The sequence below is a fragment of the Enterobacter cloacae complex sp. P29RS genome (assembly GCF_014893445.1).
Lineage (GTDB): Bacteria > Pseudomonadota > Gammaproteobacteria > Enterobacterales > Enterobacteriaceae > Enterobacter > Enterobacter intestinihominis.
Window position 1 is genome coordinate 1 of sequence record NZ_JADBPZ010000019.1, and the last position, 57,671, is coordinate 57,671.

Consider the following 57,671-nt stretch of genomic DNA (forward strand, 5'->3'; position numbering starts at 1 on the left):
TCGCTGACAGCCCTCAGTCATTTAGAAAGCAACTTTATTGCTTCTGCATAAAAAAATTACTGGGGATCCCTCAGCCCACAGGGAGAGGGAGAAAACGCCACCGGGCAAAAAACTACGATGCCGCAATAAACAGATCCCGCAGCTGATGCAGCTGATCGCGGATTTGCGCAGCCTCTTCGAACTCCAGATTCTGCGCGTGCTGCATCATCTGCCCTTCCAGCTCGTGGATCTTTTGCTGCAACGCTTTCGGGGTCAGCGCGACGGTATCCTCTTCCACCACTGAACGGGCCTTGCCGCGCCCTTTCGCTTTGGTCTTCGCAATGTTCTGACCCAGCGCCAGGATATCCACCACCTTCTTGTTCAGCCCCTGCGGCGTGATGCCGTGCTCTTCGTTATAGCGCTGCTGCTTCTCGCGGCGACGTTCCGTTTCGCCAATCGCTTTGGCCATCGACGGGGTGATTTTATCCCCGTACAGAATCGCCTTCCCGTTGACGTTACGCGCGGCGCGGCCAATGGTCTGGATCAGCGAGCGCTCGGAACGCAGGAAGCCCTCTTTGTCCGCATCCAGAATCGCCACCAGCGACACTTCCGGCATATCCAGACCTTCTCGCAGAAGGTTGATACCCACCAGCACGTCGAACTCGCCCAGGCGCAGGTCGCGGATGATCTCCATACGCTCCACGGTATCAATATCCGAGTGCAGATACCGCACCTTCTCGCCGTGTTCTTCCAGATACTCCGTCAAATCCTCCGCCATACGTTTGGTGAGCGTGGTCACAAGCACGCGCTCGTTGATGGCGGAACGGGCACGTATTTCCGAGAGCAGATCGTCCACCTGCGTCGCCACCGGACGCACCTCGATAATCGGATCCAGCAGCCCGGTCGGACGCACAACCTGGTCCACCACGTCATCACCGGATTTCTCCAGCTCGTAGTTGCCCGGCGTCGCCGATACGTAGATGGTCTGCGGAGCAAGCGCCTCAAATTCTTCAAACTTCATCGGACGGTTGTCCAGCGCTGACGGCAGTCGGAATCCGTACTCCACCAACGTCTCTTTACGCGCGCGGTCACCGCGGTACATCCCGCCGATCTGGGGGATGGTAACGTGGGATTCGTCGATCACCAGCAGGCCGTCCGCCGGAAGGTAGTCAAACAGCGTCGGCGGCGCTTCGCCCGGCCCGCGTCCGGAGAGGTAGCGCGAGTAGTTTTCGATGCCGGAGCAGTAGCCCAGCTCGTTCATCATCTCCAGATCGAACTGGGTACGCTGGCTCAGGCGCTGCTCTTCCAGCAGCTTGTTGTTCGCCAGCAGCACCTTGCGGCGGTCTGCCAGCTCAATTTTAATCTCTTCCATCGCCTGTACGATACGCTCGCGTGGCGTCACGTAGTGCGTTTTCGGGTAGATGGTGAAGCGCTGGATCACCGACTCCACGTGACCGGTCAGCGGATCGAACAGCGACAGGCGTTCAACCTCTTCATCGAACAGCTCCACGCGCAGCGCCATGTCGTCCGATTCCGCCGGGAAGATATCAATCACCTCACCACGTACGCGGAAGGTCCCGCGCTGGAACGCCTGATCGTTACGGGTGTACTGCAGCTCCGCCAGACGGCGCAAAATTGCACGCTGATCGATGATCATCCCCTGCGTCAGGTGCAGCATCATCTTGAGATAGAGATCCGGATCGCCCAGGCCGTAGATCGCCGACACCGAGGCCACCACCACCACATCACGACGCTCCAGCAGCGCCTTGGTCGCCGACAAACGCATCTGCTCGATATGTTCGTTCACCGAGGCATCTTTCTCGATAAACGTGTCGGAGCTGGGAACGTAGGCTTCCGGCTGGTAGTAGTCGTAGTAGGAGACGAAATACTCCACCGCGTTTTCCGGGAAGAACTCTTTCATCTCACCATACAGCTGCGCCGCCAGCGTTTTGTTCGGCGCGAGAACCATCGTAGGACGCTGAAGATCGGCAATGACGTTGGCAATGGTGAAGGTTTTACCCGAACCGGTTACCCCCAGCAGGGTCTGGTGCGCCAGCCCGTCTTCCAGCCCCTCTTCCAGGCGACGAATGGCCTCGGGCTGATCCCCGGAAGGACGGAAAGCAGAATTCAATTTGAACGGTTTACTCATGGGCGACGACCTGATGACAGAATAAGCGGCAGGTGAGTAATTTTACTCGTTGTGGCCAGGATTGCCAGTAAAAAACACTGGATGGAAAACCAGTAGCGTGTCAGGATATTTAGCGTAGCGCAGAGAGGATTAGTGCGTTCGCGAGCTAAATTTCAACTGTGACAATATAAAACACCAGCCGCAGGGGGTTATCCCCAGAACTATTACTTTTTTAACATTTGTCAAGGGCGGTTATGAAAGTTTTATGGCAACAGGTGTCGCTGGCGCTGAGGGAATTGCTTTTATCTAATTCGTTAAAAAATATAGACTATTTCCTAAAGCCGCGTTTCGCATCAATTTGGGCGTAACCCGCGTATTCTCTCGCTTATCGCGTGTTTTCTAACTCTAATGCACAAGGTTATCCACAGGAATAGTGGATAACTGCCTCCAGCCCGTACAGCATGCACTCCAGCAAATTCCCGGTTTTTCCCACGAAGCGGCAGTAAAAAATTTTTATCACTCTTTTTTGCCTGGAAAACGTTCATTTTTTCATAAGTAACCGGCGAGATCTTAATCACAATTCCGTCATTTTCCCTGCACCACGATTCGACACGCACGGCACCGGGAGCGTGCAATTCGAACAAACGTTAAGCTTTTAGCAGTGGGTTATTCCTAAAAATGGCTCTTTTTTAATCATTATTTTGTTTCTGGCAGGCGTTTTGCAGATATCAGCCTGAGCATTACCCCACACATTTTTAAGGAGAGAAAGATGTTGAGTCTGCGTGCTGTAAATCAGTTTTACGGAAGCCAACATACGCTATGGAACGTGAATATCGATTTCCCGCAAGGCATCTGTACGGGCATTGTTGGCCTGCCTGGCATGGGTAAATCCACGCTCATGAACTGCATTACCGGAAAGGTGCCCGTTGAGAGCGGCACCATCATATGGCATGAGGCTGGCGCGCCGCCGCGTAATTTGCTTAGCCCTGCGTCAGCATTCACGGCGCCGCCAACGATAGGCTACGTCCCGCAGGATCGGCGGATATTTTCCCAGCTGACCGTCGATGAAAATCTGCATATCGCTATGCGGGCGACGGGGAAATCCGACCCGACATCAAAAAATGACGTGTACGCACTGTTTCCGGAACTCTATCCGCTGCGACAAATGCGTGCCTCTGCGCTGTCCCCCGACGACCAGTATCAGCTGGCCCTCGCCAGTGCGCTGGTTAATCGCCCGCGCGTGTTGATTCTGGATGAGCCCATGTATGGCGCAGGGCAAGGCTTCGCCCGCAGGCTGGGTCAACTGCTGGTACGGTTGAATCGGGAGCTGGGAATGACGGTGCTGTTAGCGGAGCAACAGCTGTCGTTTATCCGCCGGGTAGCGGATCGTTTCTGCATGCTCTATCGCGGGCGTAACGTGGCACAGGGCCACGTTAACGAGCTGGATGACGACCTTATTGCGCACTGGATGGCGCGGGACATAAGGCGCTGAGGTCAAGATAGCGTCCGGTTTCCGCCTGCTCTGCGCCGTCGGCAAGCCACGGGATCTCGCCGAGAAACGGCGCAGGCAGCACCCGCTTCAGCGTCGCCAGATACTCAGCATGACGTTTACCCGGCGCAACCACGTCATTGGCAATCCACCCTGCCAGACGCAACCCGGCCTGCTGCACGGCATAAGCGGTCAGCATGGCGTGATTGATACAGCCAAGCTTCACGCCGACCACCAGAATGACCGGAAGCTGTTCGGCCTGCACCCAGTCAGCAAATGTCTGCTCGTCGGACAGCGGGGTAAACCAGCCGCCAGCCCCCTCCACCAGCACCCAGTCGGCCTGCGTTTCCAGGTCGCGTAATCCGGAAGAGAGCACCGAAAAATCAATCGGACGATCTTCATCGGCGCTAACGATGTGCGGCGAGGTGGGTTCAGCAAAGGTATAGGGGTTCACCGCAGAATAGGCCAGCGCAAGGCTGCTGTTACGCTGTAGCGCCAGCGCATCAGTATTGCGTAAGCCTTCCGGCGTCATCTCGCTGCCGGAGGCTACGGGCTTATACCCGGCCGTTGTTTTCCCCAGCAGACGCGCCGCCTGCAACAGCGCAGCGCTGGCAACCGTTTTACCGACCTCAGTGTCCGTACCGGTAACAAAATAACGTTCAGTCACGTTCAATAATCCCATGAAAAAGATGATAAGAGAGCGGGAACCGGCCCCGATCCTGCGGCCAGGCCAGCCCGAGACGCTGGAGTTGTCCGCGGGTAAGGGGTTTCTTCTCCCGACCGGCGTGCAGGTGCGTCGCGCCTATGCCCTTAAGAGAGCGCATGGCGCTTAACGCATCGCTAAATTCGAGGGTGACGGTCTGGACCTCACTGCGATAGCGCCAGCCTGCCAGCGCCTGAGTGACCTGTTCGTGCGAGAGAAACCGGTTGGCGTGCGGCTGCGCATCCACCGCCCTCCACGCCTGATTCAGCTCCGGCAACGAACTTTCCAGCAGGGTGGTAAAGGCCACCGCTCCGCCGGGCCGTGCCACGCGGTAAAGCTCGCGTAGCGCCTGCGACAGGCTGGTGCACCACTGCACCGCCAGATGGCTCCAGACGAGGTCAAACAGGGCATCCTCCAACGGGATGGCCTCGATATCGGCCACCAGATAACGGTCTGCTGACTGCTGCTGGCGGGCTTCATCCAGCATCTGCGCGGATAAATCCAGCGCCGTGACCCGGCTGCCCGTTGCGCGCCAGTAGCGGCTATTGCCGCCTGGCCCGCAGCCCGCGTCCAGCACCTGCATAAAATGCCCCTCACCGAGCGCGGCCAGCAGCCCGCGCGCGCTCAGGCGTTGCAGCTCATCGTGCTGTGAATAGCTTTGCGCTGCCCGGCCAAACGCGGCGGCAACGGCCTGTTTATTGACGGGAGACATACAGTGCCTCCAGAAGCGTATCGATATCCTGCGGCTCGTGCGCTGCCGTAAGCGTCAGACGCAAGCGCGCGGTGCCTGGCGGCACGGTGGGTGGGCGGATCGCCGTGATCCACTGCCCGCGTTCTCGTAGCGCCTGTGCCAGCATCAGCGCCCGATGGTTTTCACCCACAATCACGGGCTGAATGGCGCTGCGGGAGCCGGTAAGCCGGTAAGGCAGTTCGCTTACCCCCCGGCGAAAACGCTGAATATGGTCGGCCAGGCGAGCCCGGCGTTCAGCGCCGTCTTCGCCGCGGATCACCGCAAGCGACGCAGAGAGTGCCACGGCCTGCGCCGGGGGCATGCTGGTGCTGTAGATCAGGTGCCGGGCGAACTGTACCAGGTAGTCGGCCACCGGCTCGCTGCACAACACCGCGGCACCGCTGACGCCGAAGCCTTTGCCGAAGGTGACCACCAGCAGTTCCGGCCTGACGCCCTGCTGATAAGCGCTTCCGCGCCCCTCCTCGCCGGTGACGCCAATGCCGTGGGCATCGTCGACCAGCAGCCATGCGTTTTGCTGTTTTGCGGCGTCGTGCAACGCGGCCAGGGGGGCGCTGTCTCCGTCCATGCTAAATACCCCTTCCGTCACCGCCAGCTGAAGCCCTGAACAGGGTTTACCCAGCAGGACGTTCAGCTGAGAGGCATCGTTATGGGCAAAACGCCGCAGTTGTGCCGGGCTGAGACTGGCTGCTTCAAGCAGGGAGGCGTGGCTCAGGCGGTCCGCGATGATGCGGTCGTCTTTGCCCATCAGGGCGGCAATCACCGCCTGATTCGCGGCAAAACCGGAGATAAACAGTAGCGCCCGCGGGTAGCCCAGCCAGTCGGCCAACGCTTCCTCCAGCGCCTGATGGGCCGTGGTGTAGCCGCTGACGTGCCCGGAGCCACCGCTGCCCACGCCGTAACGATCCGCGCCCTGCTGCCAGGCACGAACGATCTGCGGGTGCTGGCTCAGGCCCAGATAATCGTTGCTGGAGAAATTACAGAACCGCTCTCCTTCCCGGGTGAGAAAACGGCCTGCACCGTTTTCCACTACCCTGCGTACCCGAAATGCATCCGCCGCCCGCCGCTCGTCGAGCGCGGTCCTGATACGTGCCTGCCAGGTCATACGGCTGCCGCGTTGTAGAACTGGTCAGTGTCGGCGTTGAAAATCTGCTGCTCCAGCTGCTGCTGTTGCTCGTTATCCCCCGCCTGTACCCCGGTCTGGTGTGGGTTCAGCCCCAGCTTGCGGAACAGCTGAACGTCTTTGTCCTCTTCCGGGTTTGGTGTGGTCAGCAGTTTGCAACCGTAGAAGATGGAGTTGGCCCCGGCCATAAAGCACATCGCCTGGGTCTGCTCGCTCATCTGCTCGCGACCGGCAGAGAGGCGAACGTAAGAGGTTGGCATCATGATGCGCGCCACCGCGATGGTGCGGATGAAATCGAAGGCATCCACGTCCTCATTATCCGCCAGCGGCGTACCTTTTACCTTCACCAGCATGTTGATGGGCACACTTTCCGGCGGGGTCGGCAGGTTCGCCAGCTGTAATAGCAGGCCGGCACGATCTTTTACCGTTTCGCCCAGTCCCACGATCCCGCCGGAACAGACCTTGATCCCCGCATCACGCACTTTATCCAGCGTGTCCAGACGCTCCTGATAGGTGCGCGTGGTGATGATGTTGCCGTAGAATTCCGGCGAGGTATCGAGGTTGTGATTGTAGTAATCCAGCCCTGCCGCCGAGAGGCGCTGCGCCTGCTCCTCGTTCAGCGTACCCAGTGTCATGCAGGCTTCAAGCCCCATCTCCTTCACCCCCTTCACCATCTGCTCCAGATAGGGCATGTCGCGCTCATGGGGGTTTTTCCACGCCGCGCCCATGCAGAAGCGGGTTGAGCCAGCGTTTTTGGCCTTGCGCGCTGAGTCGAGCACCTGCTCGACTTCCATCAGGCGCTCGGATTCGAGACCGGTTTTATAGCGCGCGCTTTGCGGGCAATATTTGCAGTCTTCCGGGCAAGCCCCGGTTTTAATCGACAGCAGCGTGCTGACCTGAACATGACGCGGATCGAAGTGCTGGCGGTGCACCTGTTGCGCCTCAAACATCAGCTCCAGGAAAGGTTTGTTGAATAATTCAGTGACTTGCGACATCGTCCAGCGTGCGTGGTGAGCCATCGGGCTTCTCCAAAGGGTTTTGTTAATTGTCGGTTCGGTTTATACTTGTAAACCTAAAACTTTTCAAAATGGTTTACAAGTCGATTATGACCCAGGACGATCTCGCCTTCGACAAGCAGCATATCTGGCACCCTTACACCTCCACGACCCGCCCCCTTCCCGTCTATCCGGTAGCCTCGGCCCACGGCTGCGAGCTGCATCTCGCCAGCGGCGAGCGGCTTGTTGACGGGATGTCCTCCTGGTGGGCGGCGATCCATGGCTACAACCACCCGCGTCTGAACGCGGCGATGAAAGCGCAGATTGACCAGATGTCACACGTGATGTTTGGCGGGATCACGCATCAGCCCGCGGTGGATTTATGCCGTCGCCTGGTAGCGATGACGCCTGAATCGCTGGAGTGTGTTTTCCTGGCTGATTCCGGCTCGGTGGCCGTGGAAGTGGCGATGAAAATGGCGTTGCAGTACTGGCATGCGAAGGGCGAAACGCGCCAGCGGTTCCTCACCTTCCGCAACGGCTATCACGGCGACACCTTCGGGGCGATGTCGGTGTGCGATCCGGACAACTCCATGCACAGCCTGTGGAAAGGCTACCTGCCGGAAAACCTGTTTGCGCCAGCCCCGCAGAGCCGCTTCGACGGCGAATGGGACGAGATGGACATGGTGGGCTTCGCGCGGTTGATGGCGGCCCATCGCCACGAGATTGCCGCCGTTATTCTCGAACCGATTGTGCAGGGCGCGGGCGGAATGCGGATGTATCACCCCGAGTGGCTGAAGCGCATTCGGAAGATGTGCGACCGCGAAGGAATTTTGCTGATTGCCGATGAGATCGCCACCGGCTTTGGCCGTACCGGGAAGCTGTTTGCCTGCGAGCATGCGGGGATCGCGCCGGATATTCTGTGCCTGGGGAAAGCGCTCACCGGCGGCACCATGACGCTCTCCGCCACGCTCACTACCCGCCAGGTTGCCGACACCATCAGCGACGGCGACGCGGGCTGCTTTATGCACGGCCCGACGTTTATGGGCAACCCGCTGGCCTGCGCCGTGGCAAGCGAAAGCCTCGCCATTCTGGAGAGCGGCGAGTGGCAGACGCAGGTGGCGGCGATTGAGGCGCAGCTGAAGCAGCAGCTAAGCGCAGCGGTGGAGGCGGAATACGTCGCGGACGTCCGCGTGCTGGGCGCCATCGGGGTGATCGAGACAACGCATCCGGTGAACATGGCCGCGTTGCAGCGCTTCTTCGTTGACCAGGGCGTTTGGGTGCGACCTTTCGGTAAGCTGATTTACCTCATGCCGCCGTACAGCATTTCTCCGGATCAGCTCCACAAGCTGACCGGGGCAGTGGTTAAAGCCGTTAACATATCAGCGCATTTCACGATTTAACCCCATGCGTTACACTTTCTGAATGAGTGAGTAACGAGGGAAATAGGATGAAAATCATCAGTAAAGATTTGCGCGACGGCGAAAAGCTGCCGGAACGTCACGTGTTTAACGGGATGGGTTATCAGGGAGATAATATCTCTCCCCATCTGGCGTGGGACGATGTACCAGCGGGAACCAAAAGTTTTGTCGTGACCTGCTACGATCCGGATGCGCCAACCGGCTCGGGCTGGTGGCACTGGATCGTGGCAAACCTGCCCGCCGACACCCGCGTGCTGCCGCAGGGTTCCGGTTCCGATCTGGTTGCCCTGCCCGACGGTGCGATTCAGACCCGCACGGACTTTGGCAAAGCGGGCTACGGCGGCGCGGCGCCGCCAAAAGGGGAAACGCACCGCTATATCTTCACGGTGCACGCGCTGGATGTGGACAAGATTGAGGTTGACGAAGGGGCGAGCGGGGCAATGGTAGGCTTTAACGTCCATTTCCATTCGCTGGGCAGCGCGTCGATTACGGCGATGTATTCATAAAAAAAGCCGGGTGGCGGCTACGCCTTACCCGGACTACATTTCGTATTCGTAGGCCCGGTAAGCGCAGCGCCACCGGGCAAAAAAATCACAGCACGGAAGGTAGCAGTCCTGCAAGGGTTTCTTCTTCCAGAAGCTGTATCGCCTTATCAATATCCGGCGCAAAGAAGCGGTCCTCATCGTAGTGCGTAACGTGCTCGCGCAGCGTATGACGCGCCTGCTCCAGCAGCGGGCTGGATTTTAGCCCTTCGCGTAAATCAATACCCTGACACGCCGCCAGCCATTCCACCGCCAGCACGCCGCGGGTGTTGGAGGCCATCTCCCACAGTCGACGCCCGGCAGCCGGGGCCATCGAAACGTGATCTTCCTGATTTGCTGACGTTGGCAGGCTGTCCACGCTGTGCGGATGCGACAGGGCTTTGTTTTCGCTTGCCAGTGCTGCGGCGGTGACCTGGGCGATCATAAAGCCCGAATTCACGCCGCCGTTGCGCACCAGGAACGGCGGCAGCTGGGACATGTGTTTATCCATCATTAGTGCGATTCGACGCTCGGACAATGCTCCGATTTCGGCCATCGCCAGCGCGATATTATCTGCGGCCATCGCCACCGGCTCGGCGTGGAAGTTGCCGCCGGAGACCACCTCGTTTTCCTGAGCAAACACCAGTGGGTTGTCGGACACCGCATTGGCCTCCACCAGCAGCACTTCTGCCGCCTGGCGAAGCTGTGTCAGGCATGCGCCCATCACCTGCGGCTGGCAGCGCAGAGAATACGGATCCTGCACCTTCTCGCAGTTGTGATGCGAATCGGCAATGTCGCTGGTATCGGTAAGTACGTGGCGGTACATGGCTGCGGCATCAATCTGACCACGCTGGCCGCGCACCTCGTGGATGCGGGCATCGAACGGACGACGCGAGCCGAGCACCGCTTCAGTGGTCAGCGCACCACACACCACCGCGGAGGCGAACAGATCTTCCGCTTCAAACAGACCGCGCAGCGCAAAGGCCGTCGATGCCTGCGTGCCGTTGAGCAGCGCCAGCCCTTCTTTTGCCGCGAGGGTGATCGGCGCTAAGCCGGCTTTTTTCAGCGCCTCTTTCGCAGGCAGCCACTCCCCTTGCCAGCGCGCCTTGCCTTCACCCAGCAGGAGCAGCGACATATGCGCCAGCGGCGCCAGATCGCCGGAAGCTCCGACGGAGCCCTTCGCCGGGATCCACGGATAAACTTCAGCATTCACCAGCGCCATCAGCGCCTGGATCACGCTCAGACGAATGCCGGAAAACCCACGCGCCAGGCTGTTGATTTTCAACACCATCATCAGGCGGACGATCTCATCGTCCAGCGGCTGGCCAACGCCCGCCGCGTGCGAGAGCACAAGCGAACGCTGTAAATTCTCCAGATCGTGCGTGGCAATGCGGGTCTGCGCCAGCAGGCCAAACCCGGTATTGATGCCGTAGGCGGTGCGCCCCTCCGCTACAATCGCCTCCACGCAGGCCACGCTGTCGTTAATGGCACGGTGGGCGCTTTCATCAAGGGCGAGTGTCACCGGCTGACGCCAGACGTGACGCAGCTGTTTGAGCGACAAAGAGCCGGGAGTAAGTGTTAACGCGTTCATGCAGGCTTTCCTTGTGTGGCGGGGATCATCGGCAGGTTCAGGCCCTGCTCTTTGGCACAATCAATGGCAATCTCGTAACCCGCATCCGCGTGGCGCATCACGCCGGTTGCCGGGTCGTTATGCAGCACGCGAGCAATACGTGCCGCCGCTTCGTCGGTACCGTCACAGACGATGACCATCCCGGAGTGCTGGGAGAAGCCCATCCCGACGCCGCCGCCGTGGTGCAGCGACACCCAGGTTGCGCCACTGGCGGTGTTCAGCAGGGCATTCAGCAGCGGCCAGTCGGAGACCGCATCCGAGCCGTCGCGCATGGCTTCGGTTTCACGGTTCGGACTGGCGACAGAGCCGGAGTCCAGGTGGTCGCGGCCAATGACGATCGGCGCGGAGACTTCGCCGCTGCGCACCATTTCGTTAAAGGCGAGGCCGAGTTTTTGCCGCCACTCCAGCCCGACCCAGCAGATACGCGCTGGCAGGCCCTGGAAATTAATGCGCTCGCGCGCCATGTCCAGCCAGCGGTGCAGATGTTCGTCGTCGGCGACAATCTCTTTCACTCTGGCGTCGGTTTTGTAGATATCCTCCGGGTCGCCGGACAGGGCAACCCAGCGGAACGGCCCGATGCCGCGGCAGAACAGCGGACGAATATAGGCGGGCACGAAGCCGGGGAAGTCAAAGGCGTTATTCACCCCCATCTCTTTCGCCATCTGGCGGATGTTATTCCCGTAATCAAAGGTCGGAATCCCCATCTTACTGAAGGCGAGCATCGCGGAGACGTGTTCCGCCATGGCGCGTTTAGCCGCCAGTACCGTGCCCTCAGGATCGGTTTCCGCTTTTTGCTGGTAGTCTTCCCACGTCCAGCCTTTTGGCAGATAGCCGTGGAGCGGATCGTGAGCGCTGGTCTGGTCGGTGACCAGATCCGGACGCACGCCGCGCGCCACCAGTTCCGGCAGAATATCCGCCGCGTTGCCGCACAGGGCAACCGACACGGCTTTGCCTTCAGCGGTGTACTTTTTGATGCGCGCCAGCGCGTCATCGAGGTTGTCGGCCTGTTCATCAACATAGCGGGTACGCAGACGGAAATCGATGCGGCTCTGCTGGCACTCAATGTTCAGGGAGCACGCGCCGGCCAGTGTCGCGGCCAGCGGCTGCGCGCCGCCCATGCCGCCCAGTCCGGCGGTGAGCACCCAGCGGCCTTTCAGTGAGCCGTTATAGTGCTGTCGGCCCGCTTCCACGAAGGTTTCATAGGTGCCCTGCACAATCCCCTGGCTGCCGATGTAGATCCAGCTACCCGCGGTCATCTGGCCGTACATGGCCAGCCCTTTTGCGTCCAGCTCGTTGAAGTGTTCCCACGTCGCCCAGTGCGGCACCAGGTTGGAGTTGGCAATCAGCACACGGGGCGCATTTTTATGGGTTTTGAATACGCCAACCGGTTTGCCGGATTGCACCAGCAGCGTTTCGTCGTTTTCGAGATTCGTCAAAGACTCAACAATCGCGTCATAGCACGCCCAGTTGCGTGCGGCGCGACCAATGCCGCCGTAGACCACCAGCTCATGGGGATTTTCTGCTACCTCAGGATCAAGGTTGTTCATCAACATGCGCAGCGGTGCTTCGGTGAGCCAGCTTTTTGCGGTGAGCGTGGTGCCGCGCGCGGCGCGGACATCCTGCTTGCGGTATTTATCTGACGACATTGTGTGTTCCTCATAAGGGACAGGTGATGCATTTAGATATACTTGTATAGACAAGCACACACAAGGTCGGATTTAACAAAAAAGATACAATTTTGCTATATTGCGTTAGCGATCACGCTTATAAAACTTATGACATAAAGTGGCCCTGCAACCGGTAACGATTCCCCGGGAACAGCAGCTTCGCATGCGACACGATCTGCGAGGATGACCAGGTACGACGGCGGATCAGCAGGCAAGGATCGTGCTCTTTAATACGCAACAACTCGCACTCCTGAGGCGTGGCGCGCACGGCCTCCACGATATGCTCCCCTTCCGTCAGCGGGGCGACGAGCGAGAGATACGCATGCGGTGTGGTTTGGGTGTAATCCTGGTTCAGGTAGTCCGGGATCCGCTCCGCGTTGACGCAGCGATCTTCAATCTGGACCGGAATATCGTTCTCATAATGCACCATCACCGAATGGAAGATCCGGGTGCCCTCTTTAACGTTCAGCTCAATGGCCTGTTCGGCGCTGGCCTGCGTCTCTTCAAGCACCAGCACTTCGCAGTGGTGCTGATGGTTGCGGGCGGCAATTTCATCGGCAATGCTGCGGATTTCAAACAGCGCCGACTGTCCTTTTGGCTCGGCGACAAAGGTTCCGACACCCTGCAAACGCACCAGCAACCCTTCATCGGTCAGTTCCCGCAGCGCCCGGTTAATGGTCATTCGACTAAAGCCAAACTGCGCGACCAGTTCAGCTTCGGAGGGAATACGGTCGTGCGGACGCCAGACGCCGGCAGCAATTTTTTCGCTGATCGCCTTTTTCACCTTCTCATAAAAAGGTGCGGGTGGGCTGGAGGGTTGCTGCGGTGAGCGTGAAAACATGCTGACTCCTGTAATGTGGTTATGCCCACCAGTGAGCAATTTGCCAGGCCAGTCGGGCGGCAAGCTTCGCCCCCTGACCGTCCCGGTCGTAGTGCGGATTATATTCCACCAGATCCGCCGCCTGTAGTTTACCGCTTCGGCAGATACGCTCAATCACCGGGAACAGATCCAGCGCCGGGATCCCCAACGCCGCAGGGGCGGATACGGCGGGCATTTCTGCGGCGGGCAGCACATCGAGGTCAATGGTGAGATAGACCCGGTCTGCCTGCGCAAGCACGCTATCCAGCGCGGATAGCGCATCCCGGCGAAAATCGAGATCTTCAACCAGCATCACGTTCAACCGTTCAGCTTCCTCCCACAGCGCCTGGGTATTCGCCGCACGGCTTACCCCCAGGCAGGCGTAGTGAAACGCCCGCGACTGCGACGCGCAGTAGTGCGCCAGCTGGCGGAACGGCGTGCCGGACGTAGCCCGTTCAGCCTTACGTAAATCGAGGTGCGCATCCAGGTTGATCACCGCAATGCGATCGTTCGGAAAGGCATCCAGCACGCCGCGCCCGTGCGCCCAGGCGGTTTCATGTCCACCGCCGAAAACCAGAGTACGCATCCCGGATTGCTGGCACGCGGTAATGGCCTCGCTCAGCGCCTGCTGTGCCGCCTCCAGCGCATTGCCTTCAACAAAAATGGAGCCCATATCCACGAGGCGCGCATGCCCCTGATGGCTCGCCATATTCGCCAGCGCGCCGCGCAGAACATCGGGAGCCTGTGCAGCACCGGGCCTGCCCTGGTTACGCTTAACCCCTTCATCACATTCAAAGCCCAGCAGGGCGATGTCTGACGGCACGGGTGCAAAGTGTTCGCGCTGCTTTATGGTCTGGAAGAGACGTTTCGCGGTGCTGGATTCGGCGCTGTCGTCACGACCCTGCCAGACCTGCGGGGAAACGGGATGCCACAATTTCATGCTACCTGCCCCCGAAACACGCGTTGATATAAAGGATTCCGCCCCGGCTCGTAAACCATCTCAACCGGATGATTCGCCTCCCAGACGACGAAATCAGCCACATAACTGGGCTTTAACTGCCCGTGCGTCGCGCCACGACCTAGCGCCTGCGCCGCATGCCGCGTCACGCCAGCCCAGGCCTCTTCCGGCGTGAGGCCAAACTGGACGCAGGCCATGTTCATTGCCAGATGCAGGCTGGCAAACGGGCTGGTGCCCGGGTTGTAGTCGGTAGCCACCGCCATCGGCACGCCCTGCTCTCTGAGCTGCGCCACCGGTGGACGCTGGCGCTCCTGAAGAAAATAGAACGCGCCGGGGAGCAATACCGCCACCGTGCCGCTTTGCGCCATCGCCTGAATACCTGCATCATCGAGATACTCAATATGATCGGCCGACAGCCCCTTATACTGGCTGACCAGCGCCGCGCCGCCCAGATTCGACAGTTGCTCTACATGCCCTTTTACCGGGATCCCGAGCGCGGCGGCGGCCCGGAACAGGCGCTCGGTTTGCACCGGGGTAAAGCCGACGTTTTCACAAAACACGTCCACCGCTTCAAATAACTCTTTTTGCCACAGCGTGGGCATGATCTGCTCACAGACCAGCGTGAGATAGGCATCCGGATCCTGTCGGTACTCGGCAGGAACGGCGTGCGCGGCCAGCAGCGTCGGGCTGATATCGACCAGATTGTTCAGGCTGAGCTGGCGGGCAACCAGCAGCATTTTCTCTTCGGCCTGGGCATTCAGTCCGTATCCCGATTTGATTTCAATGGTCGTTACGCCTTCATTCATCAGCCGCTGGAGCCGCTGCTGCGCCACCGTCAGGAGCATTTCCGGCGAACTGTTGCGGGTCGCCGTGACCGTGGCGTTAATACCGCCGCCCTGCGCGCTAATGGTCTGATACGACACGCCGTTAAGCCGTTGTTCCCATTCCGCTGCGCGATCGCCGCCGAACACCAGATGGGTGTGGCAATCGATCAGGCCGGGAGTAACCAGACGCCCGCCGAGATCGACACACTGACGATGCCCGGAGGGGATCTCGGCTTCAGGAATAACGGCCGCAATCGTCTGGCCGCGCACGACGAGGGCATGTTGTTCTTTCAGACCATAGGGTTCCGGCTCACCTGTTGCCAGGGTCGCCAGTCGCGCATTTCGCCATATCACATCATCGGGATGAAGCTGCTGCATGTGCCTTCCGCTTGTCATGGGTTGTATAGACATTTATTTTCATCTGTCACCTGCTGTCAACCGCCTTGCAGGAAAATGTTATTTATTTGTGATGACTTTCCCGTCGCCTGCGGGCAAAAATGCAACTTTTCCCGTTTTTATCTTCCCGTTTCGCTCAACTTAGTATAAAAAAGCAGGCTATTTCGTCTATTCAGATAAGACTTGCATACCCAGGAGCATTACCTTGAATATTTCCAGGATTTCCCGTCTGGCGTTGGCACTCGCCTTTGGCGTGACTTTATCCGCTTGCAGTTCAACACCACCGGATCAGCAACCTTCTGAGCAGATTGCTCCGGGCACCGCTTCCCGTCCGATCCTGTCAGCGGCTGAAGCGAAGAACTTCACCCGTGCGCACTATTTCTCGGCGATGGATCCCAATGCAGCCCCATGGACGCCTTCTTCTATTAACCTGCCGAAACAGCCAGACTTCGTTGTCGGCCCGGCCGGAGCAGAGGGCGTTACGCACACCTCAATTCAGGCAGCTGTTGATGCCGCAATCACCAAACACAGCGCATCTCGTCAGTACATTGCCATCCTGCCGGGTGAATACGAAGGAACCGTTTATGTTCCGGCTGCACCGGGAAGCATTACGCTTTACGGACTTGGCGAAAATGCGGTCGACGTGAAAATTGGCCTGGCGATTGATTCAGAGATCGACAGCACCACCTGGCGCCATCTGGTGAACCCGGCCGGTAAATACATGCCAGGTAAACCGGCGTGGTATATGTTTGATAACTGCCAGCGCAAACGTGCCGCCACCATTGGCGTGATGTGCTCGGCAGTATTCTGGTCACAGAACAACGGCCTGCAATTGCAGAACCTGACCATTCAGAACACCCTGGGCGACAGCGTTGACGCCGGTAATCACCAGGCCGTGGCGCTGCGTAGCGATGGCGACAAGGTACAGATTAACAACGTCAATATCCTGGGCCGCCAGAATACCTTCTTCGTGACCAACAGCGGCGTGCAGAATACCCTTCAGAACAATCGTCTGACGCGTACTCTGGTCACCAACAGCTACATTGAAGGCGACGTGGATATGGTCTCCGGTCGCGGCGCGGTGGTATTTGATAACACCGACTTCCGCGTGGTGAATTCACGTACGCAGCAGGAAGGTTACGTCTTTGCCCCGGCCACGCAGTCCAATCTGTTCTATGGCTTCCTGGCCGTGAATAGCCGCTTTACTGCTGCTGGCGATGGCGTGGCGCAGCTTGGCCGCTCTCTGGACGTGGACTCCGCCACTAACGGCCAGGTCGTGATCCGCGACAGCGTGATTAACGAAGGCTTTAACATGGCGAAACCGTGGGCGGATGCGGCGATCTCGAAACGTCCTTTCTCCGGCAACACCGGCACGGTGGATGATAAAGACAACGTGCAGCGTAACCTGAACGACGCTAACTTCAACCGCATGTGGGAATACAACAACCGCGGTCTGGGTAGCAAAGTGGTTGCTGAACCGAAGCAGTAAAATGCCTGCTGCCGGGTGGCGGCTACGCCTTACCCGGCCTACCTCATGCATTAACCACGCATAAAAAAACCTCGCATGTGCGAGGTTTTTTTTCGTCTACGGATCAGTGAGCGTTAATCACAACCCACATCGGCCCTTGTCCGACCGCATAGCGTCCTTTCTCTTCCAGTAGACCCTGCACGCCTTTGATTTCATAGAGCGCGATGTGGTGGGATTTCTGCCCCGCCGCAATCAGGTATTTGCCGCTGTGGTCGACATTAAAGCCGCGCGGCTGGGTTTCTGTCGGCTGGAAGCCCTCAACTGCCAGAACGCTGCCGTCTTCAGAGACGCTGAAGACGGTGATCAGACTGGAGGTACGGTCACAGGCATACAGGTGGCGGCCATCCGGCGTGATGTGAATGTCTGCCGCCCAGCGTGTGTCGGAGAAATCAGCTGGCATCATGTCCAGCGTCTGTACGCACTCGATCTGCCCGTTAGGATCGTTCAGCTCCCAGACATCTACCGAGCTGTTCAGCTCGTTAACGACATAGGCATACTGCTGATTCGGGTGGAAGACCATATGGCGCGGGCCTGCGCCTTCCACGGTGGTGACTTCCGCCGGGCTCTGCGCGACCAGATGACCGTCATCGCTCAGGGTAAACAGGCAGATGCGATCCTGCTTCAGCGCTGGCACCCACAGCGTGCGGTTATCCGGCGAAATGTTGGCGGAGTGGCAACCCTCAAGCCCTTCTACCACGTCGACGGTTTCAACGGGAATACCGTCTTCCAGGCGGGTGACGCTCACGCAGCCTGCATTGTAGGAGCCGCTGAAGATAAAGTTGCCTTTATGGTCGGTAGAAATATGGGTCGGGCTGCCCGGCAGCGGCGCTTCTGCGGTATAGGTCAGCGCGCCGTCATCCGGGGAGATGCGGTATGCGAGTACGCGGAATTCCGGGCGTACCCCGACATAAAGAAAACGTTTATCCGGGCTGACGACCATCGGCTGCACCTGGCCTGGCACATCAACAACCTGAACCAGCGTAAGCGAACCTTCTGTATTCAAACGCCAGACATGGATCTGCTGACTTTCAGGACTGGCGGTATAAACGGTTTGTTTCATGAATACTCCTGATTATTTTTAACGGTGAATGCTGAATTGTAGTCCGGGATTTTGCAGGGTTCCGCTCTCGGTGTACCATCCCGACAGACCTTAAATTCAACATTAACCCGGAAGAAAAAATGACCTCGCGAGTGATTGCCCTGGATTTAGACGGAACACTGCTTACCCCTCAGAAAACCCTGCTCCCCTCTTCTCTTGAGGCCCTCAAACGAGCCCGGGAAGCGGGGTATCAACTTCTCATCGTAACGGGTCGACATCACGTAGCCATTCATCCTTTTTATCAGGCACTGGGCTTAGATACACCTGCAATTTGTTGTAATGGCACTTATTTGTATGATTATCAGGCAAAAAAGGTTTTAACCTCTGATCCGCTTCCCGTTCCGCAGGCGCTGCAATTGATTGATTTACTGGATGAGCACGCGATTCATGGCCTGATGTATGTGGATAACGCCATGCTGTATGAACGCCCTACCGGCCATGTGATCCGCACCAGCAACTGGGCCCTGTCTTTGCCGGAAGCGCAGCGACCGGTGTTCACTCAGGTTTCCTCCCTGCGCCAGGCGGCGGAAGACGTCCAGGCAATCTGGAAATTTGCCCTGACCGATGAAGACACCGCCAAACTGAATACTTTCGCAAAACATGTCGAGCATACGCTGGGTCTGGAATGTGAATGGTCCTGGCACGATCAGGTGGATATCGCCCGTAAAGGCAACAGCAAAGGAAAGCGTCTGACCCAGTTCGTTGAGTCACAGGGCTGGTCAATGCAGGACGTGATTGCCTTCGGCGATAACTATAACGACATCAGCATGCTGGAAGCGGCCGGAACGGGCGTGGCGATGGGCAACGCCGATGATGCGGTGAAAGCGCGTGCTAACGTGGTGATTGGCGATAACACCACCGACAGCATCGCGCAGTATATTTATACCCACCTGCTGTAATCAGGCGGTGATAGAGACGCTCTTGATTTGCGCGTAAAGCCACAGGCCAGGCTTGATGCCTAACTCATCCCTGGCCCACGGGCTGATGCGCGCCCACAGCGTTCTGTTGCCCACTTCCAGTTGCACTTCCACCTGGCCGTTATCATCAAAACACTGCGCCACTTTTGCGCGCAAAATATTGCGGATACTGGTTTGCAGCGGCGGTTGCAGCACCAGGGAGACATCCGACGCCTGAATGCGGATCCGTAACGTGGACTGAATCGGCGTATCGATTTTATTCACCCACAAATGCTGGTCACCCAGCGCCAGCGCGGTCATCGCATAATGTGGATGGTGCTCCAGCACGCTCACCTTCAGAATGCTGCTCTGCTGCTCCTTTGGCAGCCACGGATGCATAACGCTGCTGCCCCATACCTCTTCCAGATTGCCGAATGCCTTCACCCTGCCCGCCTCCAGCACCAGCACTTTGTCGGCCAGATGTAAGATCTCATCCAGCGAATGGCTGACGTACAGCATGGGCACGTTGATTTCCCGCGCCAGACGTTGCAGATACGGCAGCAACTCGCGCTTGCGCGGAATATCCAGCGAGGCCAGCGGCTCATCCAGCAGCAACAATTCCGGCGCGGTTAACAGGGCGCGGCCAATTGCCACGCGCTGTTTTTCACCACCCGACAGCGAAGACGGGAGACGATCGAGCAGCGGTTCGATGCCCAGCAGCGCCACCAGCTTATCGAACTGTCCGGCCATGCTTTTTGCCATGCCATAGCGCAGATTTCCGCGCACGCTGTAGTGCGGAAACAGGCGCGCATCCTGAAACACATAGCCGATGCGGCGCTTATCCGGTGACAGGCAGACCTTCTTCTCCGCGTCGTTTAAGACGCGGTTATTTAACACAATTCTGCCAGACTGGGGACGCGTCAGGCCGCTAATCGCATTAATCAGCGACGTTTTCCCTGCCCCGGAAACGCCAAAAATGGCGGTGATACCGCTGGCAGGCAGCGTTTCGTTAAGCGTCAGAGTGTGGCTGCCCAGGGTTTGCGTAAAGTTGAGTTCCAGCATCACGGTTTCCCCATCCGTTCACGGCTGAGGCGCGCCAGCCATTCAGACACCAGCAGCGAGACCAGGGCGAGTACAATCGAAATAATACACAGCCGGGCCGCCGCACCTTCGCCACCCGGGGTTTGAATCAGGGTATACATGGCCGACGGGATGGTCCGCGTCTCGCCGGGAATGTTGGACACAAAGGTGATGGTCGCGCCGAACTCACCCAGTGAGCGGGCGAAGGCTAACACCGTACCGACGATAATGCCCGGTAAGGTGAGCGGAAGCGTAATGGTCAGGAATACCCGCCAGCGGCCTGCACCCAACGTGCGGGCGGCCTGCTCTAGCCGGATATCCACCCCTTCCAGCGCCAGGCGGATAGCGCGCACCATTAGCGGGAAGGACATTACTGCCGCGGCCAGAACCGCGCCGCGCCAGCTGAAAGCAAAGGTCAGGCCGAACCAGTCGTACAGCCATTCGCCGATAAAACCGCGTCGCCCCATGGAGATCAGCAGCAGATAGCCGACCACCACAGGCGGTAACACGAGCGGAAGATGGAGAACACTGTCGAGCAGGGCTTTGCCTGGAAACTTCACGCGAACCAGTAACCAGGCAAAGAACACCCCAAAGGGCAAACTCAGCGCAACCGCCAGGGAAGAGACTTTCAGGCTCAGCAGCACGGCCTGCCATTCAGGTTCGGTCAATATCATTCGTGAGTCGTAAATCCGTAACGTTTAAAGATAGCGGACGCTTCAGGCCCCTTCAGGTAGTCAACGAAGGCCGTCACGGTCGCATTTTTATGTCCATCAACTATCGCAACAGGATATTCTACTTTCTTATGCGAGTCTTCCGGGAAGGTACCGACCACCTTCACACCTTTACTGGCGACGGCGTCGGAGCCGTAAACGATCCCGAGTGGGGCTTCGTTACGCTCCACCAGCGCCAGCGCGCCGCGCACATCTTCTGCGGGAGCCAGCTTCGGTGATAAGGTCTCCCATGCGCCCAGTTTTTGCAGCGCTTCTTTCGCATAAATCCCGGCAGGAACATGCTCCGGATCGCCCACCGCCAGACGGCCACCGTTGAGCAGACGGGTCCAGTCCGTCTGTTTGTTGATGGCGATGTCGCCCTGCTTGCTGTTTGCGGGCGCGACCACCACCAGGCTATTTCCCAGCAGGGTTTCGCGGCTAGCCGTATCAACAGATTTTTTCTCCACCGCGTAGTCCATCCATTTCTGATCGGCAGAGATGAACAGATCAGCCGGAGCCCCCGCTTCGATCTGGCGGGCCAGCGTGGACGAGGAGGCAAACGACGAAACGACCTCGACGTTTTTCTCTTTTTTGTATACCGCAGCAATATCCTGCATCGCGTTAGTCAGCGACGCCGCCGCAAAGACCGTGATTTTTCCTTCATCCGCCAGCGCGTGGCCGGTGAGTGAGAGAGTCAGCGTTGCCCCTGCGAAAAGGCGTACCCATGAACGTGCCATTTGAAGCTCCTGTGCATATCGTTATATACAAACAAATATAACGACATATCGCAGGCGTTCCTAGCGCTAAATCGTACCCATTAATGCGTAAACTCAAGGAACGTTGTAAAAGATATCGGCGGGAGAGGAATAAACTTGAGAGCAAAACGCCCGGGCTGGCCGGGCGTTTTGGAGGAAATCATTGCTGCTTTTTAGGCTGGTCACGACGATGACCAATGTTCGAAAAGACGTTGAACACTTCACCCAGGCCGTAGATGGCACCGAGGATGATAGCCATCACTACTGGCACCATGATTACCGCGAATACCAGACTTTTCAACAACTCTAACATGGTTTTCTCCAGATCTTGTGAACGGCTTATTCTACCCTGAAAAGTAAGAAAAACATCCCCTTTTGTGCGGTGCGCTTTCCGCACCCGGACATTTGGGTCACAATAACCTTTTTGCCGGGACATTGTTATGCAGGCCGAAATTCTCCTCACCTTACGACTTCAGCATAAGCTTTTCGCCGATCCGCGACGCATCGCCCTGTTAAAACAAATAGAACAAACTGGCTCGATTAGCCAGGGAGCCAAAAACGCCGGCATCAGCTATAAAAGCGCCTGGGATGCGATTAACGACATGAACACCCTGAGCGAACAAACGCTGGTAGAGCGCGCCACCGGCGGAAAAGGCGGCGGCGGCGCCGTGTTGACGCGTTACGGGCAACGCCTGATCCAGCTCTATGACTTACTGGCGCAGATCCAGCAAAAAGCATTTGATGTGCTGAGCGATGACGACAACCTGCCGCTGGACAGCCTGCTGGGCGCCATCTCCCGTTTCTCTTTGCAGACCAGCGCCCGCAACCAATGGTTTGGTACGGTGACGGGGCGCGATCATTCGCAGGTGCAGGAGCATATTGAGATCCTGCTCGCGGACGGCACAACGCGCCTGAAAGCCGCCATCACCGCGCAAAGCGGTCAACGCCTCGGGCTGAACGAAGGTCAGGAAGTGCTGGTATTACTCAAAGCGCCCTGGATCAGCATCACGCTTAACCCTGAGCAGGCCGCCGAGGCCGACAACCAGCTACGCGGGCGTATCAGCCACATCGAGCGAGGCGCAGAACAGTGTGAAGTGCTGATGACCCTGCCGGATGGACAGTCGCTCTGCGCCACCGTTCCGGTGAACGACGCGACCGAATTAGATGAAGGTGCTGTGGTGACCGCATATTTCAATGCAGACCGGGTAATTATCGCCACATTGTGCTAAGCGCATTGACAACCCCACCAACACTGAGTATCCCTGACATCTGTTGCTGCAAAAAATGGGATAACACATGTCATCATTGCATATTTCGCAAGGCACGTTTCGTCTTAGCGATACCCGTACCTTATCGCTGCCAGAGTTAACCCTTCGCGCCGGAGAAAGCTGGGCGTTTGTGGGCACGAATGGCAGCGGAAAATCCGCGCTGGCCCGCGCCCTGGCTGGCGAATTAACCCAGCTGAAGGGGGAGCGTCAGTGCACCTTTACCCGGCTGACGCGCCTTTCCTTTGAACAGCTGCAAAAGCTGGTCAGCGATGAGTGGCAGCGTAACAATACCGATTTGCTCAGCCCCGGCGAAGAAGATACCGGCCGCACGACGGCGGACATTATCCAGGATGAGATAAAAGATCCTGCCCGCTGTCAGCAGCTGGCGGAGCAATTTGGCATTACCGCCCTGCTTAACCGCCGCTTTAAATATCTCTCTACCGGCGAGACGCGCAAAACGCTGCTGTGTCAGGCGCTGATGAGCGAGCCGGAACTCCTGATTCTGGATGAACCGTTTGACGGACTGGATGTGCAGTCCCGTGCGCAGCTGGCAGCGTTGCTGGCGTCGCTTAACCAGCAGGGATACACCCTTGTGCTGGTCCTTAACCGCTTTGATGAGATCCCGGATTTCGTACATTACGCGGGCGTGCTGGCGGACTGTAGCCTGACCAAAACCGGCGAGAAAGCCGTACTGCTCCGGCAGGCGCTAATTGCACAGCTGGCCCACAGCGAGAAACTGGACGGTATTGCGCTGCCGGAGCCGGATGCCCCTTCGGCACGCCACGGGCTGGATCCTGACCAGCCGCGCATTGTGCTGCGCGATGGGGTGGTTGCTTACGACGATCGCCCTATTCTTAATCATCTCAGTTGGACGGTTAATCCTGGTGAGCACTGGCAGATCGTCGGCCCCAACGGGGCGGGTAAATCCACGCTGCTAAGCCTGATCACTGGCGATCACCCGCAGGGTTACAGCAACGATTTGACCCTCTTCGGCCGCCGCCGCGGCAGCGGGGAAACCATCTGGGATATCAAAAAGCATATCGGTTATGTTAGCAGCAGCCTGCATCTGGACTACCGGGTGAGCACTACGGTGCGAAACGTGATCCTCTCTGGCTTCTTCGACTCCATTGGTATTTATCAGGCGGTATCCGACAAGCAGCACAAGCTGGCGCAGCAGTGGCTGGATATTCTGGGTATGGACAACCGGGTAGCCGATGCGCCATTCCACAGCCTGTCGTGGGGGCAGCAGCGGCTGGCATTGATCGTCCGCGCGCTGGTTAAGCATCCTACTCTGCTGATTCTTGATGAACCGTTGCAGGGGCTGGATCCCCTCAACCGTCAGCTGATCCGCCGCTTTGTGGATGTCCTGATTAGCGAAGGTGAAACCCAGCTGCTGTTTGTCTCCCACCATGCTGAGGATGCCCCATCCTGCATCACCCATCGGCTGGAATTTGTGCCTGACGGCGAGCATTACCGCTACCTGCTGAGCAAAATCGATTAACGCGTGGAGGGCGCTGCCCTCCGCTTTTCAGACAACCTGCAACAATACATCTCTATCTCTTTGATCTACAATGCACTCAGTCTGTGAAAAAGCGCCTGTGAAAACCAGTGTAAACGATACCACTATTTTATCCCATGTCACACTTTTCGCGTCTCTGATATGCTATGGTTAATTCATACCATAAGCCTAATGGAGCGAAATATGCGAGTTCTGGTAACAGGTGGTAGCGGTTACATAGGAAGTCATACCTGCGTACAACTTCTGCAAAGCGGCCACGATGTCGTCATTCTTGATAACCTGTGCAACAGTAAGCGCAGCGTGCTGCCGGTCATTGAACGCCTTTCGGGTAAACAGCCGACTTTCGTGGAAGGCGATATCCGCAATGAAGCATTGATGACTGAAATCCTTCACGATCACGCGATTGAAACCGTTATCCACTTCGCGGGCCTGAAAGCGGTTGGCGAATCGGTAGCAAAACCGCTTGAGTACTACGACAACAACGTCAACGGTACCCTGCGTCTGATCTCCGCCATGCGTGCGGCAAACGTGAAAAACTTTATCTTCAGCTCTTCCGCGACCGTCTACGGCGATCAGCCAAAAATTCCTTACGTTGAAAGCTTCCCGACCGGTACGCCGCAAAGCCCGTATGGCAAAAGCAAGCTGATGGTAGAGCAGATCCTGACCGACCTGCAAAAAGCCCAGCCTGAGTGGAGCATCGCGCTGCTGCGCTACTTCAACCCGGTTGGCGCGCATCCGTCAGGCGACATGGGTGAAGATCCGCAGGGCATTCCAAATAACCTGATGCCGTATATCGCGCAGGTTGCCGTAGGGCGTCGCGACTCCCTGGCGATTTTTGGTAACGATTATCCCACCGAAGACGGCACCGGCGTGCGCGATTACATTCACGTGATGGATCTGGCCGACGGCCACGTGGCGGCGATGCAGCAGCTGGCGGATAAACCGGGCGTGCATATTTACAACCTCGGCGCCGGCGTCGGCAGCAGCGTGCTGGATGTGGTGAATGCCTTCAGTAAAGCCTGCGGCAAGCCAGTGAAGTATCACTTCGCGCCGCGTCGTGATGGCGACCTCCCGGCTTACTGGGCCGATGCCACCAAAGCGGATAAAGAGCTTAACTGGCGTGTTACCCGCACGCTTGATGAAATGGCACAGGATACCTGGCACTGGCAGTCACGCCATCCGCAGGGTTATCCGGATTAAGGATTTGTCATGACACAATTCAATCCCGTCGATCACCCGCATCGTCGTTTTAACCCGCTCAGCGGGCAATGGATTTTAGTTTCACCGCATCGCGCCAAGCGCCCCTGGCAGGGGGCGCAAGAGACGCCTGCAAAACAGTCGCTGCCACAGCACGATCCGGACTGCTTCCTCTGTCCGGGCAACACGCGCGTGACGGGCGATACAAACCCGAACTACAAGGGCACCTTCGTTTTCACTAACGATTTTGCGGCGCTGATGACCGACACGCCGGACGCGCCGGAAAACCACGACCCGCTGATGCGCTGTGAAAGCGCCCGCGGCACCAGCCGCGTGATCTGCTTCTCTCCCGATCACAGCAAAACGCTGCCGGAGCTGAGCGTTGAGGCGCTGAAAGAGGTGGTCAGCACCTGGCAGGCGCAAACGGCGGAGCTGGGCCAGACCTATCCGTGGGTGCAGGTATTTGAAAATAAAGGCGCGGCGATGGGCTGCTCTAACCCGCATCCGCACGGCCAGATCTGGGCGAACAGCTTCCTGCCGAACGAAGCCGAACGTGAAGACCGGCTGCAAAAAGCCTATTTCGCCCAGAACGGTTCGCCGATGCTGGTGGATTACACCCAGCGTGAACTGGCGGACGGCAGCCGCACTGTGGTGGAAACCGAGCACTGGCTTGCGGTAGTCCCTTACTGGGCGGCGTGGCCGTTTGAAACGCTGCTGCTGCCAAAGGCCCATGTTCAGCGTATTACGGACCTCAGCGACGCCCAGCGAGACGACCTTGCCCTGGCGCTGAAAAAACTGACCAGCCGCTACGACAACCTGTTCCAGTGTTCCTTCCCCTACTCCATGGGCTGGCACGGTGCGCCGTTTAACGGCGAAGAGAATCAACACTGGCAGTTACATGCACACTTCTATCCGCCGCTGCTGCGTTCTGCGACGGTACGTAAATTCATGGTGGGCTATGAAATGCTGGCGGAAACCCAGCGCGACCTGACGGCGGAACAGGCGGCAGAACGCCTGCGTGCCGTTAGCGACGTCCATTACCGCGAATCAGGAGTCTAAAAATGAGTCTGAAAGATAAAACACAATCCCTGTTTGCTGAAAAATTTGGCTACCCTGCCACCCATATTATCCAGGCGCCAGGCCGCGTTAATCTGATCGGCGAGCACACCGACTATAACGACGGTTTTGTCCTGCCGTGTGCCATCGACTACCAGACGGTGATCGCCTGCACGAAACGTTCAGATCGTAACGTGCGAGTGATCGCCGCGGATTACGGCAACGAAATTGACGAATTTTCCCTTGATGCGCCGATCGTGACCCACGACAGCCAGCAGTGGTCGAACTATGTTCGCGGCGTGGTGAAGCATCTTCTGAAGCGTAACAAGAATTTCGGCGGGGCCGATCTGGTGATCAGCGGCAACGTGCCGCAAGGGGCGGGATTAAGCTCTTCCGCATCGCTGGAAGTGGCGGTCGGCACCGTGTTCCAGCAGCTTTATCATCTGCCGCTGGACGGGGCGCAGATCGCCCTCAACGGTCAGGAAGCGGAAAACCAGTTCGTGGGCTGCAACTGCGGCATTATGGATCAGCTGATTTCCGCGCTGGGCAAGAAAGAACATGCTTTGCTGATTGACTGCCGCTCCCTCGGGACCAAAGCGGTTCCACTGCCAAAAGGTGCGGCTGTGGTGATCATCAACAGCAACTTCAAACGCACCCTGGTGGGGAGCGAGTACAACACCCGCCGCGAGCAGTGTGAAACCGGCGCGCGCTTCTTCCAGCAGCCAGCCCTGCGTGATGTCTCACTTGACGAATTTAACAAGGTTGCCCACGAACTGGATCCGGTTGTCACGAAGCGCGTGCGTCACGTGCTGACGGAAAATGCCCGTACCGTAGAAGCCGCCTCCGCGCTGGCGAAAGGTGACCTGAAACGGATGGGCGAGCTGATGGCCGAATCGCATGCCTCCATGCGCGACGATTTCGAAATCACCGTGCCACAAATCGACACCCTGGTTGAAATTGTGAAAGCCACGATTGGCGACAAAGGCGGCGTGCGTATGACCGGGGGTGGATTTGGCGGCTGTGTCGTCGCCCTGGTGCCGGAAGAGCTGGTCCCTGCCATTCAGGACGCGGTGGCTAAACAGTACGAAGCCAAAACGGGCATCAAAGAAACTTTCTATGTCTGCAAAGCATCACAAGGAGCCGGACAGTGCTAAACGAAACACCTACTCTCGCACCGGATGGTCTGCCGTATCGCCTGTTGACCCTGCGCAACAGCGCCGGGATGGTGGTTACGCTGATGGACTGGGGCGCAACGTTACTTTCTGCCCGCGTACCAATGCCTGACGGCAGCGTGCGCGAAACCCTGCTCGGCTGCGCATCGCCCGAGCAGTATATCGAGCAGACCGCTTTTCTGGGCGCATCCATAGGCCGCTACGCCAACCGCATCGCCAGAAGCCGGTTTACGCTGGACGGCGTAACCTATTCCCTGCTTGCCAGCCAGGGTGAAAATCAGCTGCACGGCGGCCCGGAAGGGTTTGATAAACGTCGCTGGAAGATTGTGCAGCAAAATGACGGTGAGGTCTGGTTCTCTCTGGACTCCCTCGACGGAGACCAGGGCTTCCCGGGCAATCTCACCGCAACCGCACGCTTTACCCTGACCGAAGATAATCGTATCGCCATTGAGTACCGCGCGACCGTCGACAAGCCGTGCCCGGTCAACCTGACTAACCACGCCTATTTCAACCTTGACGGCAATCAGACCGATGTCCGCAGCCACAAACTCCAGATCCTGGCGGACGCGTATCTGCCGGTCGATGAGATGGGTATCCCTTATCAGGGGCTGAAACCGGTAAGCGGTAATAGCTTTGATTTCCGTCAGCCGAAAACCATCGCCCAGGATTTCCTGAGTGATGACGATCAGCGCAAGGTGAAAGGCTACGACCACGCTTTCCTGTTGCAGGCGAAAGGCGATCTTTCTCAACCTGCCGCACAGGTCTGGTCTGCGGATGAGAAGTTACAGATGACGGTCTACACCACCGCCCCTGCCCTGCAGTTCTACTCCGGTAACTACCTGGAGGGGACCACGGCGCGTGAACATAACGACTACGCCGCCTGGCAAGGTCTGGCGCTGGAGAGCGAGTTCCTGCCGGACAGTCCTAACCATCCTGAATGGCCGCAGCCGGACTGTGTGCTGCGTCCGGGTGAAGAGTACGTAAGCGTCACAGAGTATCATTTCATTCCGCGCGCATAATTTCCGGCGGCGCTACGCGTGCACGGGCCTACGAATGTAGGCCGGATAAGCGAAGCGCCATCCGGCAAAAAGCCTGGCCCTCACCGCGAGGGCTTTTTTCCGCTCAGCTTGCTGAAAATAGCGGCGATCGCAGACAAAATCATAACCCTGGATTCACATGCATCTTACACTCTCGAACTATTTTCGCTATGGTTAGGGTTAAGCGTTGCTGCTGGCACAGTCACGGCAATATAATGAGAATTGTTATCATTCAAAATGCTTGAGGAGTAAGAAATGGCTAATACTAAGCTTGTCCTGGTGCGCCACGGCGAAAGCCAGTGGAACAACGAAAACCGCTTCACCGGTTGGTATGACGTTGATCTGTCCGAGAAAGGCGTGAGCGAAGCAAAAGCGGCAGGTAAACTGCTGAAAGAAGAAGGCTTCACCTTTGACTTTGCTTACACCTCTGTGCTGAAACGTGCCATCCATACCCTGTGGAACATTCTGGACGAGCTGGATCAGGCCTGGCTGCCGGTTGAGAAATCCTGGAAACTGAACGAGCGTCACTATGGTGCGCTGCAAGGTCTGAACAAAGCAGAAACCGCAGAAAAATACGGTGACGAGCAGGTTAAGCAGTGGCGTCGTGGTTTTGCGGTCACGCCTCCAGAGCTGAGCAAAGATGACGAGCGCTACCCGGGCCACGATCCGCGTTACGCGAAGCTGACTGAGGCTGAACTGCCGCAGACCGAAAGCCTGGCGCTGACCATCGACCGTGTTGTGCCTTACTGGAACGAAACCATTCTGCCACGCCTGAAAAGCGGCGAGCGCGTCATTATCGCTGCTCACGGTAACTCCCTGCGTGCGCTGGTGAAATACCTGGACAACATGGGTGAAGATGAAATTCTCGAGCTGAACATCCCTACCGGCGTGCCGCTGGTGTATGAGTTCGACGAAAACTTCAAGCCAGTTAAACATTACTACCTGGGTAACGCCGACGAAATCGCTGCAAAAGCGGCGGCCGTGGCGAACCAGGGTAAAGCGAAGTAATTTTCGCCGGACATAAAAAAAGCGTGGAGCAATCCACGCTTTTTTATTGCCCGCGATAAACTTAACCGCGACGCGCTTTTACCGCATCCGCCAGCTGACGCAGGATCGCATCGGTATCATCCCAGCCAATGCAGGCATCCGTCACGCTCTTACCGTAGACCAGCGGCTCGCTGCCCTCCAGATTCTGATTGCCTTCCACCAGATGGCTCTCAATCATCACCCCAATCACTGCGCGTTCACCGTTGGCGATTTGCTGACAAACGTCTGCACCAACTTCCATCTGCTTTTTGAACTGTTTGCTTGAGTTCGCATGGCTGAAATCGATCATGATCTGCGGCGCCAGTCCCGCTTTCTCCAGACCCGCCTTCACTTCCGCCACGTGTTTAGCGCTGTAGTTAGGCTCTTTACCGCCGCGCAGAATGATATGGCAATCGCCATTACCGCTGGTATTCACGATAGCCGAGTGGCCCCACTTAGTCACCGACAGGAAGCAGTGCGGCGCGCCAGCCGCATTGATGGCATCAATAGCGACTTTGATGGTGCCATCAGTGCCGTTTTTGAAACCCACCGGGCATGACAGGCCAGACGCCAGCTCACGGTGAACCTGCGATTCAGTCGTACGCGCACCAATAGCGCCCCAGCTCATCAGGTCAGCCAGATACTGCGGGGTGATCATATCGAGGAATTCTCCGGCAGCAGGCAGCCCGCTGTCGTTAATCTCCAGCAGCAGCTTACGCGCAATACGCAGGCCGTCGTTGATCTGGAAACTGTTGTCCATGTGCGGATCGTTGATCAACCCTTTCCAGCCCACGGTGGTACGCGGTTTTTCGAAATAAACGCGCATCACAATTTCCAGTTCGCCCTTCAGCTCTTCGCGCAGGGTGAGCAGACGTGACGCGTACTCTTTGGCCGCAGCAGGATCGTGAATGGAGCACGGTCCGATGACCACCAGAAGACGATCGTCGCTACCTTTCAGGATCTTGTGGATCGCCTTGCGGGCATGAGACACCGTGTTGGCGGCATTTTCGGTGGCGGGGAATTTTTCAAGGAGCGCTACGGGAGGTAATAACTCATTGATCTCTTTAATGCGTAAATCGTCGTTCTGATAATTCATCTTCTTTCCGGCTCTGCCATATCTTTAGTAATGAAAGCAATGCTTTCAATCTAACTTGTCGGTCACGAAGTGTAAACGGCCTTTTACACTTTGCGCAGATAATTCCTGGAATTCGCCTAAAATACGCAACAAAATAGCGAAAAATGAGATCTCGCCTAAGCTTTTTACTTGTAACGACTGTTTTTAAATATTTATACGCGATTCCATCCTGACATAATTCAGGAATCTGGGATCTTTCGCCACTGAACAAGATGCACTGTTGGAGAATGTTATCCAGCGTAACGATAAGAACAGGAGCACCATGATGAAAATGACGAAACTGACTACGCTTTTCCTGACGGCAACCCTTACCCTGGCAAGCGGTAGCGTACTGGCAGCCGATACAGGCTCCTCCGGCAGCAACGGCGACGCGAATGCCGCTGCCGAAGCGGGCCAGGTTGCGCCGGATGCAAAACAGAATATCGCGCCAAATAATGTTGATAACAGTAATATCAACACGGGCAATACCAACACCGGCGGTACGAATACCGGCACGATGAACCATGACGGTATGAGCACTGACGAAGTTCACAAAAACTCAATGTGTAAAGACGGGAAATGCCCGGACCCGAATGACAAAGTGGGCAGCGATGCCAATACCAAAACGGACGGTACTACCCAGTAATCTTCCGTAAGGTAAAAGAGGGAGAGCGAATGCTCTCCTTTTTTATTTAAGCTCTTAAAAACGCTACACTAAAAATAATAATAAATCAGGAACGATACCATGGCGCACTCCCACTCCCATTCCCACTCCACTGGCGATGAAAATGCCAAACGGCTTCTGCTGGCTTTTGGCGTCACTGCCACCTTTATGATTATTGAGGTGACAGGCGGACTGATCTCCGGATCGCTGGCGCTGCTGGCCGATGCCGGGCATATGCTGACCGACGCTGCAGCGCTCCTGTTTGCTCTGCTGGCCGTGCAGTTTGCCCGTCGCCCTCCCAATGCCCGCCACACCTTTGGCTGGCTCAGACTGACCACACTTGCTGCGTTCGTGAATGCGATTGCACTGGTGGTTATTACCATTCTTATCGTCTGGGAGGCGTTTCAGCGCTTTCGTCATCCACAACCGGTAGCCGGAACGACGATGATGGTGATTGCTATTGCCGGGTTGGTCGCCAATATTCTGGCATTCTGGATATTGCACCGCGGCAGCAGCGAAAAAAATCTGAACGTACGGGCCGCGGCGCTTCACGTGCTGGGCGATCTGCTGGGTTCCGTAGGTGCCATCGTCGCCGCGCTGATCATTATGGGTACGGGCTGGACCCCCATCGACCCGATTCTTTCGGTGCTGGTATCGTGCCTTGTATTACGCAGTGCCTGGCGGCTGTTGAAAGAGAGCGTGAATGAACTGCTGGAAGGCGCTCCCACGTCGCTGGATATTGGCGAGCTAAAACGCAATCTGTGTCGTTCCATTCCTGAAGTCCTTAACGTTCACCACGTTCACGTCTGGCTGGTGGGTGAGAAACCGCTTATGACGCTGCACGTTCAGGTTATTCCGCCCCACGATCACGATGCGTTGCTTGAACGTATTCGGCACTTCCTTGAGCATCACTACGAAATTGCGCACTCCACCATCCAGATGGAGTATCAGCCCTGTAACGGGCCAGACTGTCACCTGAACGAGGCGCAGTCCGGCCACTCACACGAGCATCACCATTAGCGGGAAAGCGCACGAGAGCCACGCTCACGCGCGCTGTTGATCCACATGCGGCTACCGTTCAGGGCAATGACGGTCAGCAGCATATACTCCAGCGACATGGCATAAACGCCCTGACGGGCAAAAATCACCACGCTAATCACGTTGATGACCACCCACAGCAGCCAGTTTTCAACGTATTTACGGGTCATCAGGATCATTGCGGCAATCGACAGCACCATCATGCAGGAATCCCAGAACGGGAAGGCATCAGGCTGAAGCTCAGGCATCGTCACGTTTAATCCCAGACCCGACATGACCGAGACCGCCACGCGCGTCAGGAAGGCAAATACCGGGTCAATAAAGACGGTCATAAAGCCGATTGCCACCACGCAGGCCGCGAGCCAGGCAATGGCTTTTGGCAACGGCAGCCAGCGGATTTGCAGCTCCGCCTCCTGCTGACTGTTTTGCCGCGACCAGGCGTACCAGCCATAGATATTGGCCGCGAAGAAGAACAGCTGCAGAAGCAGGCTGGCGTAGAGCTGGATCTGGAAGAAGATGATCGCAAACAGCGTGACGTTTATCAGCCCGAACGCATAGTTACTGATCTTCTCAAGGCTGGCCAGCCAGATACAGAGTAAACCGGCCAGCGTACCTACCGCTTCAATCCACGACAGGTCATAGCCGCCCGCACCAATCGGGATATGAACCAGGATGTTCTGTGTGCTAAAAAAATCCATTTTTTCTCCGGGGCGTAATAAGTTAAGTACGTAGTGTAGCCGCAAAATCCAGCATACGGTTAAGCGGAATTAACGCGCCTTCGCGCAGGGCGGCGTCTACGTGGATCTCATGCGCTGCGCCACCGATCTCCAGCCCCTCCGCTATCGCCTTAAGTCCATTCATCGCCATCCACGGGCAGTGCGCGCAGCTTCGACAGGTCGCCCCTTCTCCGGCGGTTGGCGCTTCGAGCAGCTCTTTTTCTGGTACGGCCTGCTGCATTTTATAGAAGATACCGCGATCGGTCGCCACGATGAGCTGCTTGTGCGGCAGGGTTTTTGCCGCGTTTATCAACTGGCTGGTTGAGCCGACGGCGTCCGCCATCTCAACAATCGACTGCGGCGACTCCGGATGCACCAGAATTGCGGCCTGCGGGTATAAGCGTTTCATCCTGGTCAGTGCCTGGGTCTTAAACTCGTCGTGAACGATACAGGCGCCCTGCCAGCACAGTACATCCGCACCGGTCTGTTTTTGTACGTAGTTTCCCAGGTGACGATCGGGCGCCCAGATGATTTTCTCCCCCAGGCTGTCCAGATGTTCAATCAGCTCAACGGCAATACTGGACGTTACTACCCAGTCTGCCCGGGCTTTCACCGCCGCAGACGTATTTGCATAGACCACCACGGTACGGTCAGGGTGGGCATCACAGAAGGCGGTGAACTCATCAATCGGGCAACCGAGGTCAAGAGAACATTCGGCATTCAGAGTAGGCATCAGAATCGTTTTTTCCGGGCTGAGGATTTTTGCCGTTTCACCCATAAAACGAACCCCCGCGACCAGTAGCGTGGAGGCTGAATGCTTAGCACCGAAACGCGCCATCTCCAGGGAGTCTGAGATACAGCCACCCGTCTCTTCCGCCAGCTGCTGAATTTCCGGGTCGGTGTAGTAATGCGCCGCCATCACCGCATCACGCTCTTTAAGGAGGCGCTTGATTTTTTCACGATAGAACTGCTTCTCATCCCGGCTTAGCGGAGCTGGCTTCGGCGGGAAGGGATAGATTGCGGTTTCGGGATCAAACATCACACTCATTATGGCTTCTCGTTTTACTGGCTTAACAATATTGCCTTTGTTTTGCATGAGATAACAAAAATGAGGCAATGGTGTTTTGTATACTAAACAAGATAGCGAATTTGAGGGGGAATGTCATCGGGAATTGATGCCGGTAGCATCTGTCGGGTGGCGGCTTCGCCTTACCCGACTTACAAGGCACTGGCGAACGACAGATAGCAAAAAGGCGCCTTTAGGGCGCCTTTCTACACTGGTGGGTCGTGCAGGATGACTCGGCTTCGCCTCGCCCTTCGGGCCGTTGCTAAAGCAACGTTATCCTTCACGTGTAGTATCTGAGTAAGATATTAAAATTGGTGGGTCGTGCAGGATTCGAACCTGCGACCAATTGATTAAAAGTCAACTGCTCTACCAACTGAGCTAACGACCCGAGTGGTGGGTGATGACGGGCTCGAACCGCCGACCCCCTCCGTGTAAAGGAGATGCTCTACCAACTGAGCTAATCACCCACTCTGTACTGCCGGAACTGCTTTAAGTGGTGGGTCGTGCAGGATTCGAACCTGCGACCAATTGATTAAAAGTCAACTGCTCTACCAACTGAGCTAACGACCCACTTTTGCGCTGCTTTCACGTTGTTTGATATCCCGTGGCAACGGCGGCATATATTACTGATTTAAGAATTCTGCGCAACAAAAATTTCGATGAAGATCACTTAACTGCTTAGGAATCATGCTGCACGACCAGAAATGACGCGATTTCTGGTCATGCGATAATCAACCCATCGAACTTAAACGTTTTTGCGCTTGTTTGGCGCCGTCTGTACCCGGGAATTTTGCAACCACCTGCTGATAAACCGCTTTGGCTTTTGCAGTGTCGCCTTTGTCCTGCATGATCACGCCGACTTTATACATCGCATCAGGCGCTTTCGGTGATTTCGGGTAATTTTTCACCACAGAGGCAAAATAAAACGCCGCATCATCCTTTTTACCCTTGTTGTAATTCAACTGACCCAGCCAGTAGTTCGCATTTGGCTGGTAAGTGGAATCAGGGTACTTCTTAACGAAGTTCTGAAACGCAACGATAGCATCGTCCTGGCGCGATTTATCCTGCACCAGGGCAATGGCCGCGTTATAGTCCGTATTCGCGTCACCGCTCTGTACAGGCGCACCTGACGACGCGGAGGCATCTGCCGCAGGTGCAGGCGTCGCCGTACCGCTTTGATCGCCTGCTGCTGGCTGTGCAGCCGCACCGCCGCTGCTCAGGCTATCCATCTGCGACAAGATTTGCTTCTGGCGTTCCACAACCTGATTAAGCTGATACTGACTCTCCTGGATCTGACCACGAAGGGAATCGATATCGTTCTGGTTGTCAGAAAGTTGCTGCTGGAGTTGAGTTAAAAGCTGGCTGTGAGCGTTAGAGATACGCTCGAGTTGAGTGACCCGGTCTTCTACCGAGCCTGAGCCGACACTACTGATTGGTGCCTGAGCAAAAGCGGCCCAGGGGGCCGCTATTCCAACCAGTAACGACAGACTCATCAGATGATGTCTGAAGTTACTGCTCATGCAATTCTCTTAGTAAACGAGTACGGCACGACGGTTTTTGGAGTAAGCCGCTTCGTCGTGACCCAGTACTGCTGGTTTTTCTTTACCGTAAGAAACGATGGAGATCTGGTCAGCAGAAACGCCTTTACCCTGCAGGTACATTTTAACAGCGTTCGCACGACGTTCACCCAGGGAGATGTTGTACTCTGGAGTACCACGTTCGTCCGCGTGACCTTCTACGGTGACTTTGTAAGACGGGTTGCTACGCAGGAAGTTTGCGTGCGCATCCAGCATCGCAGCGAAGTCAGAACGGATGTCGTATTTATCCAGATCGAAGTAAACGATGTTGTTCTGCTGTAACTGCTGCATCTGAAGACGCGCTTGCTCTTCAGAAGACATATTGCCATTGCCGTTAGCGTCCATACCGGTGCCGGCACCCATCATGCCTTCGCCGCTCTGGTCATTGCTTGCGTTCTTGTTAGAAGAACACGCTGCGATTGCCATAACAGGCAGAGCGATCATCAGCCCCTTCAGCACTTTGTTCAGTTGCATTTCTAAGATTCCTTTAGTAATCAATTAATTATTATTACAGATACGGCGACCAGGCAGGTGATTTTACCTGTCCATCAGTTGCCGGAAGACGCGCTTTGAAACGCCCATCTGTAGAAACCAGATTCAGCACGGATCCCATCCCCTGAGAAGAGCTGTAGATTACCATGGTGCCGTTAGGTGCCAGACTTGGCGTTTCATCCAGGAACGTTGACGACAGTATTTGTACGCCTCCCGTTACCAGATCTTGTTTGGCAATGTGCTGCTGACCACCCGCAGTGCTGACCATTACCATTGTTTTACCATCGGCACTGACGTCAGCATCCTGGTTCTGAGAACCTTCCCAGGTAATACGCTGCGCTGCTCCGCCGTTGATATTCACTTTATAAACTTGTGGACGACCTGCCTGGTCGGACGTAAAGGCCAGATTCTGGCTGTCCGGGAACCAGGTTGGCTCAGTGTTATTGCTACGACCATCCGTGACCTGACGGATCTGACCAGAACCAATATCCATTACGTACAGGTTCAGGCTACCGGTTTTAGACAGGGCAAACGCCAGTTTGGTACCGTCCGGAGAGAACGCAGGTGCACCGTTGTGACGTGGGAATGACGCAACCTGACGAACAGCACCGTTAGAGAGCGTCTGGATGACCAGCGCGGAGCGGCCGCTTTCGAAGGTCACATACGCCAGCTTTGAGCCGTCCGGAGACCATGCCGGAGACATCAGCGGCTGCGGTGAACGGTGTACGGTGAACTGGTTGTAACCATCGTAGTCAGAGACGCGCAGCTCATAAGGGAACTGGCCGCCGTTGGTCTGTACCACGTACGCGATACGGGTACGGAACGCACCTTTAATACCGGTCAGCTTCTCAAACACTTCGTCACTCGCCGTGTGGCCTGCGTAACGCAGCCACTGCTTGTTCACTTTATAAGTGTTTTGAGCCAGAACGGTACCCGGCGCACCGCCGGTATCCACCAGCTGATAAGCGACGTTATAGCCGCCGTCTGGTGCAGGCGTAACCTGACCGACAACTACCGCATCAATACCCAGCGCAGACCATGCAGCAGGCTGAACGTCCTGCGCAGTACCCGGCTGCTGAGGCAGGCGGGAACGATCTAATGGGTTAAATTTACCGCTGTTACGCAGGTCAGCTGCAACAATGCCGCCAATATCTTCAGGCGCAGCGCCCGGGCCTGCCCACTGGAACGGAACGACACCAATCGGACGCGCCGAGTCCACCCCCTGGGTGATCTCGATACGTACTTCTGCGTGCAGTACAGCTGCCCACAGCATTAAAAAACTAACTGCTACACGTAATGCCTGCTTCATCATATCTCCCTTATCTGGGTAACCTTACCCACGATAATTTAGCAGAATGTTAACAAACCCAAATAGACAAAACTACTTATCCTGTTTACGACCATAGACTGTTTTTCATACTTCCGTTAGAAGAGTTGATTACAGCTTAAAGTCCAGTTTGGCATCTTTTATCCTTTCATAAACAGCCTCGCTAGGCGGTTTAGGAATGTTCGCCGATCTGGCTGCGGCCAGCGCAGCCTGACAGAGCGCAGGATCGCCCCCTTCAGACGTCACGCTTTTCAACCTGCCGTCTGGCGCAAGATTGATGTGCAGTACGCATTGCTTGCCCTGATACAGGCCTGCATCAAAGAGTCGGCTCTGAATCGCAACCTGGATCTGTTTGGCATAAGCACTGATATCTGCACCTGTTGCCCCACCGTTGGCTCCGGAGGTACCGCTGTCTTTTGACGGCTGTCCATTTCCTTTCGCCCCACCGCCCGTTTTCGGTGCATTCTTACCGGAACTCAGGTCGCCCAGCAGATCGTCAACTCCTGCGGCTGCGGCAGCTTTCTCAGCGGCAGCGGCCTTTTTAGCAGCGGCTTTTTCGGCTGCTGCTTTCTTATCGGCAGCGGCTTTCTCAGCTGCAGCTTTTTTATCAGCAGCGGCTTTTTCCGCAGCGGCGGCTTTTTCTGCCGCAGCTTTCTCAGCGGCAGCCGCTTTCTTCGCCGCTTCGGCGGCCGCTTTTTTCTCTGCTTCCTGGGCGGCTTTCTTCGCGGCTTCTGCTTCGGCTTTCTTCTGTGCGTCAGCAGCGGCTTTTTTCGCGGCTTCGGCTTCCGCTTTCTTCTTCGCATCAGCAGCGGCTTTCTTCGCGGCTTCTGCTTCGGCCTTCTTCTGCGCGTCAGCAGCGGCTTTTTTCGCTGCTTCTGCGGCTACTTTCGCCTGAGTATCTGCCTGCGCCTTAGCGTCTGCTGCGGCTTTGGCTGCCGCCTCCTCCGCCTGCTTCTGCTGTTCCTGCGCTTTCTTCGCTGCGGCTTCAGCCTGTTTCTGCTGCTCCGCCTGCTCTTTCGCGGCTTCCTGCGCCTGCAAACGCTCTTTCTCAAGCTGCTTCAAACGTTCCTGCTCGGCGGCCTGCTTTTCACGCAGCTCTTCCGCCTGCTGTTGCGCCTGTTTTTCACGCTGCTCTTCAGCGCGTTTTGCGCTCGCCTGCTGCTGTTGCTGACGATTATAGTTCTGCACTACCGCACCGGGATCTACCATGACGGCGTCGATGGATGAGCCTCCACCACCGCCCGATGCATCAATGTGCTCATCGAACGAACTCCAGATCAGCGCTGCAAAAAGAATCACGTGCAGCACTGCGGAGACGATTATCGCTCGCTTAAGCTTGTCGTTCTGTTCGGTTGCCTTTGACACTATCGGTTCCCAAAAACTACGCAGATGATCAAATAGGCTGAGTCATTAAGCCAACTGACTTAACGCCCGCGCTATGTAGCAAGTTCAGCGCTTTGATAATTTCATCATATGGTACGTCTTTCGCACCACCGATTAAGAAGACCGTCTTCGGATTTGACTCCAGGCGTCGTTGCGCTTCAGCAATAACCTGCTCGGGCGGAAGCTGATCCATACGATCTTTCTCTACCACCACGCTGTACTGCCCTACGCCGGAAACCTCAATGATGACCGGAGGATCGTCATTGGTGCTTACCGCCTGTGATTCTGTCGCATCCGGCAGATCCACTTCCACGCTCTGGGTGATGATGGGCGCTGTCGCCATAAAGATCAGCAGCAGCACCAGCAGCACGTCCAGTAACGGAACGATATTGATTTCGGACTTGAGCTCGCGACGACCTCGTCCACGCGATCTGGCCATGGTTTACCCCTTGTTGCTCTCGGTGCTGGTAAACGCCTGACGATGCAGAATCGCGGTGAACTCTTCCATAAAGTTGTCGTAGTTCAGTTCCAGTTTATTCACGCGCTGGTTCAGACGGTTGTACGCCATTACCGCCGGAATTGCCGCGAACAGACCGATTGCGGTCGCGATCAGTGCTTCTGCGATACCCGGTGCCACCATCTGCAAGGTTGCCTGCTTCACCGCCCCCAGGGCGATAAAGGCGTGCATGATCCCCCACACCGTACCAAACAGGCCGATATACGGGCTGATGGAGCCAACGGTACCGAGGAAAGGAATATGCGTTTCAAGATTTTCCAGTTCACGATTCATGGAGATGCGCATCGCACGCGACGCACCTTCTACCACGGCTTCCGGCGCATGGTTGTTAGCACGGTGTAAGCGAGCGAACTCTTTGAAACCGCTATAAAAAATTTGTTCGGAGCCTGAAAGGTTATCACGGCGTCCCTGGCTTTCCTGATAGAGACGAGAAAGCTCTATACCCGACCAGAACTTATCTTCAAACGCTTCGGCTTCGCGGCCAGCGGCATTGAGGATACGCGTTCTCTGGATGATGATGGCCCAGGATGCGATTGAAAAACCAATCAAAATCAACATGATAAGTTTAACCAGAAGGCTTGCCTTCAGGAACAAATCAAGGATATTCATGTCAGTCACTGCTTAAACTCCGCGACAATAGACTTAGGAAGCGCACGAGGCTTCATTATGGTTGGATCAACACAGACAATCAGGACTTCAGCTGAGTTAAGTACCGTGTTCTCTGCATTGACTATCCGCTGCGTGAAAACCAGTGAAGTTCCGCGCATTGATGTAATTTCTGTTTGGACTTCGAGCATATCGTCGAGTCTGGCAGGCGCAAAATACTCAAGCGTCATCTTGCGTACCACGAAGGCAACTCGCTCAGCCAACAGCACCTGTTGACTAAAGTGATGATGGCGCAGCATCTCTGTGCGTGCCCGTTCATAAAAAGCAACGTAGCTGGCGTGGTAGACCACACCACCGGCATCGGTATCTTCGTAATAGACACGTACCGGCCATCGAAACAGCGTTGTATTCACTTTACATCCCGGTAATACAAGAAAAGTTGGAGCTTTCAAACTTCGCTACTATACGCGCGGGAATGATGGTTTGGAATGGGGGAAAGTAAACGGAGAGTAAATTTTTATGGGCTCGGGTAAGCCCATATCATTAACGGACATTTCTTATTCAGAAGAAGAAGAAAATCAAACCGGCGAGAAGAACCAGATCGGCAATCAGCGGGCAGAAGATACCCTGCCAGTGAAGCGCTTTCGGACGAAAGCCGACACCGTGAATCACACCTGCACACACCGCCCACATAATCAGGAAGCCGTGCCAGATCTCAAGCTCGCTGGTTTTAGCCGCGAAGCGCGACGGGTCCCAGAAGATACAGCCCGCCAGCAGTAATGCCATAATGAGGGAAAGCGCCCGCAGGGGGCGCTTGTCCATTACCGCATATAACGTTGCGATAATATTCATTAGTGCTTATCTTCACCTGCTTTAGACGCTTCTACATGCTCAAGCGCCAGGGCAGTGATGACACCAAATGCACAGGCAAGAAGCGTCCCTAAAATCCATGCGAAATACCACATATTCAGCTCCTTACTTAATACATAGAGTGGGTGTTGCTTTCGATATGTTCTTTAGTGATGCGACCGAACATTTTCCAGTAACACCAGGCGGTGTAGAGCAGGATAATCGGCACGAACACGCAAGCAACGTACGTCATCAGGTTCAACGTCAACTGGCTGGACGTTGCATCCCACATGGTCAGGCTAGCATTCATCATGGTGCTGGATGGCATCACGAATGGGAACATAGCAATACCTGCCGTCAGGATAATGCACGCCAGCGTCAGGGAAGAGAACACGAACGCCATAGCGCCTTTCTCCAGACGAGACATTAACACTGTCAGCAGTGGCAGCAGCACACCCAGAGCAGGGATAGCCCACAGCGCAGGCATATTGTTGAAGTTCACCAGCCATGCGCCAGCCTGACGCGCCACCTCTTTGGTCAACGGGTTAGACGGTGCGGTATGGTTAATGGCGGAGGTCACCACGTAGCCATCAATACCGTACACGACCCACACGCCTGCCAGCGCGAAGCAGACCAGCGTCACCAGCGCCGCCACCTGAGCGGTCGCACGGGAACGCAGGTGCAGTTCACCCACGGTACGCATCTGGAGATAGGTTGCGCCCTGGGTGATGATCATCGCCACGCTCACCACGCCCGCCAGCAGACCAAACGGATTCAGCAGCTGGAAGAAGTTACCGGTGTAGAACAGACGCATATATTCGTCGACGTGGAACGGTACGCCCTGTAACAGGTTACCGAACGCCACACCAATGACCAGCGGTGGAACGAAGCTACCAATGAAGATGCCCCAGTCCCACATGTTACGCCAGCGGGTGTCTTCAATCTTGGAGCGGTAGTCAAAACCTACCGGACGGAAGAATAAAGAGGCCAGCACCAGAATCATCGCCACATAGAAGCCGGAGAACGCAGCCGCGTAAACCATCGGCCAGGCAGCGAACAGCGCGCCGCCTGCGGTGATCAGCCACACCTGGTTACCGTCCCAGTGCGGGGCGATGGAGTTGATCATGATTCGACGCTCGGTGTCATTACGACCGAGGAAACGGGTGAGCATGCCCACGCCCATATCGAAACCATCGGTGACCGCAAAACCAATCAGCAGAACGCCGATCAACAGCCACCAGATAAAACGCAATACTTCATAATCGATCATTTGATGACTCCTGTCTTAGCGTGCCGGCTGAGTAGTCGTAACAGACTGCTCGTAGTGGTAGCGACCGGTTTTCAGGCTGCTTGGGCCAAGGCGCGCGAACTTGAACATCAGGAACAGTTCAGCCACCAGGAACAGGGTGTACAGACCGCAAATCAGCAGCATGGAGAAGATCAGGTCGCCTGCGGTCAGGGAGGAGTTCGCTACCGCTGTTGGCAGCACCTCACCGATCGCCCATGGCTGACGGCCATATTCCGCAACAAACCAGCCGGACTCGATAGCAATCCATGGCAGTGGGATACCGTACAGCGCGGTGCGCAGCAGCCATTTTTTCTCACCGATACGGTTACGAATGACTGACCAGAACGAGGCCGCGATGATCAGCAGCATGATAATGCCGCAACCCACCATGATGCGGAACGCGAAGTACAGCGGCGCAACGCGTGGAATAGAGTCTTTGGTTGCCATCTGAATCTGCGCTTCCGTCGCGTCGGAGACGTTCGGGGTATAGCGTTTCAGCAGCAGACCGTAACCGAGGTCTTTCTTCACGTCGTTAAATTGATCGCGAACGGCCTGGTCGGTAGAACCGGCGCGCAGCTGTTCCAGCAGCGAGTAGGCTTTCATCCCGTTACGGATACGCTCTTCATGCTGCACCATCAGATCTTTCAGGCCAGTCACCTGTTTGTCGACGGAGCGCGTGGCGATAATACCCAGAGCGTAAGGAATTTGAATGGCGAAGCGGTTTTCCTGCGCGTCCTGGTCAGGCACGCCGAACAGGGTAAACGCTGCCGGTGCCGGCTGGGTTTCCCATTCAGCTTCAATTGCGGCGAGTTTGGTTTTCTGCACGTCACCCATTTCGTAACCGGATTCATCACCCAGAACAATAACGGACAGAATCGCGGCCATACCGAAGCTTGCTGCGATAGCGAAAGAACGCTTGGCGAACGCGAAGTCACGGCCGCGCAGCATATAGTAGGAGCTGATGCCCAGCACGAACATCGCGCCGCACACATAGCCAGACGCCACGGTGTGCACGAATTTAACCTGGGCAACCGGGTTCAGGACTAGCTCAGCGAAGCTGACCATCTCCATACGCATGGTTTCGAAGTTGAAATCAGATGCGATTGGGTTTTGCATCCAGCCGTTCGCCACCAGGATCCACAGTGCGGACAAGTTGGAGCCTAATGCCACCAGCCAGGTTACCGCCATATGCTGGACTTTACCCAGACGGTCCCAACCGAAGAAGAACAGACCTACAAAGGTGGATTCGAGGAAGAAGGCCATCAGACCTTCAATGGCCAGCGGCGCACCGAAAATATCCCCTACATAGTGGGAATAGTAAGACCAGTTTGTCCCGAACTGGAACTCCATGGTCAGACCGGTTGCCACGCCCAGCGCAAAGTTGATACCAAACAACTTGCCCCAGAACTTGGTCATATCTTTATAAATCTGTTTGCCGGAGAGGACGTAAACCGTTTCCATGATGGCCAGCAGGAACGCCATACCGAGCGTCAGCGGCACAAAAAGGAAGTGGTACATCGCGGTCAAGGCAAACTGTAAGCGCGACAGTTCGACTACGTCTAACATTATGACTCCTTGCTCATCGCATGAAGACTCCGAGAGTGAACCCCGTTAGATAAGGATCCACACGCATGCCCCAATACAAAGTTATCTGCTTCCCTTCTTCGTTGCTTATTCTCTACAGGAGGAAAAAGCAATGATGAAAGGTTACAAATACGTTAAGAAAAAACCAAATTGATCCCGTAAATATAATACGCTGCAAAACCCTTACAATAAACAGGTTTTTATTCGAACAGATTTACGTTTTTCGACGGCGATCAATTTATAGCAAAATTACCACTTTTCGGCCATTTTGATCGGGAACAATTTAACGCCTTTTGGAGCCTTTTTCCAAGGATTAAACATTGATTTAAATCAAAAACAGCCGGTACTGTTAATGATGTTTCTTTGTGACATGGATAGTAAAAACCTTGTTAATAACATGTATATTTAAAGGCATTAATGGTTATAAAAGCCAGAAGATAATATAAACAGTTGTGATTTTTATTAACGCGTGTGAAAAAAGACCTTTTTGCAGGGAGAGAAACATATAATGTTATCCGCTTCACAGTATTTTTCTTTCGTTTTACTACCCGCCTAAAAGATTACATTTCATTCACCTTCGCTAATCTTAAAATTAACACCATTTGGTGACTATTTGATGAAATAAAGGCCGCAGGGGATGCGGCCTTGATATTGTTCTTGAGATTACCTTTCAATTTTTATGCTGAAGGTGCGTGACTGGCCTGGCCGGAAAGGCCCCGTAATGGCTGAGCCCTCCTCCCCTTGCGCTTTGCACACCTCATTCATGTCCGTTTCGCAACAGGCCTGGACCTCACGGTTCACAGACAAAGCCACGTCACTGGAGCGGGTCTCCGAAGGGTTGTACAGACGAAGAATCATCTCGTCACGATCCTCCGCTTTTTTCAGCGCACTGAGTACACATCCGTTAGGCGCCAGCGTTAGCAGGCTATAGCTACAGGGTGTGGTGAAAGAGGCACGGTTAAGCTTCATCGCATCCCACGGAATTTTGTTATAACAGTGCACTGGCGTTAACCACGACTTCGCCTGCTGCGCAACGCCAGCACTGACGGGCGTACCATTAAAACTGAACAGGCTAAAGCGACAGGTTAACTGGCCCCGCATCTGCGAATCAGGCACCGGCATTTTGATCCCGGACGGTCTGCCAGGGCGCAGAAGTAAGTCTTCCTTCCCAAGCAACCCGACGCCGCGAAGCAACGTCAGGGCAAACGTGTTTTGACGCTCACCTGTTACTTCAAATTCGCGCAACCCTTCGGTAAATAGCGCCATCCCGTTACGCCGTTCCTGGAGCACCGCGTAGTTGAGCAGATTCCACACCGGCAGCGGCGCTTCCTTCCATCCCTCCTCCTGCCAGTCTGCCATCGCTTCATCCTGTACAGGGCGCGTCAGCGAACCAAACTGGGTATCGGCTAAGACCGTCTCTGTGGTGAATGGTGTCGGGATCAGCACCCGCACACGGTGGTCATCCGCGTGATTTCCGAGACGTGCCTCGACGTCGATACGTCGGCTGTTATGGCTGAGCGTGACCGTGAGTTCTGCCTCAAGCGTTCCCGTCTGCTGACGCGCAGAACGTTCAGCGAGATCCGCTGGCACCGCCATTCGATGGCGGATCACCGCCCTGCTCTGCCAGGCCTCGTGGATCACCTCAACCTCATGTTCGCCCTGCGCGGAAGAGAGTCTCCACTCTTCCCGTGAAGGCGAGTAGTCGTACTCATCGCCATCATCCGAGCTCTCTTCAATTTCCAGCGCGCGGTCATAGATAAGCCCGGACGCTTTATCGAGCAGACGCAAAGTACCGTCCTCGTTTAACGTTACTTCCCAGAAAGCATTTTCCAGTAACGCCTCCGGCGATTTATCTGGCGTCTGCAGTTTGCCGGCCACGTGCGGCTCGATATAGAGCGTGCGGTAACCCATAGATGGCAGGATCTGGTTGAGCTGGATGTCAAACTCCATGAAGGGATCGTAGTTGCCGTAATGCACTATCTGCCGGTCAATCAGCCCGGGGTCTATCTCACGCGCGCTGCGGAGATAATAAGGGATTTCATTTCCCTTTTCGTCCAACAGGCGGAACTGGCTGGCGCGCAGACGTATCGTGGTGTTAATCACTTCCTCACGCGGCCAGGGCGTGAGGTTAAACATCACCAGTTTGTCTTCCTCGCTCTGCGGCATGTTGTCGACAATCTTGCGCATATAGAAGCACGTCAGGTTATCAGCCATGTCTTCCGCCAGCTCAAAGCGTGACATCACCTCGCGATGCACTTTATCGCTGCAGCAGCAGCCGATACTGTCGTGGGCGTGATTCTTGAGGATCTCTTTCCACATTTTTTCCAGCAAGCCGTGGTGATAGTCAAAGCCCAGCGTCCAGGCAAGCGTAGCCAGCGGCTCAAGGACGTTGACGATTTTATTCTCTATCCGGGCGTGGGCGATTTTGATGTCCATCCGCGTGGAGCCGATCGTCCGGTGCACCCGCATATATTTACCGTCAATAAATTCCCCTTTCAGCGTCGCCAGTTCATCGCGGTGCGCATCGATATGGTCAAACACCTCCTCGAAGCGGCTCATCACAAACTGACGCTGCGGATAGATTTTGCGCAGCTTATCCATCACCGCAAATATGTTCTGCTGGAGCGGCATCTGATCATGGCCGTTAGGCAGCAAAATTTCTTTCGTCACGGAGGCTTTTTCGAGCACCTCGAAGTAGTTGTCGAGCCGTTTGCGCAGTCCGGCTTCATCCTCCGGTAAGTACTTACCAATCGCGTAGCCCAGCGGCAGCACCTGTGCCGTCACTTCGCTGCCGTCCTGGCTTTGCCAGAGAAATTCGGTTTTATCGGTACCGTGCCGCTCGGAACACCCGCGCCAGAACATGGTGCGCGTGATGCCAAAACCGTTGTAAATGTGTGGCAGCTGGGAAGACATGCCGAAGGAGTCCGGCAGATAGCCAATTTTCATCGGCTCGCCAAAGGCCAGACAGTCGCGCATGCCGTACATCAGATTGCGCACAATCGACTCGCCGGAGACAAGGGTGGTGTCCGTCTGGGTATACCACGGCCCGATAATCAGCTTCCCGGCCGCCACCAGCGCCTTCACGCGTGGCCTGTTTTCCGGTTTCACGGCAAAATAATCTTCCAGCACCGCCGTCTGGCCGTCGAGAACGTAGTATTTATACTCTGCGTCCTGCTCAAGACGGGTGAGGATCTCTTCCATATTATTGACCAGAAGAATACGTGACGCTTCGGTGGTGAAGTACCACTCCCGGTCCCAGTGCATATGTGGCGTGATATGAACGCGAGATACAGCTTTCATCTTCGTTTCCTGTCAGTGCGTGTTTAGGATGGTATGTCTTCAGTCACGTAGGTACCGCTCTTCACGGCCTGGCGTCGCCAGAGCAGTAAAATGAGCGTAGAGATTGCGGCGCCCACCAGCGCGGCGCCAAACCAGCCGGCAGCGGCTATCACGCCGCCCAGCCCGGCATCATGCAGTAAGAAGAGAGAGAAAATGCCCGCGCCCGGGGTGGAGAGCCCAATACCCATCGCTCCGACAATCGCTCCGGTCGCCATTGACCCCAGAACAAATGAGCCGATGACTCGCAACGGATCCTCGATAGCCATCGGAATTGCCCCTTCGGTGATGCCCGCCAGCCCCAGCAGCCAGGTGGATTTGCCGGTCTCAATTTCGAACTGTTTAAACAGATTCGGAGCCAGCATCGTTGATGCCGTCACGGTAAAGGCCGAAACCATTTTGACGGAGGCGAAGATCGCATAAGGCCCGTATACGCCGTTGGCCATCGCGCCCAGACAGAACGCGTAAGAGGCTTTGTTGACCGGACCGCCCAGATCGAACGAGCACATAAAGCCCAGGATTGCCCCCAGCAGCAGCGCGTTCGCGCCGGAGAGACCATTAAGCCAGGCGGTCAGGGCGTTATTGATCCAGGCCACCGGTTCGCCGATCACAAACAGCATCAGGCTGCCTGCGCCCAGTACGCCAATCACCGGATAGAGATAAAAAGTCAGAAAGCCGTTGTAGCGGCTACTCAGCCGGATGTGGTTTTTCACCCAGCGCATCAGGTAGCCCGCAATCAGCCCGCCGACGATGGCCCCCAGAAAGCCGGAGCCGATCATATTGGCGGCAAGACCCGCCGCAAAGCCCGGCGTAAGCGCAGGTTTATCCGCCAGCGAGTAAGCGGTATAGGCCGCCAGAACAGGGACCATCAGAATGCCGAGCATCCCACCGCCCAGTTTGCGGTACATCCACAGCCACGAGTTTTCCTGATCGAACAGGTGCTGCAAGCCCAGGATTTGCGCCAGCAGTACCGACACGGCCAGCACCGTGCCGCCAGCGACAATCAGCGGCACCGCAAAGGAGATACCGCTGAGCAGCGCTTGCTTGAGTTCGGTTTTAACGGACTTTTTCGCGTCCGAGTCGACATGCGCAGGACGCGCATCGGATACAGGCTGTAGCGCCAGCGCACGCTCAATGAGCGCTTCCGCATGGCGCAAGGGTTCCGCGACGGGCACGGAAATGGCGGGGATCCCCTGAAAACGCTCACGCTCTTTGATCGCCACTTCCGCCGCGAAGATACACGCTTTTGCCTCCTGCAAATGCTGCGCGGTGATGCGCCCCTCAATACCGTTTGCCCCCTGCTTTTCGACCACTACATTGACGCCGAGCTTACGTCCCGCTTTTTCGAGATATTCCGCTGCCATGTAGGTATGGGCGATCCCGGCCGGACAGGCGGTAACGCAGACGATCGTCGGGGCATTCTCTGCGACGGCGGTTTCTTGCGCCTCAGGCGCCGTTTTCAGCGCAGCAAGCACCGCTTCCGCGCTGGTCGCCGTCATCACGTGCGCCCTGAGATCGTCATCCGCCAGGCGGGACGTCAGTTCCGTCAGCACCTGAATATGCGTTGATCCCGCTTGTGCGGGAGGAATGGCGAGCAAAAAAATCAGCTCGACCTCCTCCGGTCCGTCCACGCCTTCCCAGGCCAGCGGCTCGCGCAGTGTTGCCACGGCAAAAGCCGCTTCCTTTACTGCCGCTGATTTACCATGGGGTACGGCCAGCCCCTCGCCCAGCGCCGTCGGGCCAAGCGATTCGCGATGGAAAACCTCTGCCAGAAACGTATCGGCGTCGGCTATTTTGCCCAACGCTACCAGCCGCGTCGCAAGCTGACGGATTGCCTCATCACGGCTGGTAAACTGCGCCTGCACGCAGACAGCACGGGGGTCGGTCAGAGTCGTCAGGTTCATAAGATCCTCACCTATCCTAAGTTATTGTCTGGGGAGGATTGTGGCAGACTGGATAATACATTTATGTGATCATTTTCACTAACAACGATATTTGTATTTAATTTGTATTATTTACAAATCAGTCACTGAAGGCATAATTCCCCTAAAAAGGTATTAAAAAGGCGTAACACAATGGGCAATAAACCGATGTACCGGCAGATCGCCGATGCGTTCCGCGAGAAGATTAACGCCGGGGAATTAAAACCCGGAGACGCGCTGCCGACGGAATCCAGCCTTCAGGAGGCATTTAACGTTAGCCGTGTCACCGTGCGGCAGGCTTTGAAGCTGCTCGCCGACGAGCAGATCATCGAAAGCATTCAGGGCAGCGGCTCGTATGTAAAAGAGGAGCGGGTGAATTACGATATTTATCAACTTACCGGCTTTTACGAAAAACTGGCGGATCGCAACGTTGATACGCACAGCGACGTCAGCGTCTTCGAAGTGGTGAAAGCCGATGAGCGGCTCGCGGCAAAACTGGCGCTCAATCCGGATGATAAGGTCTGGCACGTCAAGCGCGTACGCTTCATCAGGGAAAAGCCGGTGAATCTGGAAGAGACATGGATGCCGCTGGCGATGTTCCCCGACCTCACCTGGGAAGTGATGGAACAGTCGAAATACCATTACATTGAGCAGGTCAAAAAGCTGGTTATCGATCGCAGCGAGCAGGAGCTGGTGCCCATCATGCCATCGGACGAGGCGATTGCCGCCCTGGCGCTCGATCCGGCAAAACCAATTCTTGAAAAAGTTTCCCGCGGCTTCCTTAAAGACGGCCGGGTATTTGAATACAGTCGCAACGTGTTTAATACCGACGACTATAAATTCACTCTGGTGGCTAAACGCAGACAATAAAAAAAGGCCGCTTTACAGCGGCCAACCATGTCGAAACGGACATTTTTTTATACTTCAACGCGCCCCATTCGGGGAGCAGAGAGGACTTACTTAATGATGGATTTCAGTGCTTCACCGATATCCGCCAGGCTGCGAACGGTTTTCACGCCTGCGGCTTCCAGTGCTGCGAATTTCTCATCAGCCGTACCTTTACCGCCAGCGATAATCGCACCCGCGTGACCCATACGTTTGCCTTTCGGCGCGGTCACACCCGCGATGTAACCCACCACCGGCTTGGTCACATGATCTTTGATGTAAGCAGCCGCTTCTTCTTCCGCGCTACCACCGATCTCACCGATCATCACGATCGCTTCGGTCTGTGGATCTTCCTGGAACAGCTTCAGGATGTCGATGAAGTTAGAGCCTGGGATCGGGTCACCGCCGATGCCCACGCAGGTGGACTGGCCGAAGCCGTAATCGGTGGTCTGCTTAACTGCTTCATAGGTCAGGGTACCGGAACGGGACACGATGCCCACTTTGCCCGGTTTGTGAATGTGGCCCGGCATGATGCCGATTTTGCATTCGCCCGGGGTGATAACGCCTGGGCAGTTCGGGCCGATCATGCGCACGCCTGCTTCGTCCAGCTTCACCTTCACGGTCAGCATATCCAGCGTCGGGATACCTTCGGTGATGGTGATGATCAGCTTAATGCCTGCGTCGATCGCTTCCAGAATAGAGTCTTTGCAGAACGGCGCTGGAACGTAGATCACGGTCGCGGTTGCGCCCGTCGCTTCTACTGCTTCACGCACGGTGTTGAACACCGGCAGGCCCAGGTGCGTGGTGCCGCCTTTACCTGGCGTTACGCCGCCAACCATCTGCGTACCGTAGGCAATCGCCTGTTCGGAGTGGAAAGTCCCCTGGCTACCGGTGAAGCCCTGGCAGATAACCTTGGTATCTTTATTAATTAAAACGGACATTATTTCCCCTCCACTGCGGCAACAACCTGCTGAGCTGCATCCGTCAGACTTTTCGCTGCAATAATATTCAGGCCGCTGTCAGCCAGTTTTTTTGCGCCGAGTTCAGCGTTATTCCCTTCCAGACGTACAACAACCGGAACGTTAACGCCCACTTCTCCTACCGCGCCGATGATACCGTCGGCGATCAGGTCGCAACGTACGATACCGCCGAAGATGTTCACCAGAACCGCTTTTACGTTGCTGTCAGAGAGAATGATTTTGAACGCTTCGGTTACGCGCTCTTTGGTTGCGCCACCGCCCACGTCGAGGAAGTTCGCTGGCTCACCGCCGTGCAGCTTAACGATGTCCATGGTGCCCATTGCCAGGCCCGCACCGTTAACCATGCAGCCGATGTTGCCATCCAGCGCCACGTAGTTCAGCTCCCACTGGGCAGCCTGCGCTTCACGCGGATCTTCCTGAGACTGGTCGCGCATTTCGCGCAGATCCGCCTGGCGGAACAGCGCGTTGCCGTCAGCGCCCAGCTTGCCGTCGAGGCAGATCAGGTCGCCCTGGGTGGTGATCACCAGCGGGTTGATCTCGATCAGCGCCAGATCGCGCTCCAGAAAGATGGTCGCCAGCCCCATGAAGATCTTGGTGAACTGCTGAACCAGCTTGCCTTCCAGACCCAGTTTGAACGCCAGCTCACGTCCCTGGTAAGGCATTGGGCCCGCCAGCGGATCGATTGCCACTTTGTGGATCAGGTGCGGGGTCTCTTCCGCCACTTTTTCGATTTCCACGCCGCCTTCGGTAGATGCCATGAACACCACGCGACGGGAGCTACGGTCTACGACTGCGCCGAGGTACAGTTCTTTCGCGATGTCGGTTGCCGCTTCAACCAGGATCTGGTTGACCGGCTGGCCATTCGCATCTGTCTGGTAGGTTACCAGACGCTTGCCGAGCCAATGTTCAGCAAACGCACGGATCTCTTCTTTGCTCTTAACAACCTTCACACCGCCCGCTTTACCACGGCCACCAGCGTGAACCTGACATTTAACTACCCACGGGCCGGAACCGATTTTAGATGCGGCTTCTTCTGCTTCACGCGGGGTAGTACAGGCATAACCCACCGGAGCCGGTAAGCCTGACCTGGCAAACAGCTGTTTGGCCTGATATTCATGTAAGTTCATGTGTTCTATCCATCCTTCAGGGTAATCGTTATCTTCAAACCTGTAGACCGGCGCTACGCTTATCCGGCCTACAGGGCAGGTGATGCTAAATAGTTACTAAACGTCCAGCAGCAGACGCGTTGGATCTTCCAGCAGCTCTTTAATGGCAACCAGGAAGCCTACGGACTCGCGGCCGTCGATCAGGCGGTGATCGTATGAGAGCGCCAGGTACATCATCGGCAGGATCTCAACTTTACCGTCTACCGCCATTGGACGATCTTTAATGGCGTGCATACCCAGGATCGCGCTCTGCGGCGGGTTGATGATCGGGGTAGACATCAGCGAGCCGAACACGCCACCGTTGGTAATGGTGAAGTTACCGCCAGTCAGGTCTTCAACGGTCAGCTTGCCGTCGCGGCCTTTCACGGCCAGCTCTTTGATTTTCTTCTCAATGTCAGCCATACCCAGGGTGTCCACATCACGCAGAACCGGGGTGACCAGGCCGCGTGGGGTAGAAACCGCCATGCTGACGTCGAAGTAGTTGTGGTAAACCACGTCATCGCCATCGATAGACGCGTTCACTTCCGGGTAGCGTTTCAGCGCTTCAACTACCGCTTTCACGTAGAAGGACATGAAGCCCAGACGGATACCGTGACGTTTTTCAAACGCGTCACCGTACTGCTTGCGCAGGTCCATGATTGGCTTCATGTTGACTTCGTTGAAGGTGGTCAGCATCGCGGTGGAGTTTTTCGCTTCCAGCAGACGCTCGGCCACGCGCTTGCGCAGGCGGGTCATCGGCACGCGTTTTTCGCTACGTGCACCCAGAGCTGGCTGTGCCGCTGGTGCTGCCGCAGGGGCTTTCGCTTCCGCTTTCGCCTCTGAAGGCGCTTTTGCCAGATGCTTGTCGATATCTTCGCGAGTCAGACGGCCACCCACGCCGGTACCTTTGATGGCTGCCGGATCGAGGCTGTGCTCAGCCAGCAGGCGACGGATCGCCGGGCTGAGCGCGTCATTGGTTTGCTCTTCCAGAGACGCCTGCTGGCGCTGGGCTGGGGTAGACGCTTTCTCTTCAGATTTCGCGCTGGACTCTTTGCCCGCGCTGTTGCCTTCACGCAGGCGACCCAGGATCTGGCGAGAAGTCACGGTCGTACCTTCGTCTTCCAGGACTGCATCCAGAATGCCATCCGCTGAAGCCGGTACTTCCAGTACCACTTTGTCAGTTTCGATTTCTACCAGCACTTCGTCACGGGTTACCGCGTCGCCTGGTTTTTTGTGCCAGGTGGCGACGGTTGCATCTGCTACGGACTCAGGCAGGTCGGGAACAAGAATATCTACGCTACTCATTATGTATCCTTTAATTAATCGACGTTCAGCGCGTCATTGACCAGATCTTGTTGCTGCTTCTGGTGAACGGACATATACCCTACCGCCGGAGAGGCGGAGGCCGGGCGACCTGCATAACGCAGGGCAGACCCAAATGGAATCACTTCACGGAAATGATGCTGGCTGCAATACCATGCGCCCTGGTTGAGCGGCTCTTCCTGGCACCAGACAAAATCATGAACGTGAGCGTACTGTTTCAGTACTTCCTGCATCGCCTGATGCGGGAACGGATAAAGCTGCTCGATACGCACGATGGCGACATCTTTCTGATCGTTCTTACGGCGCTGTTCCAGCAGGTCGTAATAAACCTTACCAGAACACATTACGACACGCTTAACGGCCTGCGGATCCAGCTCGTCAATTTCACCGATGGCTGGCAGGAAGGTGCCGTTAGCCAGTTCATCCAGGCTCGAAACCGCCAGCGGATGACGCAGCAGGGATTTTGGCGACATGACCACCAGCGGACGGCGCATACCGCGCAGCGCCTGACGACGCAACATGTGGTACACCTGAGCCGGGGTGGACGGCACGCAGACCTGCATGTTCTGCTCGGCGCAGAGTTGCAGATAACGCTCCAGACGCGCGGAGGAGTGCTCCGGCCCTTGCCCTTCATAGCCGTGCGGCAGCAACATCACCAGACCACACATACGGCCCCACTTCTGCTCACCGGAGGAGATGAACTGGTCGATGACGACCTGCGCACCGTTGGCGAAGTCACCGAACTGCGCTTCCCAGATAGTCAGGGTGCGAGGTTCTGCGGTGGCGTAGCCGTATTCGAAGGCCAGAACCGCTTCTTCTGACAGCACGGAGTCCCAGACCTTGAACTGGCCCTGACCGTTATGCACGTGCTGAAGCGGAGTATAGGTTGAACCGTTAGACTGGTTGTGTACAACCGCATGACGGTGGAAGAAGGTGCCACGACCCGCATCTTCACCGGACAGACGAACCGGAATACCTTCGTCAACCAGCGTCGCATAGGCCAGCGTTTCCGCGCCGCCCCAGTCGAACAGCTTTTCACCCGCCGCCATGGCCTGGCGGTCGCCATAGATCTTGGCCACGCGGGATTGCATCTCGATCGCTTCCGGCACGGTGCTGATGCGTTTAGCCAGCTCCTGCAAACGCTTCATCTCAACCTTGTTCGGGTAGCTCTCGTCCCACTCGTGGTTGAGGTACGGCGACCAGGTAAAGGAGTGCATGTTCATTGGGCGCAGCTCTTTGACCACGCATTCACCCGCGTCCAGCGCGTCGCGATAAAGATTGACCATTTCGGTCGCATCTTCCAGCGTCGCCACTTTTTCGCTTTCCAGCTTGTCAGCATAGATTTTACGCGGCGTCGGGTGTTTTTTGATTTTCTGGTACATCAGAGGCTGGGTTGCACTTGGCTCATCCGCTTCGTTGTGGCCGTGACGGCGGTAGCAGAAGAGGTCAATGAACACGTCGCGCTTAAAGGTGTTACGGAAGTCCAGCGCCAGACGGGTAACGAAAGCAACGGCTTCCGGGTCATCCGCGTTTACGTGGAAGATTGGCGCCTGAACCATTTTACCGATGTCGGTGCAGTACGGGGTAGAACGCGCATCCAGCGGGTTAGAGGTGGTGAAGCCCACCTGGTTGTTGATTACGATGCGAACGGTACCGCCCACTTCATAACCACGCGCTTTCGACATGTTCAGGGTTTCCTGAACCACGCCCTGCCCTGTGACTGCCGCATCACCGTGAATGGTGATTGGCAGCACTTTATTGCTGCTCGGCTCGTCCAGACGATCCAGACGCGCACGCACGGAACCGATAACCACCGGGCTGACGATTTCCAGGTGCGACGGGTTAAACGCCAGCGCCAGGTGAACCTGACCGCCCTCGGTTTCGATATCCGACGAGAAGCCCATGTGGTACTTCACGTCACCGGTGCCGAGGTGCTCTTTATGTTTACCCGCAAATTCGTCGAACAGATCCTGCGGTTTTTTACCCAGCACGTTAACCAGCACGTTCAGACGGCCACGGTGCGCCATGCCCAGCACCACTTCGCGCGTGCCGCTCTTACCGGCATGACGAATCAGCTCTTTCAGCATCGGGACTAACGCATCGCCGCCCTCCAGTGAGAAGCGTTTTGCGCCCGGGAATTTCGCGCCCAGATAGCGCTCAAGGCCTTCGGCTGCCGTCAGTTCGCTCAGGAAACGTTTTTTCTCGTCTGCTGAGAAATTCGCGTGACCCGCCACGGATTCGATACGCTGCTGGATCCAGCGTTTCTCTTCGGTGGAGGTAATGTGCATATATTCCGCGCCGATGGAGCCGCAGTAGGTTTGCTTGAGCGCATCAATCAGATCGCCCAGCTTCATCGTGTCTTTGCCGATGGCAAAGGAACCTACGTTAAAGCTTTCCTGGAAATCGGCCTCGGTCAGATCGTGATAAGCCGGATCGAGATCCGCTACACGTTCCTGCTGCCACAGTCCCAGCGGATCGAGATTCGCATGCTGGTGACCACGGAAGCGATAAGCGTTGATAAGCTGCAGGACTTTTACCTGCTTCGCATTGGTGTCAGGGTCGGAAATCGCAGAAGAGTAACGTGAGGCATCCTTCGCCAGACGACGGAAATAATCACGTGTTTTTGAATGGAATTGATCCGGTTTGACCCCTGTACCAGGCAACTGCTGGAACATGGAACGCCAGTTTGCGTCCACTGAGTCAGGATCGGTTAAGAAGTCTTCATAGAGCTGTTCTATCCAGCTCTGGTTTGAACCAGAGAGGTAAGAAGAGTCCAGCCAGGCTTTCATTGCGCCGTTCTGCATCGTGATCCCTTAAGCATTTTTATGCTTACTTTCGCCGTAGAAACTACCACGCACACCATGTGTACGTGCCGGGGTTCACCTGCGAGCTCTTTTCATTTGGCCCGCGAAGGAACCTTTAGAAACTGTCTAAACTTCAGGGCAGTTTTTAAAGGTTTCTGCAATCTGTCCGCTGGCGCTACGCTTACCGGGCCTACTGTTACGTAGGCCTGATAAGCGCAGCGCCATCCGGCGTTGTTACTTACGCACTGCGCTGCAACAACATCGACTTAATATGGCCGATGGCGCGCGTCGGGTTCAGCCCCTTAGGACACACACTGACGCAGTTCATGATGCTATGGCAGCGGAATACGCTGAAAGCGTCACTTAACCCTTCCAGACGATTCTCGGTTTCGGTATCGCGGCTGTCGATCAGGAAGCGATAGGCAGCCAGCAGACCCGCAGGGCCGATAAATTTATCCGGGTTCCACCAGAATGACGGGCATGACGTTGAACAGCATGCACAGAGAATACACTCGTACAACCCATCGAGTTTTTCACGCTGCTCAGGCGACTGTAAGTGCTCGCGAGCGGGTGGATTTTGCCCATTATTCAATAAGTAAGGCTTAATCTTCTCATATTGTGCATAGAATTGCCCCATGTCCACCACCAAATCACGCACGACCGGCAGGCCAGGCAGAGGACGGATGACAATTTTCTGGCCTGCACGCTGTAGCGCTGAAATTGGCGTGATACAGGCCAGACCGTTTTTGCCGTTCATGTTTACACCGTCAGAGCCACATACCCCTTCACGGCAGGAGCGGCGGAACGACAGCGTAGGATCTTTTTCTTTCAGCTGGATTAAAGCATCCAGCAGCATCATGTCACGACCTTCTTCCGCTTCGAGGGTGTAATCCTGCATACGCGGAGCATCGTCTACATCCGGGTTATAACGATAAACTGAGAATTCGAGTTTCATTATCCTGTCTCCGCATTAGTAAGTACGAATCTTCGGCGGGAACGCCGGACGCAGTTTCGGTTCCATGTTAACGCTACGACGCGTCATGGTTTCCGACTCTGGCAGATACAGGGAATGGCACAGCCAGTTTTCGTCATCACGATCCGGGAAGTCGAAGCGGCTATGGGCGCCACGGCTTTCGGTACGGAAGTTTGCCGACATCGCGGTTGCGAACGCGGTTTCCATCAGGTTATCCAGCTCCAGGCACTCAACGCGCTGGGTGTTGAACTCGCTCGAGGTATCGTCCAGACGGGCATTCTTCAGACGCTCGCGGATCGTT

52 protein-coding genes and 3 tRNA genes (1 of these 55 running past the window's edge) are annotated in these 57,671 nt (G+C 56.1%); 15 read left to right on the forward strand and 40 right to left on the reverse strand.

The annotated features are described in order from the left end of the window. Window positions 1-112 precede the first annotated feature (112 nt). Window positions 113-2,128, reverse strand: coding sequence for an excinuclease ABC subunit UvrB (gene uvrB / locus IM282_RS14885; RefSeq protein WP_003858519.1), 2,016 nt, complete (start codon window positions 2,126-2,128; stop codon window positions 113-115). Between the two features lie 748 nt (window positions 2,129-2,876). On the opposite strand from uvrB, the gene IM282_RS14890 reads away from it, so the two are divergent. Beyond that, a complete protein-coding gene (locus IM282_RS14890) occupies window positions 2,877-3,599 on the forward strand; it encodes an ABC transporter ATP-binding protein (protein ID WP_023299635.1) in 723 nt (240 codons plus the stop codon). Here IM282_RS14890 and bioD read toward each other — a convergent pair. The 4 genes from bioD to bioB are packed head-to-tail and all read right to left on the reverse strand — an operon-like array spanning window position 3,562 to window position 7,189. After that, window positions 3,562-4,263 (reverse strand): dethiobiotin synthase, encoded by a 702-nt coding sequence (gene bioD, locus IM282_RS14895; RefSeq protein WP_192970522.1) that lies wholly within the window; start codon window positions 4,261-4,263, stop codon window positions 3,562-3,564. The genes IM282_RS14890 and bioD overlap by 38 nt on opposite strands. After that, complete coding sequence (gene bioC, locus IM282_RS14900; protein WP_045621760.1) at window positions 4,256-5,011, reverse strand: malonyl-ACP O-methyltransferase BioC; 756 nt, start codon at window positions 5,009-5,011, stop codon at window positions 4,256-4,258. Before bioC ends, bioD begins: the two co-directional genes overlap by 8 nt. Then, a complete protein-coding gene (gene bioF / locus IM282_RS14905) occupies window positions 4,995-6,152 on the reverse strand; it encodes an 8-amino-7-oxononanoate synthase (RefSeq protein ID WP_192970523.1) in 1,158 nt (385 codons plus the stop codon). Before bioF ends, bioC begins: the two co-directional genes overlap by 17 nt. Beyond that, window positions 6,149-7,189, reverse strand: a complete 1,041-nt coding sequence (gene bioB, locus IM282_RS14910; RefSeq protein WP_038415709.1) for a biotin synthase BioB — start codon at window positions 7,187-7,189, stop codon at window positions 6,149-6,151. The genes bioF and bioB overlap by 4 nt, the downstream gene beginning before the upstream one ends. 68 nt (window positions 7,190-7,257) lie before the next feature. Here bioB and bioA point away from each other — a divergent pair, with 68 nt between their 5' ends. After that, window positions 7,258-8,565 (forward strand): adenosylmethionine--8-amino-7-oxononanoate transaminase, encoded by a 1,308-nt coding sequence (gene bioA, locus IM282_RS14915; protein ID WP_023299631.1) that lies wholly within the window; start codon window positions 7,258-7,260, stop codon window positions 8,563-8,565. A gap of 47 nt (window positions 8,566-8,612) precedes the next feature. Next, window positions 8,613-9,089: a kinase inhibitor gene (locus IM282_RS14920; RefSeq protein ID WP_003858531.1), complete on the forward strand. Its 477-nt coding sequence runs from the start codon at window positions 8,613-8,615 to the stop codon at window positions 9,087-9,089. 85 nt (window positions 9,090-9,174) lie between these two features. Here IM282_RS14920 and hutH read toward each other — a convergent pair whose 3' ends face one another. The 5 genes from hutH to hutI form a co-directional block, all read right to left on the reverse strand. Then, window positions 9,175-10,695, reverse strand: coding sequence for a histidine ammonia-lyase (gene hutH / locus IM282_RS14925; RefSeq protein ID WP_022647492.1), 1,521 nt, complete (start codon window positions 10,693-10,695; stop codon window positions 9,175-9,177). Beyond that, window positions 10,692-12,380, reverse strand: a complete 1,689-nt coding sequence (gene hutU, locus IM282_RS14930) for a urocanate hydratase (protein WP_003858533.1) — start codon at window positions 12,378-12,380, stop codon at window positions 10,692-10,694. Before hutU ends, hutH begins: the two co-directional genes overlap by 4 nt. A gap of 127 nt (window positions 12,381-12,507) precedes the next feature. Continuing rightward, entirely contained in the window at window positions 12,508-13,242 is a 735-nt protein-coding gene (locus tag IM282_RS14935; RefSeq protein ID WP_063152745.1) for a histidine utilization repressor, read from the reverse strand. Window positions 13,243-13,261: 19 nt separating this feature from the next. Next, a complete protein-coding gene (gene hutG / locus IM282_RS14940) occupies window positions 13,262-14,200 on the reverse strand; it encodes a formimidoylglutamase (RefSeq protein WP_069596373.1) in 939 nt (312 codons plus the stop codon). Continuing rightward, on the reverse strand, window positions 14,197-15,420 hold the full coding sequence (hutI, locus tag IM282_RS14945) for an imidazolonepropionase (RefSeq protein ID WP_192970524.1): 1,224 nt from the start codon (window positions 15,418-15,420) through the stop codon (window positions 14,197-14,199). Before hutI ends, hutG begins: the two co-directional genes overlap by 4 nt. A 223-nt stretch (window positions 15,421-15,643) precedes the next feature. On the opposite strand from hutI, the gene IM282_RS14950 reads away from it, so the two are divergent. Further along, window positions 15,644-16,927, forward strand: a complete 1,284-nt coding sequence (locus tag IM282_RS14950) for a putative acyl-CoA thioester hydrolase (RefSeq protein WP_192970525.1) — start codon at window positions 15,644-15,646, stop codon at window positions 16,925-16,927. A 103-nt stretch (window positions 16,928-17,030) separates the two neighbouring features. On the opposite strand, the gene pgl is transcribed toward IM282_RS14950, so the two are convergent. Further along, window positions 17,031-18,026, reverse strand: a complete 996-nt coding sequence (pgl, locus tag IM282_RS14955; RefSeq protein ID WP_023305719.1) for a 6-phosphogluconolactonase — start codon at window positions 18,024-18,026, stop codon at window positions 17,031-17,033. A 119-nt stretch (window positions 18,027-18,145) separates the two neighbouring features. On the opposite strand from pgl, the gene IM282_RS14960 reads away from it, so the two are divergent. Continuing rightward, window positions 18,146-18,964 carry a pyridoxal phosphatase gene (locus IM282_RS14960; protein ID WP_022647486.1) on the forward strand — a complete coding sequence of 273 codons (819 nt, stop codon included), beginning with the start codon at window positions 18,146-18,148 and terminating at the stop codon, window positions 18,962-18,964. Here IM282_RS14960 and modC read toward each other — a convergent pair whose 3' ends face one another. The 4 genes from modC to IM282_RS14980 form a co-directional block, all read right to left on the reverse strand. Next, window positions 18,965-20,023 (reverse strand): molybdenum ABC transporter ATP-binding protein ModC, encoded by a 1,059-nt coding sequence (modC, locus tag IM282_RS14965; RefSeq protein WP_017384950.1) that lies wholly within the window; start codon window positions 20,021-20,023, stop codon window positions 18,965-18,967. Further along, window positions 20,023-20,715, reverse strand: coding sequence for a molybdate ABC transporter permease subunit (modB, locus tag IM282_RS14970; protein ID WP_006809548.1), 693 nt, complete (start codon window positions 20,713-20,715; stop codon window positions 20,023-20,025). The genes modC and modB overlap by 1 nt, the downstream gene beginning before the upstream one ends. Then, window positions 20,712-21,488 carry a molybdate ABC transporter substrate-binding protein gene (gene modA / locus IM282_RS14975; protein ID WP_023299624.1) on the reverse strand — a complete coding sequence of 259 codons (777 nt, stop codon included), beginning with the start codon at window positions 21,486-21,488 and terminating at the stop codon, window positions 20,712-20,714. The genes modB and modA overlap by 4 nt, the downstream gene beginning before the upstream one ends. A 178-nt stretch (window positions 21,489-21,666) precedes the next feature. After that, window positions 21,667-21,819 carry an AcrZ family multidrug efflux pump-associated protein gene (locus IM282_RS14980; RefSeq protein ID WP_003858549.1) on the reverse strand — a complete coding sequence of 51 codons (153 nt, stop codon included), beginning with the start codon at window positions 21,817-21,819 and terminating at the stop codon, window positions 21,667-21,669. A 127-nt stretch (window positions 21,820-21,946) separates the two neighbouring features. Here IM282_RS14980 and modE point away from each other — a divergent pair, with 127 nt between their 5' ends. The 7 genes from modE to gpmA all read left to right on the forward strand — a co-directional run bounded on the left by modE (window position 21,947) and on the right by gpmA (window position 29,763). Continuing rightward, complete coding sequence (modE, locus tag IM282_RS14985; protein WP_192970526.1) at window positions 21,947-22,735, forward strand: molybdenum-dependent transcriptional regulator; 789 nt, start codon at window positions 21,947-21,949, stop codon at window positions 22,733-22,735. A 67-nt stretch (window positions 22,736-22,802) separates the two neighbouring features. Next, a complete protein-coding gene (modF, locus tag IM282_RS14990) occupies window positions 22,803-24,275 on the forward strand; it encodes a molybdate ABC transporter ATP-binding protein ModF (RefSeq protein WP_192970527.1) in 1,473 nt (490 codons plus the stop codon). Between the two features lie 201 nt (window positions 24,276-24,476). Further along, window positions 24,477-25,493: a UDP-glucose 4-epimerase GalE gene (gene galE, locus IM282_RS14995; RefSeq protein ID WP_023299622.1), complete on the forward strand. Its 1,017-nt coding sequence runs from the start codon at window positions 24,477-24,479 to the stop codon at window positions 25,491-25,493. Between the two features lie 9 nt (window positions 25,494-25,502). Further along, window positions 25,503-26,549: a galactose-1-phosphate uridylyltransferase gene (gene galT, locus IM282_RS15000; RefSeq protein WP_022647481.1), complete on the forward strand. Its 1,047-nt coding sequence runs from the start codon at window positions 25,503-25,505 to the stop codon at window positions 26,547-26,549. A gap of 2 nt (window positions 26,550-26,551) precedes the next feature. Beyond that, entirely contained in the window at window positions 26,552-27,700 is a 1,149-nt protein-coding gene (galK, locus tag IM282_RS15005) for a galactokinase (RefSeq protein ID WP_045309135.1), read from the forward strand. Continuing rightward, on the forward strand, window positions 27,694-28,737 hold the full coding sequence (gene galM, locus IM282_RS15010) for a galactose-1-epimerase (protein ID WP_023299620.1): 1,044 nt from the start codon (window positions 27,694-27,696) through the stop codon (window positions 28,735-28,737). The genes galK and galM overlap by 7 nt, the downstream gene beginning before the upstream one ends. Window positions 28,738-29,010: 273 nt before the next feature. Beyond that, a complete protein-coding gene (gene gpmA / locus IM282_RS15015) occupies window positions 29,011-29,763 on the forward strand; it encodes a 2,3-diphosphoglycerate-dependent phosphoglycerate mutase (protein ID WP_003858562.1) in 753 nt (250 codons plus the stop codon). Between the two features lie 61 nt (window positions 29,764-29,824). On the opposite strand, the gene aroG is transcribed toward gpmA, so the two are convergent. Further along, window positions 29,825-30,877 (reverse strand): 3-deoxy-7-phosphoheptulonate synthase AroG, encoded by a 1,053-nt coding sequence (aroG, locus tag IM282_RS15020; RefSeq protein ID WP_022647478.1) that lies wholly within the window; start codon window positions 30,875-30,877, stop codon window positions 29,825-29,827. Window positions 30,878-31,181: 304 nt separating this feature from the next. Between aroG and IM282_RS15025 the strand changes: the two genes are divergently transcribed. Further along, window positions 31,182-31,541: a protein YbgS gene (locus IM282_RS15025; protein WP_022647477.1), complete on the forward strand. Its 360-nt coding sequence runs from the start codon at window positions 31,182-31,184 to the stop codon at window positions 31,539-31,541. Window positions 31,542-31,640: 99 nt separating this feature from the next. Continuing rightward, the gene (zitB, locus tag IM282_RS15030; protein WP_171935841.1) at window positions 31,641-32,579 is read left to right on the forward strand and encodes a CDF family zinc transporter ZitB; all 939 of its coding nucleotides are present in this window, start codon (window positions 31,641-31,643) and stop codon (window positions 32,577-32,579) included. Here zitB and pnuC read toward each other — a convergent pair. The 18 genes from pnuC to mngA all read right to left on the reverse strand — a co-directional run bounded on the left by pnuC (window position 32,576) and on the right by mngA (window position 49,242). Beyond that, window positions 32,576-33,295 (reverse strand): nicotinamide riboside transporter PnuC, encoded by a 720-nt coding sequence (gene pnuC, locus IM282_RS15035; protein WP_022647475.1) that lies wholly within the window; start codon window positions 33,293-33,295, stop codon window positions 32,576-32,578. The two genes, zitB and pnuC, sit on opposite strands and share 4 nt — an antisense overlap. Window positions 33,296-33,317: 22 nt before the next feature. Then, window positions 33,318-34,361, reverse strand: coding sequence for a quinolinate synthase NadA (gene nadA / locus IM282_RS15040; protein WP_192970528.1), 1,044 nt, complete (start codon window positions 34,359-34,361; stop codon window positions 33,318-33,320). Between the two features lie 330 nt (window positions 34,362-34,691). Beyond that, window positions 34,692-34,767: transfer RNA gene (locus IM282_RS15045), tRNA-Lys, on the reverse strand. A gap of 3 nt (window positions 34,768-34,770) precedes the next feature. Beyond that, window positions 34,771-34,846 (reverse strand) — tRNA-Val (locus IM282_RS15050). Window positions 34,847-34,873: 27 nt separating this feature from the next. After that, window positions 34,874-34,949, reverse strand: a tRNA-Lys gene (locus IM282_RS15055). Between the two features lie 161 nt (window positions 34,950-35,110). Next, entirely contained in the window at window positions 35,111-35,899 is a 789-nt protein-coding gene (gene cpoB / locus IM282_RS15060; RefSeq protein ID WP_192970529.1) for a cell division protein CpoB, read from the reverse strand. Between the two features lie 9 nt (window positions 35,900-35,908). Continuing rightward, window positions 35,909-36,430 (reverse strand): peptidoglycan-associated lipoprotein Pal, encoded by a 522-nt coding sequence (gene pal / locus IM282_RS15065; RefSeq protein ID WP_003858578.1) that lies wholly within the window; start codon window positions 36,428-36,430, stop codon window positions 35,909-35,911. Between the two features lie 34 nt (window positions 36,431-36,464). After that, window positions 36,465-37,757 carry a Tol-Pal system beta propeller repeat protein TolB gene (gene tolB / locus IM282_RS15070; protein ID WP_022647472.1) on the reverse strand — a complete coding sequence of 431 codons (1,293 nt, stop codon included), beginning with the start codon at window positions 37,755-37,757 and terminating at the stop codon, window positions 36,465-36,467. A 129-nt stretch (window positions 37,758-37,886) separates the two neighbouring features. Next, window positions 37,887-39,140 carry a cell envelope integrity protein TolA gene (gene tolA / locus IM282_RS15075; RefSeq protein WP_157508176.1) on the reverse strand — a complete coding sequence of 418 codons (1,254 nt, stop codon included), beginning with the start codon at window positions 39,138-39,140 and terminating at the stop codon, window positions 37,887-37,889. Between the two features lie 28 nt (window positions 39,141-39,168). Next, complete coding sequence (gene tolR, locus IM282_RS15080) at window positions 39,169-39,597, reverse strand: colicin uptake protein TolR (RefSeq protein ID WP_003858589.1); 429 nt, start codon at window positions 39,595-39,597, stop codon at window positions 39,169-39,171. 3 nt (window positions 39,598-39,600) lie between these two features. Further along, a complete protein-coding gene (gene tolQ / locus IM282_RS15085; protein WP_022647470.1) occupies window positions 39,601-40,293 on the reverse strand; it encodes a Tol-Pal system protein TolQ in 693 nt (230 codons plus the stop codon). Then, window positions 40,290-40,694 (reverse strand): tol-pal system-associated acyl-CoA thioesterase, encoded by a 405-nt coding sequence (ybgC, locus tag IM282_RS15090; protein WP_003858593.1) that lies wholly within the window; start codon window positions 40,692-40,694, stop codon window positions 40,290-40,292. Before ybgC ends, tolQ begins: the two co-directional genes overlap by 4 nt. A 148-nt stretch (window positions 40,695-40,842) precedes the next feature. Then, complete coding sequence (gene ybgE, locus IM282_RS15095) at window positions 40,843-41,133, reverse strand: cyd operon protein YbgE (protein ID WP_003858596.1); 291 nt, start codon at window positions 41,131-41,133, stop codon at window positions 40,843-40,845. Next, window positions 41,133-41,246, reverse strand: a complete 114-nt coding sequence (gene cydX, locus IM282_RS15100; RefSeq protein ID WP_014169181.1) for a cytochrome bd-I oxidase subunit CydX — start codon at window positions 41,244-41,246, stop codon at window positions 41,133-41,135. The genes ybgE and cydX overlap by 1 nt, the downstream gene beginning before the upstream one ends. Window positions 41,247-41,260: 14 nt before the next feature. Continuing rightward, window positions 41,261-42,400: a cytochrome d ubiquinol oxidase subunit II gene (gene cydB / locus IM282_RS15105; RefSeq protein WP_022647469.1), complete on the reverse strand. Its 1,140-nt coding sequence runs from the start codon at window positions 42,398-42,400 to the stop codon at window positions 41,261-41,263. Window positions 42,401-42,415: 15 nt separating this feature from the next. Further along, window positions 42,416-43,984, reverse strand: coding sequence for a cytochrome ubiquinol oxidase subunit I (cydA, locus tag IM282_RS15110; protein ID WP_023299615.1), 1,569 nt, complete (start codon window positions 43,982-43,984; stop codon window positions 42,416-42,418). A gap of 681 nt (window positions 43,985-44,665) precedes the next feature. Beyond that, window positions 44,666-47,302, reverse strand: coding sequence for a mannosylglycerate hydrolase (gene mngB, locus IM282_RS15115; protein WP_045308834.1), 2,637 nt, complete (start codon window positions 47,300-47,302; stop codon window positions 44,666-44,668). A 23-nt stretch (window positions 47,303-47,325) separates the two neighbouring features. Beyond that, window positions 47,326-49,242 carry a PTS 2-O-a-mannosyl-D-glycerate transporter subunit IIABC gene (mngA, locus tag IM282_RS15120; RefSeq protein ID WP_192970530.1) on the reverse strand — a complete coding sequence of 639 codons (1,917 nt, stop codon included), beginning with the start codon at window positions 49,240-49,242 and terminating at the stop codon, window positions 47,326-47,328. A 171-nt stretch (window positions 49,243-49,413) separates the two neighbouring features. On the opposite strand from mngA, the gene IM282_RS15125 reads away from it, so the two are divergent. After that, window positions 49,414-50,130 (forward strand): GntR family transcriptional regulator, encoded by a 717-nt coding sequence (locus IM282_RS15125; RefSeq protein ID WP_063201067.1) that lies wholly within the window; start codon window positions 49,414-49,416, stop codon window positions 50,128-50,130. A gap of 86 nt (window positions 50,131-50,216) precedes the next feature. On the opposite strand, the gene sucD is transcribed toward IM282_RS15125, so the two are convergent. The 6 genes from sucD to sdhA form a co-directional block, all read right to left on the reverse strand. After that, window positions 50,217-51,086, reverse strand: coding sequence for a succinate--CoA ligase subunit alpha (gene sucD / locus IM282_RS15130; protein ID WP_006809578.1), 870 nt, complete (start codon window positions 51,084-51,086; stop codon window positions 50,217-50,219). Further along, window positions 51,086-52,252, reverse strand: a complete 1,167-nt coding sequence (sucC, locus tag IM282_RS15135; RefSeq protein WP_022647464.1) for an ADP-forming succinate--CoA ligase subunit beta — start codon at window positions 52,250-52,252, stop codon at window positions 51,086-51,088. The genes sucD and sucC overlap by 1 nt, the downstream gene beginning before the upstream one ends. Before the next feature lie 96 nt (window positions 52,253-52,348). Further along, complete coding sequence (gene odhB, locus IM282_RS15140; RefSeq protein WP_023299612.1) at window positions 52,349-53,575, reverse strand: 2-oxoglutarate dehydrogenase complex dihydrolipoyllysine-residue succinyltransferase; 1,227 nt, start codon at window positions 53,573-53,575, stop codon at window positions 52,349-52,351. 14 nt (window positions 53,576-53,589) lie between these two features. Next, a complete protein-coding gene (gene sucA, locus IM282_RS15145) occupies window positions 53,590-56,397 on the reverse strand; it encodes a 2-oxoglutarate dehydrogenase E1 component (RefSeq protein WP_022647462.1) in 2,808 nt (935 codons plus the stop codon). 238 nt (window positions 56,398-56,635) lie between these two features. Further along, window positions 56,636-57,352: a succinate dehydrogenase iron-sulfur subunit gene (locus tag IM282_RS15150; protein ID WP_022647461.1), complete on the reverse strand. Its 717-nt coding sequence runs from the start codon at window positions 57,350-57,352 to the stop codon at window positions 56,636-56,638. Window positions 57,353-57,367: 15 nt separating this feature from the next. Then, on the reverse strand, window positions 57,368-57,671 hold the final stretch of the coding sequence (gene sdhA / locus IM282_RS15155) for a succinate dehydrogenase flavoprotein subunit (protein ID WP_023299611.1). Its footprint extends 1,463 nt past the window's final position; the window shows 304 of its 1,767 coding nt (coding positions 1,464-1,767); the start codon falls outside the window, past its right edge; its stop codon occupies window positions 57,368-57,370.

Excerpts from the sequence above, each read along its gene's own strand:
- uvrB (WP_003858519.1), bottom strand. The coding sequence starts at position 2,128 with ATGAGTAAACCGTTCAAATTGAATTCTGCTTTCCGTCCTTCCGGGGAT.
- IM282_RS14890 (WP_023299635.1), top strand. The coding sequence starts at position 2,877 with ATGTTGAGTCTGCGTGCTGTAAATCAGTTTTACGGAAGCCAACATACG.
- bioC (WP_045621760.1), bottom strand. The coding sequence starts at position 5,011 with ATGTCTCCCGTCAATAAACAGGCCGTTGCCGCCGCGTTTGGCCGGGCA.
- bioF (WP_192970523.1), bottom strand. The coding sequence starts at position 6,152 with ATGACCTGGCAGGCACGTATCAGGACCGCGCTCGACGAGCGGCGGGCG.
- bioB (WP_038415709.1), bottom strand. The coding sequence starts at position 7,189 with ATGGCTCACCACGCACGCTGGACGATGTCGCAAGTCACTGAATTATTC.
- bioA (WP_023299631.1), top strand. The coding sequence starts at position 7,258 with ATGGTTTACAAGTCGATTATGACCCAGGACGATCTCGCCTTCGACAAG.
- IM282_RS14920 (WP_003858531.1), top strand. The coding sequence starts at position 8,613 with ATGAAAATCATCAGTAAAGATTTGCGCGACGGCGAAAAGCTGCCGGAA.
- hutH (WP_022647492.1), bottom strand. The coding sequence starts at position 10,695 with ATGAACGCGTTAACACTTACTCCCGGCTCTTTGTCGCTCAAACAGCTG.
- hutU (WP_003858533.1), bottom strand. The coding sequence starts at position 12,380 with ATGTCGTCAGATAAATACCGCAAGCAGGATGTCCGCGCCGCGCGCGGC.
- IM282_RS14935 (WP_063152745.1), bottom strand. The coding sequence starts at position 13,242 with ATGTTTTCACGCTCACCGCAGCAACCCTCCAGCCCACCCGCACCTTTT.
- hutG (WP_069596373.1), bottom strand. The coding sequence starts at position 14,200 with ATGAAATTGTGGCATCCCGTTTCCCCGCAGGTCTGGCAGGGTCGTGAC.
- hutI (WP_192970524.1), bottom strand. The coding sequence starts at position 15,420 with ATGCAGCAGCTTCATCCCGATGATGTGATATGGCGAAATGCGCGACTG.
- pgl (WP_023305719.1), bottom strand. The coding sequence starts at position 18,026 with ATGAAACAAACCGTTTATACCGCCAGTCCTGAAAGTCAGCAGATCCAT.
- IM282_RS14960 (WP_022647486.1), top strand. The coding sequence starts at position 18,146 with ATGACCTCGCGAGTGATTGCCCTGGATTTAGACGGAACACTGCTTACC.
- modC (WP_017384950.1), bottom strand. The coding sequence starts at position 20,023 with ATGCTGGAACTCAACTTTACGCAAACCCTGGGCAGCCACACTCTGACG.
- modB (WP_006809548.1), bottom strand. The coding sequence starts at position 20,715 with ATGATATTGACCGAACCTGAATGGCAGGCCGTGCTGCTGAGCCTGAAA.
- modA (WP_023299624.1), bottom strand. The coding sequence starts at position 21,488 with ATGGCACGTTCATGGGTACGCCTTTTCGCAGGGGCAACGCTGACTCTC.
- IM282_RS14980 (WP_003858549.1), bottom strand. The coding sequence starts at position 21,819 with ATGTTAGAGTTGTTGAAAAGTCTGGTATTCGCGGTAATCATGGTGCCA.
- modE (WP_192970526.1), top strand. The coding sequence starts at position 21,947 with ATGCAGGCCGAAATTCTCCTCACCTTACGACTTCAGCATAAGCTTTTC.
- modF (WP_192970527.1), top strand. The coding sequence starts at position 22,803 with ATGTCATCATTGCATATTTCGCAAGGCACGTTTCGTCTTAGCGATACC.
- galE (WP_023299622.1), top strand. The coding sequence starts at position 24,477 with ATGCGAGTTCTGGTAACAGGTGGTAGCGGTTACATAGGAAGTCATACC.
- galT (WP_022647481.1), top strand. The coding sequence starts at position 25,503 with ATGACACAATTCAATCCCGTCGATCACCCGCATCGTCGTTTTAACCCG.
- galK (WP_045309135.1), top strand. The coding sequence starts at position 26,552 with ATGAGTCTGAAAGATAAAACACAATCCCTGTTTGCTGAAAAATTTGGC.
- gpmA (WP_003858562.1), top strand. The coding sequence starts at position 29,011 with ATGGCTAATACTAAGCTTGTCCTGGTGCGCCACGGCGAAAGCCAGTGG.
- aroG (WP_022647478.1), bottom strand. The coding sequence starts at position 30,877 with ATGAATTATCAGAACGACGATTTACGCATTAAAGAGATCAATGAGTTA.
- IM282_RS15025 (WP_022647477.1), top strand. The coding sequence starts at position 31,182 with ATGAAAATGACGAAACTGACTACGCTTTTCCTGACGGCAACCCTTACC.
- zitB (WP_171935841.1), top strand. The coding sequence starts at position 31,641 with ATGGCGCACTCCCACTCCCATTCCCACTCCACTGGCGATGAAAATGCC.
- pnuC (WP_022647475.1), bottom strand. The coding sequence starts at position 33,295 with ATGGATTTTTTTAGCACACAGAACATCCTGGTTCATATCCCGATTGGT.
- nadA (WP_192970528.1), bottom strand. The coding sequence starts at position 34,361 with ATGAGTGTGATGTTTGATCCCGAAACCGCAATCTATCCCTTCCCGCCG.
- cpoB (WP_192970529.1), bottom strand. The coding sequence starts at position 35,899 with ATGAGCAGTAACTTCAGACATCATCTGATGAGTCTGTCGTTACTGGTT.
- pal (WP_003858578.1), bottom strand. The coding sequence starts at position 36,430 with ATGCAACTGAACAAAGTGCTGAAGGGGCTGATGATCGCTCTGCCTGTT.
- tolB (WP_022647472.1), bottom strand. The coding sequence starts at position 37,757 with ATGAAGCAGGCATTACGTGTAGCAGTTAGTTTTTTAATGCTGTGGGCA.
- tolR (WP_003858589.1), bottom strand. The coding sequence starts at position 39,597 with ATGGCCAGATCGCGTGGACGAGGTCGTCGCGAGCTCAAGTCCGAAATC.
- ybgE (WP_003858596.1), bottom strand. The coding sequence starts at position 41,133 with ATGAATATTATCGCAACGTTATATGCGGTAATGGACAAGCGCCCCCTG.
- cydX (WP_014169181.1), bottom strand. The coding sequence starts at position 41,246 with ATGTGGTATTTCGCATGGATTTTAGGGACGCTTCTTGCCTGTGCATTT.
- cydB (WP_022647469.1), bottom strand. The coding sequence starts at position 42,400 with ATGATCGATTATGAAGTATTGCGTTTTATCTGGTGGCTGTTGATCGGC.
- cydA (WP_023299615.1), bottom strand. The coding sequence starts at position 43,984 with ATGTTAGACGTAGTCGAACTGTCGCGCTTACAGTTTGCCTTGACCGCG.
- mngB (WP_045308834.1), bottom strand. The coding sequence starts at position 47,302 with ATGAAAGCTGTATCTCGCGTTCATATCACGCCACATATGCACTGGGAC.
- mngA (WP_192970530.1), bottom strand. The coding sequence starts at position 49,242 with ATGAACCTGACGACTCTGACCGACCCCCGTGCTGTCTGCGTGCAGGCG.
- IM282_RS15125 (WP_063201067.1), top strand. The coding sequence starts at position 49,414 with ATGGGCAATAAACCGATGTACCGGCAGATCGCCGATGCGTTCCGCGAG.
- sucD (WP_006809578.1), bottom strand. The coding sequence starts at position 51,086 with ATGTCCGTTTTAATTAATAAAGATACCAAGGTTATCTGCCAGGGCTTC.
- sucC (WP_022647464.1), bottom strand. The coding sequence starts at position 52,252 with ATGAACTTACATGAATATCAGGCCAAACAGCTGTTTGCCAGGTCAGGC.
- odhB (WP_023299612.1), bottom strand. The coding sequence starts at position 53,575 with ATGAGTAGCGTAGATATTCTTGTTCCCGACCTGCCTGAGTCCGTAGCA.
- sucA (WP_022647462.1), bottom strand. The coding sequence starts at position 56,397 with ATGCAGAACGGCGCAATGAAAGCCTGGCTGGACTCTTCTTACCTCTCT.
- IM282_RS15150 (WP_022647461.1), bottom strand. The coding sequence starts at position 57,352 with ATGAAACTCGAATTCTCAGTTTATCGTTATAACCCGGATGTAGACGAT.